Here is a 56772-nt window from a genome sequence, read left to right as displayed (position 1 = left end):
TCTGCGACGCGACGAGCGCGGCCCGCACCGGCGCCTGCTCGGGGTCGGGGCAGCAGCGCAGGGCGACCGGCAGGATCTGGTCCCGGAAGACGCCCTGCATGCGCTGCGCGCCGGCCGGGTGGGTGACGCCGACCCGGAGCAGCACCGTGAGCACGTCGTTCTCCTCCCAGAGGTCGAGGAAGTGGCCCACCAGCACGCGGCCCACCTCGCTCGGGTCCAGCCCGTCCGGCTGCGGCATCCGCAGATCGGCGTCGAGGACCGTGGCGAACAACCCCTCCTTCGAGCCGTAGTACCGCATCACCATCGACGGATCGATCCCCGCGTCCTTGGCGATCGCACGGATGGTGGCGCGCTCGTATCCCTCCGCCGCGAAACGCTCGCGGGCGGCCGTGAGGATGGCGTTGCGGGTGGCGTCGGAGCGGCGCGGGGACCGCGATCCGGACTCTGTGCCTCTGCTGTCACTGCCGTTCATGCCAACAACCGTAGGCCAACACCTGTTGACAGTCCAGAGCGGCGGCTCTACGTTGGTCAACGAGCGTTGGTCAACAGATGTTGGCAAACGGACGTTGGCATTCGGAGGTCCTCATGAACGGCACCGGGAACGACAGCAGCACGAACCTCGCCACCGGCACGGGCCCGAACTCCGGCTCCGGCTCCGGCTCCGCCGCCGTCATCGTCGTGGGTTCCGGCCCCACCGGCCTGCTGCTGGCCGCCGACCTCGCCACCGCCGGCGTCCCGGTCACCCTCGTCGAGAAGCGCCCGCACAAGATCAGCAACCTCTCCCGTGCCTTCGTCCTGCACGCCCGCACCCTGGAGCAGCTCGACGCCCGGGGTCTCGCCGACGAGCTGGAGGAGCAGGGCGAGGCCCTCGACCGCATCCGGCTCTTCGGCCGGCTCACCGTCGCGCTCGACACCCTGCCCTCCCGCTTCAACCACCTGCTCGTCATCCCGCAGTACGAGGTGGAGAAGGCGCTGCAGCGGCGCGCTGAGGAGGCCGGGGTGCGGTTCGTGTACGAGACCGAGGTGACCGGGCTGCGTCAGGACGCGGACGGGGTGACGCTCGAAGTCCGGGGCGCGGACGGGGAGGCGGAGCAGTTGCGGGCCGCGTACGTCGTCGGTACGGACGGGATGCGCAGCGCGGTGCGCGAGGCGATCGGGCAGCCGTTCCCCGGCAAGTCGGTGATCCGTTCCGTCGTCCTCGCGGACGTGCTGCTCGACGAGCGGCCCGAGACCCTGCTGACCGTCGCCACCGTCGGCGACACCTTCGCCTTCATCGCCCCCTTCGGCGACGGCTACTACCGCGTGATCGGCTGGGACCGCCGGCACAACGTCCCCGACAGCGAGCCGCTCGAACTCGACGAGGTCAAGGACATCGCCCGGCGCGCCCTCGGCCACGACTACGGCATGCGCGAGGCCCGTTGGATGTCCCGCTTCCACAGCGACGAGCGCCAGGTGCCCGAGTACCGCGTCGGCCGGGTCTTCCTCGCCGGGGACGCCGCGCATGTGCACACCCCGGCCGGCGGGCAGGGCATGAACACCGGTCTCCAGGACGCGGCGAACCTCGGCTGGAAGCTGGCGGCGGTCGTCAACGGACATGCGGACGCCGCCCTGTTGGACACCTACCAGGCCGAGCGCCACCCCGTCGGCGAGTCCGTCCTGCGCAGCAGCGGTGGCATGGTGCGGCTCGCGATGGCCAAGCGCCCCTGGACGCTGGCCCTGCGCGGCGTGCTCACCACCGTCCTCGACCACGTCGGCCCCGCCCGCCGCAAGGTGACCGGGCAGCTCACCGGCATCGGATACGCCTACCCGGCGCCGCGCGGCTCCCACAAGCTCGTCGGCACCCGCGTCCCGGACGTCGCCCTGAGCAGCGGCCGCCTCTACGAGGCCCTGCGCGGCGGCAGGTTCGTCCTCGTCACCCCGCGGCCGGACGACGCCGAGGGCGCGGCCGGGCAGCGCAAGGGCCGCCTCACCGTGGAGGGCTGGGCGAGCGACCGGCGTACGACGGTGCTGGTGCGCCCCGACGGATACGTGGCCTGGGCGGCGGAGTCCCCGGAGCCGGCGGAGCTGGAGGCGGCCCTGACCGCGGCGGTGGGCCGCTAGCCCGGCTTTCCGCCGGGGCCCGCCTCGCCGGGCTACTCCTCGGACCCTAGTCCGCCTCTCCCAGCAACTCCCGCAACAGGTCGGCCAGTTGGCCGGCCTGTTCGTCGTCGAGCCGGGAGAGGGCCGCCGTCTGTGCGGCGAGCCCCGCGCCGACGGCCTCGTCGATCAGACGGAAGCCCTCGTCCGTCAGCGTGACCTGGAGCCCGCGCCGGTCGTGCGGGTCGGGGGAGCGCCGCAGCAGCCCCGCACGCTCCAGTTTGTCCAGGCGTCCTGTCATGCCGCCGGTGGTGAGCATCAAAGTCGCCGAGAGCTGCCGGGGCGAGAGCGTGTACGGGGCGTCCGAGCGGCGCAGCGTCGCCAGGACGTCGAACTCCCCGCGCGAGATCCCGAACCGGGCGTACGCCTTCTCCATCCGGTCGCTCATCGCCCGGGAGAGCCGGAAGATCCGCCCGAAGACCTCCATCGCGGCGGTGTCGAGGTCCGGCCGTACGGCGGCCCACTGCTCGATGATCGCGTCGACGGCGTCCTTCGAAGTCTCCATGAAGGCGAGTATCCGCCGCCGGTCGGTCGTTCGCAAGAAAGTAGCTTGACGGAAAGTAGCTTGCGAGTAAGCTACTTTCCATCGACCTACTTGAGGGTCGGGGCGCAAGGCCTCAACCCCTCGTCCGCCGGGAAAGCGAGTTCGCCATGAAGCGGTCCGCGACCGTCCTGCTCACCGCTCTCGCCCCCATGTCCTGGGGCACCACCTACGCGGTCACCACCGAGTTCCTCCCGGCGGACCGCCCCCTGTTCACCGCGGCGATGCGCGCCCTGCCCGCCGGGCTGGTCCTGCTCGCACTGGCCCGCGTCCTGCCGCGCGGCGTCTGGTGGGGGAAGGCGGCGGTGCTGGGCGCGCTGAACATCGGCGCCTTCTTCCCGCTCCTCTTCCTCTCCGCGTACCGGCTGCCCGGCGGCATGGCGGCGGTCTTCGGCTCGGTCGGGCCGCTGTTCGTGGCGGGCCTCGCCACGGTCCTGCTCGGCGACCGGCCGACCCTGCGCACCGTCCTCACCGGCATCGCGGCGGCCCTCGGCGTCAGCCTCGTCGTCCTGAAGGCGGCCGGTGCGCTCGACCTCGTCGGTGTCCTGGCCGCGCTCGCCTCGACCGCGTCGATGTCCACCGGCACGGTGCTGACCAAGCGGTGGGGCCGCCCGGACGGAGTCGGCCCACTGGCGCTCACCGCCTGGCAGCTGACGGCCGGCGGACTGCTGATAGCCCCGCTCGCCCTTCTCGTCGAGGGCGCGCCGCCCGCGCTGGACGGCCGCGCGGTCTCCGGGTACGCCTACCTCGCCCTGGCCAACACGGCGGTCGCGTACTGGCTCTGGTTCCGCGGCATCGGCCGCCTCACCGCCACCCAGGTCACCTTCCTCGGCCCGCTCTCCCCGCTGACCGCGGCCGTCATCGGCTGGGCGGCGCTGGACCAGGCGCTCACCCCGGTCCAGCTGGCGGGCATGGCGCTGGCGTTCGGGGCGACGGTCTTCGGGCAGCTCAAGCCGCGAGGCAAGGCGCACACCGCGCCGCGTACGACCCCCGCGAGCGGCCCGGCACGTTTCAGTTCAACTGAACAGAATGGTCGAAAAGATTCGATGGACGTGACAGTTCCCGCCCTGCGACGGTAGTTCAAAGCGATCACCGAACGAAGGGGTACCTGTGGCAGTCCTGGACCGGGCACATCCGCACCGCGCGAGGCGCGGAAGCGAGCCGGCGGCTAGGGGGTGTTGTGAAAGTCCCGCACAGCACCCACGGCGCCCGGCACGCACCCTCGCCGCACCGGCCAAAGACCCAAGTACGTCCAGTACGAGGGCCATCGTCCGGCACGCCGAGGGCACGCACCGAACACCGCGGGCACCGCACAGGACCTTCAAAGCACCCCCTAGGGCGAGGAAGGGGTCCGTGGGCCTCGGCCTCGCCCTCGCCGCCGTCGCCACCCTCGTCTGGTCCGGCAGTTTCGTCGCCTCGCGCGCTCTGCACGACAGCGTGCCGCCGGTCCAACAGGCGTTCTGGCGCTGGCTGATCGCACTCGCGGCGATCGCCCCGTTCACGGCCCGGGAGGCCTGGCGGCAGCGGACCCTGCTGCGCCGCAACCTTCCCCACCTCCTCCTCGCCGCCCTCCTCGGCGTCACCGTCTACAACACCCTGGTCAACCAGGCGGGCGTCTCCACCTCCGCCGGCAACATGGGCATGATCATGGCCGCGTCGCCCGTTCTGATGGCGGCCTACGAACGGGTCGGCGGCGTACGGCTCGGAGCGCGCCGGGTCACCGGGATGCTGATCGCCTGCGCGGGCGTCCTGCTCCTGGTCGGCGGGGGCACATCGGCGAAGGCCCTCTCGGCGGGCGACCTGTGGATGATCGCGGCGGCCCTGTGCTTCGCGTCGTACAGCGCCCTGCTGCGCCGGAGGCCTGCCGAGCTCACCGGCCCCGCCTTCCTGTTCGCGACCTTCGCGCTCGGCACGGCGATGCTGCTCCCGGCGTACGCGCTGAGCGTCGGCGTCCAGGGGACCTTCACCCCCACGACCGCCACCGTCGGCCCCCTCGTCTATGTCGGCGTCCTCTCCTCCGCGGTCGCCTTCTTCGCCTGGAACAAGGCGATCTCGCTGATCGGCGCGGCCCGCGCCGGAGCCGTCTACTACCTTCAGCCGGTGTGCGTGGCGGCCCTGTCGTACGCGCTCCTGGGCGAGTCGGTGAGCGGCACACAGCTGATCTGCATGGCCCTCATCCTCGGCGGAGTCGTCCTCGGCACCGCCGCCCGCACGGCACGCTGACCCCGCCCCGGTCGCCGGCCGGACGCCCGGAACCCGCGGGATAGGTTGCCGCCATGGCCGAGTACGACAAGTGGGACATCAAGAAGCTGCAGATCCTGCGCACTCTGCGGGAGCGGGGCACCGTCACCGCGACCGCGCGGGCACTGCTGCTGACCCCCTCGGCCGTCTCGCAGCAGCTGACCAATCTCGCGAAACAGCTCGGGGTGCCCCTGCTGGAGGCACAGGGGCGGCGGGTACGGCTCACGGACGCGGCGGAGCTCGTGCTGCGGCACGCGGAAGCCGTGTTCGAGCAACTGGAGCGCGCCGACGCCGACCTGACCGCCTACGTCCAGGGCGAGGCCGGGGAGGTGCGGGTCGGCGCCTTCTCGACGGCCGTGCCCGCACTCGTCGTCCCGGCCGTCCGGGCGCTGCGCACGGCGCACCCCGGGATCTCCGTGCAGGTACGGGAGTCCGAGGCGGCGGAGGCGTACGAACTGCTCGGCGCGGGCTCGGTCGACCTCGCGCTCTCGCTCGCCGCGCAGGCGCCCTCGGCGGCGGACGCCCGCTTCACGCGCGTACCCCTGCTGGCCGACCCCCTCGACCTCGCCCTGCCGCGCGGGCACGCCCTCGCCCGCGCCGACCACGTCCGGCTCGCCGACTTCGCCGCCGAGCCGTGGATCTTCGGCGGCAGCGGCCCCTGGTCGGACATCACCCGGGCCGCGTGCGAGGCCGCCGGTTTCACCCCGCACCAGGGGCACTCGGCAGCCGGCTGGACCGCGATTCTCGCCATGGTCGAGGCGGGGATGGGCGTCGCTCTCGTACCGCGGATGGCCTGCGTACGACGGGACGGGCGGGACGGGGTCCTGATGCGGGAGCTGGACCGGGACCGGCCCCACCGGCACGTGGTCGCCGCGGTACGCCGGGGCGCCGAGGACGCGCCCGCGGTGGGCCGGGTGCTCGACGCGCTGCGGGCGGTGGCGCGGGAGTTGGGACGGTAGCCGTGTGCCGGAGGTAACGTCACGGCGTTCGCGTGTGACGAATTCCCCGGAGGTGTTCGGTGGCCGAGGACGTGGCCGATGACGTGTGCCGGGTGTGCGGCAAGCCCCTGCCCGCGCGGGTCGGGCGGGCGGGGCGGAGTTCCGTGTACTGCTCCGCAGCCTGCCGGCAGAAGGCGTACCGGGAGCGGCAGGCGCCCGAGGAGCCCGCGAGCGTGCGGGGGCTCATCGAGGACATCGGGCGGCAGGTGCAGCAGCTCGTGCCGACGCCGCCCTCCGTCCTGTACGCCGGAGCGGCGGACCTGGCGTCGTCCGTCGGACGGCTGCGCCGCGTCGCCCGCGTCGCGCGGGACACCGCGAGGCAGACGGAGCCGGCACGCGATTCCGTCACACCCGAGCCCGTTACGCAATCCCCCCTCGGTGACAGCGAGGGCGACTTCGCCGCACTCGTCGAGTCCTACCGGCGCGAACTGCGCGTCCACTGCTACCGCATCACCGGCTCCTACGACGACTCCGAGGACCTCGTACAGGAGACCTGTCTGCGGGCCTGGCGGGCGCGGGACACCTTCGAGGGGCGGGCCGGCGCCCGCACCTGGCTGTACCGCATCGCCACCAACGCCTGCCTCGACTTCCAGCGCCGCACCGCCCGCCGCCCGCAGCGCTACGAACCCGTGCCCGGCATGAACCACGGCACCGGCGAGGCACCCGCCCGGGTCACCTGGCTGCAGCCCTACCCCGACGACGAGCTGCCCACGGCCGAGGAGGACCGGCCGGACGTCGCCGCCGTCTCCCGCGAGACCCTGGAGCTCGTCTTCCTGGCCGCCCTCCAGCATCTGCCGCCCCGCCAGCGGGCGGTGCTGATCCTGCGTGACGTGCTCGGCCTGAGCGCCGCCGAGACCGCCGAGGCCCTCGAGCTGACCGTGGCCTCGGCCAACAGCGCCCTGCAACGGGCCCGGCCCACCCTGCGCGACCACCTGCCCCGGGAGCGCGCCGACTGGAGCGCCGGCGAGCCGACGGAGGCCCAACGCGCCGTCCTGCAGCGGTACATGGCCGCCGCCGAACAGCTCGACTTCGCGGCGATGACCGACCTGCTCAGCAAGGACGTCACGCTCACCATGCCGCCGAACCCGTTCTGGTTCACGGGCCGCGACGCCCTCGCCGAGTTCCTGCGCCCGACCCTCGACCCGGCGTCCCCCATGTTCTTCGGCCACTGGCGCCACCTGCCCGCCCGCGCCAACGGGCAGCTCGCGGCCGGGGGTTACGTGCGCAGGCCCGGCACGAACGTCTACCGCGCCCAGGTCCTCGACGTCCTGCGCTTCGGCGAGGACGACCGGGTCGTCGAGATCACCTCGTTCGAACCGCACCTCTTCCCCGCGTTCGGACTGCCCCTGCGGCTGTGACCGCATGACCGATGAGCGGCCGGGGTCCCGTGCGTCTGTATGACCGACCGACACGGACACCTCCGGAACACTCCGGAACACCTTCGAAGGAGATCATCATGCTGCTCACCGACAGGACCGCGATCGTGTACGGCGCCGGCGGCTCCATCGGCGGCGCGGTCGCCCGTGCCTTCGCCGAGCAGGGCGCGCGGGTCCACCTGGTGGGGCGCACCCGTCGGACGCTGGAGGCGGTGGCCGGCGGCCTCAAGGACGCCGAGGTGGCCGTCGTCGACGCGCTCGACGAGACGGCAGTGGAGGAGCACCTCGCGGGCGTCGGCGACGTCGACATCTCGTTCAACCTCGTCACCCGCGGCGACGTGCAGGGCGCCCCGCTCGTCGACATGCCCGTGGACGACTTCCTGCGGCCGGTGATCAACGGCGCCCGCGCGAACTTCATCACCGCACGCGCGGCCGGCCGCCGGATGGCCGAGCGCGGCCGCGGAGTGATCCTCACCCTCAACAGCGGCTCCGCGCACGGCAGTCCGATGATGGGCGGCACAGGGCCCGCCGACGCCGCCGTCGACACGCTCGTACGCAACCTGGCGGTGGAGCTGGGACCGCGCGGGGTGCGGGCCGTGGGTCTGTGGGCGGCCGGGGTGCCCGAGACGTTCACCGTCGAGAAGCTCGCCGCGGTCAATCCGGCGATCGACGAGGCGGCTGTCCAGGGCATCATCGACCAGCTCGCCGGGATGCGCGCGACCCGCCGCAACCCCACCCTCGCCGAGGTCGCCGCCACCGCCGTCTTCCTCGCCTCCGACCACGCGGCAGGCATCACCGGCACCTTCGTCAACGTGACCGGCGGGATGGTCCTGCGCTGAGAGCACGCAAAGGGGCGCCCGGCATGATGCCGGGCGCCCCCATGGCCGTAGGGACGACTACGCGGCCGCGTCCGCCGCCTGTGCCTTCAGTGCCCGCTCCACGCCCGAGCGGGACTCCGAGATCAGCCGGCGCAGCGCCGCGCTGGGCTCGGCCGAGGCCAGCCACGCGTCGGTCTTCGCGAGGGTGTCCGCGGAGACCTGGACGGCCGGGTAGAGGCCGATGGCGATCTGCTGGGCGATCTCGTGCGAGCGGGAGTCCCAGATGTCCTTGACGACCTCGAAGAACTTGTCCGTGTACGGGGCGAGCAGCTCGCGCTGGCCGGTCTGGACGAAGCCGCCGATCACCGCCTCCTGCAGGGCGTTCGGCAGCTTGTCGGACTCGACGACCGAGGCCCACGCCTCCGCCTTCGCCTCCTCCGTCGGCCGGGCGGCCCGCGCGGTCGCCGCGTGGCGCTCACCGGCCGCCGTCCTGTCGCGCTCGTACTCGGCGGCGATCTCCGCCTCGTCGAAGCGTCCGACCGCGGCGAGCCGCTGCACGAACGCCCAGCGCAGCTCGGTGTCCACGGCCAGGCCCTCGATGGTCTCCCGGCCCTCCAGCAGGCTCTCCAGGAGGTCCAGCTGCTCCGGCGTACGGGCCGTGGCGGCGAAGGCGCGTGCCCAGGCCAGCTGGTGGTCCGAGGCCGGGGCGGCCGAGTGCAGGTGGGCCAGCGTGGCGTCCGTCCAGCGGTTCAGCAGCGCCTCGCGCGCGGTCGGGTCGGCGTACAGCTCGATCGCCAGCTTCACCTGGCGGTGCAGCGACTGCACCACACCGATGTCGGACTCCTTGCCGATGCCGGACAGGACGAGCGAGAGGTAGTCGCGGGTCGCGAGTTCCGCGTCGCGCGTCATGTCCCACGCCGACGCCCAGCACAGGGCGCGCGGCAGCGAGGACTCGAAGTCGCCGAGGTGCTCGGTGACGAACGCGAGGGAGTCCTCGTCGAGACGGACCTTCGCGTACGACAGGTCGTCGTCGTTGAGCAGGAACACGGCCGGGCGGCGCTTGCCGATCAGCTCCGGTACGGCCGTCAGCTCGCCGTCGACGTCCAGCTCGATGCGGTCGTCGCGGACCAGCTTGCCGCTGTCGTCGTCGAGGTCGTACAGGCCGACAGCGATGCGGTGCGGGCGCAGGGTCGGCTCGCCCTTCGCGCCGGTGGGCAGCGCGGGGGCCTCCTGGCGGATCGCGAAGGAGGTGATGACCCCGTTCGCGTCCGTCGTGACCTCCGGGCGCAGGATGTTGATGCCGGCCGTCTGCAGCCACTTCTGCGACCACGTCGTCAGGTCGCGACCGGAGGTCTCCTCCAGCGCGCCCAGCAGGTCGGACAGGCGCGTGTTGCCGAACGCGTGCGCCTTGAAGTACGCCTGCACGCCCCGGAAGAACTCGTCCATGCCGACGTAGGCGACGAGCTGCTTGAGCACGCTCGCGCCCTTGGCGTACGTGATGCCGTCGAAGTTGACGAGCACGTCGTCCAGGTCGCGGATCTCCGCCATGATCGGGTGCGTGGACGGCAGCTGGTCCTGCCGGTAGGCCCACGTCTTCATGGAGTTGGCGAAGGTGGTCCACGAGTGCGGCCAGCGCGAGTTCGGCGCGTACGCCTGACAGGCGATGGAGGTGTACGTGGCGAACGACTCGTTCAGCCAGAGGTCGTTCCACCACTCCATGGTCACCAGGTCGCCGAACCACATGTGGGCCAGCTCGTGCAGGATCGTCTCCGCACGCACCTCGTACGCGGCGTCCGTGACCTTCGAGCGGAAGACGTACTGGTCGCGGATGGTCACCGCGCCCGCGTTCTCCATCGCGCCCGCGTTGAACTCCGGCACGAACAGCTGGTCGTACTTGGCGAACGGGTACGCGTAGTCGAACTTCTCCTGGAACCACTCGAAGCCCTGCCGGGTGACCTCGAAGATCGCGTCCGAGTCCAGGAACTCGGCGAGCGAGGGCCGGCAGTAGATGCCGAGAGGCACGCTCTGGCCGTCCTTCTCGTACACGCTGTGCACCGAGTGGTACGGGCCGACGATCAGCGCCGTGATGTACGACGAGATCCGCGGCGTCGGCTCGAACGTCCAGACGTCGTCCTTGGGCTCCGGCGTCGGCGAGTTCGAGACCACCGTCCACCCCGTGGGCGCCTTGACGGTGAACTGGAAGGTGGCCTTCAGGTCGGGCTGCTCGAAGGACGCGAAGACGCGACGGGCGTCGGGCACCTCGAACTGCGTGTACAGATACGCCTGTTCGTCGACCGGGTCGACGAACCGGTGCAGCCCCTCGCCGGTGTTGGTGTACGCGGCGTCGGCCACGACACGCAGGACGTTGCGGCCCTCCAGCAGCCCCGGAAGAGCGATCCGCGAGTCCTTGAAGACCTCGGCGACCGGGAGCTGGTCGCCGTTCAGGGTCACCTCGTGGACGGTCGGGGCCACCAGGTCGATGAAGGACTCCGCGCCGGTCTCGGCGGAGTCGAAGCGCACCGTGGTCACGGACCTGTAGGTGCCGCCCTCCTGCGCGCCGGAGAGGTCGAGATCGATCTCGTACGAGTCAACGGTGAGCAGCTTCGCCCGCTGCTGTGCCTCTTCGCGGGTCAGGTTTGTGCCAGGCACCCTGTCATCTCCTCGTTATGTGACGGTTGCGCCATCCTTCCATGTCGGGGCAGCACGGAGCAGGGGGTTATGCCCCGGGCGCACTCAGCGGGTCTCCAGCTGCCCGGCGGCCCAGTCGGCCCACTCCTTCTGGGCGGCGCTGATCCGCAGCCCGTACTCCAAGGCGAGGCGCCCGTGCACCGAAATCGGGTCGTCGCCCCAGTCGATCGACGCCTCCAGCTCCCTGAGCCCCGTGTGCTGGCGCTCGGCGCGGGCGGCCTCGGTGGCCAGGTAGGCCTTGGCCTCCAGCGGGGTGAGCACACCGAGGAAGAAGACCCGCAGCAGGACGTCGCTGCGTCTGACCCGGGTGGGCTCGACGTCGGTGAGCCAGTGCCGCAGCTCGGTGAGGCCGGGCTCGGTGAGGGCGTACTCCTTGCGCCCGCGGGGGCCTTCCGAGGCCACCTCGATGAGCCCGGCGTCGGTGAGCTTGCCCAGCTCCCCGTACACCTGGCTCTGCGTCGCGGGCCAGGCGTTGGACAGCGAGGACTCGAACAGTTTCATCAGGTCGTAGCCGCTGGCCGGCTTTTCGGCGAGCAGCCCGAGAACCGCATGGCGAAGACTCATGGGCTCCACTTTACCTTCCACTCTTGACACGTCAATGTAGGACCTTCTAATTTTGACATGTCGAACTTGGAATGTGCAGCCGGGCCCGGCCCGACCTGATCTAGGAGCTCCCTCATGAACTACCTGCGCGGCTTCATCCCGTGGATCGCCTTCGCCGTCGTCTCGTCCGCCGGCTGGCAGTGGGGTGCGCTGACAGGGCTCGCGCTCGGTGCCTGGCTGCTCTTCAAGGACCACCAGGCGGGCGAGGCCGCCGGGGCGAAGATCCTGGAGATCAGCACCGTCGTCTACTTCGCGGCCCTGACCGCCTTTGCCTTCGCCCGCCCCGACAGTGGTCTGCAGGACTACAGCGGCACGCTCTCCTTCGGCTGGCTGGCGGTGACCGCCTGGGCCACGCTCGCCGTGGGGCGCCCCTTCACCACCGGCATAGCCCGCAAGCAGGCCCCGCGCGAGGTCTGGGACACCCCGCTCTTCCGCAGGATCAACGTGGTGATCACCGCCTTCTGGGCGGCCTCCTTCACGGTGACAGCCGCAGCGCTGGCCGCCGTGTACGCGGGCGACCTCGGCAGCGGAGTGTCCATCCCCGTCCAGGTGGCCGGCTTCGCGGTCGCCGCCTCCTTCACCGCCCGCTACCCGGAGCGCGCCCGGGCCGCCTCCGCCCAGGGCTGAGCAACGACCGGGCCCGGTCGAACGCGACGTCCGAATACCGCCGGAAATGCCGCCCCGCCGGAAGGAGTCTGGAGCGATGACCAACCACACCGCACTCCCGATCCCGCCGGCGGCTCTCAAGGAGCTTCGCGACACCGATGACGCGGGCCGCCCCTGCGCTCCGTACACGGCCACGGAGAGCGGCGGCCCGCTCCGCTGCTGCCTGCGACCCGCCCAGGCCGGCGACGAGATCGCCCTCGTCTCGTACGCCCCGCTGCGTCGCTGGGCGGCCGAGACCTGGGCCAAGCCGGGCGCGTACGACGAGCAGGGTCCGGTCTTCATCCATGCCGACCCGTGCGAGGGGCCCGACGCCGACCCCGACGACTACCCCTTCAGCCGCCCCGGCGCCCTGCGCACGCTGCGCCGCTACAACGCGGAGGGACACATAGTCGGCGGCCGCCTCCTGGAGATACCGGAGACGGCCGCCGACGGGTTCGACGCTGCCCTCGCGGAAGCCTTCGCCGACCCGGAGGTCGCCCTGGTGCACGTCAGGGCCGTCGAGTACGGCTGCTTCCAGTTCGAGGTGCGCAGGGGCGCGGAGCCCCGGGCGAACACCCCCTAGGGGGTGTTTGAAAGTCCCGCACAGCACCCACGGCGCCCGGCACGCACCCTCGCCGCACCGGCCGAAGCCCCAAGTACGTCCAGTACGAGGGCCTTCGTCCGGCACGCCGAGGGCACGCACTAACACCGCGGGCACCGCACAGGACTTTCAAAACACCCCTTAGCCCTTCAGCTCCTTGGCGACGAGCTCCGCGATCTGCACCGCGTTCAGCGCCGCGCCCTTGCGGAGGTTGTCGTCCGAGATGAAGAGGGCGAGACCGTTCTCGACGGTCTCGTCGCGGCGGATGCGCCCGACGAAGGACTCGTCGCGGCCGGCGGCCGTGAGCGGGGTCGGGACGTCCGTGACGACGACGCCCTCGGCCCCGGCGAGGATCTCGGTCGCGCGCTCAGGGCTCAGCGGACGCGCGAAGCGGGCGTTGACCTGCAGGGAGTGACCGGTGAACACGGGGACGCGGACACAGGTGCCCGAGACCTTGAGGGCCGGGATCTCCAGGATCTTGCGGGACTCGTTGCGGAGCTTCTGCTCCTCGTCGGTCTCGTTCAGCCCGTCGTCCACGATGGAGCCCGCCAGCGGAAGCACGTTGTACGCGATCGGCGCGACGTACTTGTTCGGCGCGGGGAACTCCGCCGCCGAACCGTCGTGCGTCAGCTTCGGCGCATCGTCGCCGACCTTCTTGATCTGCTCGAAGAGCTCCTCGACGCCCGCGAGGCCCGAGCCGGAGACGGCCTGGTAGGTGGCGACGACCAGCGCTTCGAGGCCCGCCTCCGCGTGCAACGGCTTCAGCACCGGCATCGCGGCCATCGTCGTGCAGTTCGGGTTCGCGATGATGCCCTTGGGGCGGTCGGCGATCGCGTGCGGGTTCACCTCGGACACCACCAGGGGCACGTCCGGGTCGCGGCGCCAGGCGGAGGAGTTGTCGATCACGACCGCGCCCTGCGAGGCGACCTTTTCGGCCAGCGCCTTCGACGTGGCGCCGCCCGCAGAGAACAGCACGATGTCCAGGCCCGAGAAGTCGGCCGTGGTGGCGTCCTCCACCGTCACACCGTCGAGGACCGTCCCCGCCGAGCGGGCCGAGGCGAACAGGCGCAGCTCGTCGACCGGGAACTTCCGCTCGACGAGGATGCTGCGCATGACCGTGCCGACCTGACCGGTGGCTCCGACGATTCCGACCTTCACGGCGACTCCCTATACCTGCGTTTTACCTGGCTCGGTTCTTCCATCATGCGTCTCACCCGGGCCCACCTGTCCAATCCTTTCGGCGTGGAGCCCGAGGAGTGGGACAGGACATCCCCGGGGTGTGACGTACGTTACGGCGAACGTTTCCGCCCGGTCCTGCGTCGTAAAGGAAACGCGGCGAGGAGAGGGGTGGCTGTGCTGCGCAGAAAGGCGCGCCGTGGCCAGGGGGACACCCCGGGGGTGGACGATCCCCTGGACGCGGCCCAGGAACGCCGGGTGCGGGCGGTGCTGGCGCTCGGCGGGGTGCCCCAGACCGACTTGGCGGACGGAGTGCAGCAGGTCAGGCTGCGGCTGCTGGAGCGGGCGGCGAAGGGCGACGAGGCGCCGCGCGACGTGTCCGCGTGGGCGGCGGTCGTCGCCTCGAACCTCGCGATGGACTGGCACCGGGCCAAACGCCGCCAGGAGCGCCTCGGCGAGCGGCTGGCCTCGCTGCGCCAGCCGGCACACCCCTCCGGCGAGGAGTCCAGCGTGCTCCAGCTCGCTGTCGCCCAGGGACTGGACGAGCTGCCCGACGCCCAGCGCCAGGTCCTCGTGCTGCGCTTCTACGCCGACCTGCCGGTGCGCGGGATCGCCGAGGAGCTCGGCATACCGGAGGGCACGGTCAAGAGCAGGCTGCACACGGCGGTCCGCGCACTGCGCGAACGCCTGCACGAGGACGAGGTGGTGTGACGTGGCCGAACACGAGAACAGTGCGGCACTGGACGCGCTGCTGGCCGCGATCACGGACGAACCGCTGCCCGAAGGAGCCCACGACGACCCGGAGTTCGCCACCGAGCATCGTGCGGCGGTGGCGGACATGGCGCTGCTGCGGGAGCAGTTGGCGCTTCTCGGGGACGCGCTGGCGGAGCCGGTGGAGGAGGCCGGACCGGTACGGGTACCGAGGCGGCGGGCGCGCCGACCGGCAGGCGCCCCGAGGACGCGCGGCCGCCGTCCCCTAGCCCTCGCCATGGGCGCGCTCGTGGCGGTCTGCGTCACCGCGGCGCTCGTCGGCATGGGCTGGCTGCTGTCCCAGGCCGGCGGAAGCAACGCCATGAGCGGGGCGGACGACGCCGGCAGCAAGGCGGACAGCAGCAGCGGCGACGCGAAAGGCGCCTCGGTGGGCGTCCCGGGCTACCTCGCCTGCGCGCGGCTCGTCGTCGAGGGCACGGTCGCCGACATCGAGCCGATGGCGGGCGACGACGAAAGCCGGGTCACCCTGGACGTCAGCCATTACTACAAGCCGGCGAAGGGCTCGGGCGAGGTCAACTTCGTGGTGGCCGACGAGCTCCAGCCACCCTTGCGCAAGGGCCAGCACGCGCTGATCACCATCATGCGCGACGCTCCCGGGCCGGACCACTGGACCGTGGGCGAGAAACCCATCGCCCGCGAACGGCAGTCGATCCTCGACGCGCTGCCCGAGTCGAAGGGCATCAAGTGCCAGTAACGGCAAGGAAGTCCAGGCACGCATGAGAAAGGGCGGGCGCCCGTTCCCGGACGCCCGCCCCGATCACCGCAGGAACTACGGGGTGACCTTCTCGATCTTCACGCTGCCGAGGCCCGCGACCGTGCCGCGCGCGTTCACCAGCTGGACCTGGCCGAAGAACTCCCGGCCCTCGGGCGCCGCGGCCGCGGCGGTGACCGAGCCGGAGACCGTCGCCGTGCCGCCCGTGGCGAGCTTGACCGGCGTCGACTCGTCGACCGTGACCTGGCCGAGCGTGGACGAGAAGAACACGTCCTGGTAGTCGTACGCCGTCGAGCCCGACGGGACCGAGTAGCCCACGACCTCGATGGTGTACGTACCGGCGGCGGGCGAGGCGATGGAGACCGCCTCCTCCGAGTCGCCGTCCGCGGACTGCCCGACCTGGGTGCCCGCGGCGTTGTACACCGTCAGGTCGAGGTCGGCGGCCGCGTCCGAGACGTTGCCGATGGCGACGTTCAGCGACTTGGCGCCCGCGGGCACGTCGACCGTGGTGGTCTGCGTGACGCCCTCGGTGATGGTCGGCCGCGCGTTCTTCGAGGAACCGAGCGGGCCGCCCTTCAGCGTGCCGTCCAGCGCGGCGAAGTTGTTCGTCACCTTCCAGGAGGCGGCGGCCGGGGTGCCGACCTTCGCCTCGGGAACGGTCACGACCGCCGGGTCGAACGCGGCGCCGAGCACCTCGACGTTCAGCTTGTACGGGTTGTCGAGCAGCGGCGACGTACGGCGCGACTCGACCTCGATCTCCCACACGCCGGCCTGCGGGTCCGTGTAGGCGCGCACGTCGGGCTTGCAGCCGTTGGTGTTCGGGTAGTTGCTGTAGCAGTACGGAGTGCCGGTGTCCTCGACCGGAACGCCGTACGGGTGGATCCCGATGAAGCGGGTCTGGCTCTTGTCGGCCAGGCCGCCGATGGCGACCTCCAGGGACTTGGCGCCCGCGGGGACCGTCACGAAGTACGAGCGGGTGCTGTTGCGCTGCACCGAACCCGACGCGGAGAACGTGTACTTGACCGGCGTGGAGACCACGACGGTGGTCAGGATCTGCTTGTCGACACCCTCGGTCGCCGGGTCGTCGACCTCAAGGATCGCGCTCTTGATGCCCGCGGACTCGGGGGCGGCCTGGACCTTGACGGTCACCGGCTTGTTCAGCGGCAGCGTCACCTCGCCCTTGCCCACGATCCTGAAGGTGCGGGCCTTGTTGTTCGCGAGGTGCAGCTCGTGGCGAACGGCCTTGTCCGGACCGGACGTACGGGTGATCGTGACGTCGTACGTCTTCTTCTGGCCCGCCTTGAGGCCGCCCTCGCGGTCGTAGAGGCCGGTGCCGAAGCCCGGCGTCTTCAGCGCGCCGTCGATCGCGGTGTCGACCGGCGCCTTGACGGTGTAGTCGTGGGCGGTGGCACCGTCCTTGATGGCGTCCCAGGCGTCCACGATGTCGATGAGGCCGGCACCCTCCTCGTACGCCTGCACACCGTCGATGTGGTGGGCGGTCGAGGACAGCGCGGTGCGCAGGACGGCCGGGGTGAGGGCGATGTGCCGCTGCTTGGCGGCGCTCAGCAGCAGCGCGGAGGCGCCCGCGGCCTGCGGCGAGGCCATCGACGTGCCCTGGAGCATCGAGTAGCCGGCCGGCAGCGTGTAGCCCGACTCGGCGACCGGGGAGCCCGGCAGCCAGGTCTGGGTGGAGTTGATCGAGGCGCCGGGCGCGGTCAGCGTCGGCGTGAAGCCGCCGTCCTCACGCGGGCCGCGCGAGGAGAAGGGCAGCATCGCGTACGGCTTCTTCACCTGCGAGCCGTAGTTGGACGCCCAGGTCTGCTTGGAGATGGACGCGCCGACCGAGATGACCTTGTCGGCCAGGCCGGGGTCGCCGATGGTGTTGGCACCGGGGCCGGAGTTGCCCGCGGAGATCACCAGCTGGACGCCGTAGGTGTCGATGAGGCGGGTGTAGAGCTCGGCGCGCGCGTTGTTGCCGTCGTTCAGCGCGGGCAGACCGCCGATGGACATGTTGACGATGTCGACACCGCGGTTGGTGACGAGGTCGATCATGCCCTCGGTGAGCGCGACGTTGGTGCAGCCGCCGGTCCAGGTGCAGGCGCGCGAGGAGACGATCTTCGCGCCCGGCGCGGCACCGTTCATCTTGCCGCCGAACAGGCCGTTCGCGGAGGTGATGCCCGCGACGTGCGTGCCGTGCTCGGACTCGATGACGCCGATGTTGACGAAGTCGCGCTTCTGGCCGACCCAGTCGCCGCCGTAGGGGTCCATCGGGACGTCCTTGCGGATCTGCACGACGAACGGCTGGCGCTCGACGACGTCGGTCGACGGGTTGTCGGTGCCGAAGTAGCCGACCTGGTAGCCGTCCTTGTACGGCTTCATCGGTGTGTCGTCGGTGAAGTCGTTGTTGTTGTTCAGGTCGACGCGGACGGTGCCGGCCGCGGCGTCGTACAGCAGGCCCCACGAGTCGGTCGTGTCACCGTCGCGGTTCGCGTCACCCTTGGCGTCGCCGCCCGTGGTGGCGGACTCCTTGAAGGTGCTGACCTGGTACGAGCCCGCGGGCGCCGTCCAGGTCTTGCCGCTGTAGGTGAAGGTGGGCCCGGACACCGGGGTGACCTGCGGGCGCCAGGTGGCGTCGCTGTCCAGGATCGGGTCGGTCGAGGTCACCCAGTCGACGATCTTGCGCTCGCCGGTGGTGGTCTTCTGCAGCGCCGGGTGGCCGAGGTCCACGCCGGAGTCGAGGATGCCGATGGTGACGCCGCGGCCGTCCGCCTTCGTGTTCTTCCTCACGAAGTCGACGGCGCCCGTCTCGAAGGACGGGTTGTACGGGTTGACGGCGGGGGTCTTCTCGTTCGGCGCCGGGTACGTGGCTGCCGAAGTGGCCTGCTCCTTGGCGCCCTTGGCCGTGTCGGCGCTCGGGGTGGGGTCGTCGAGGGCTATCTCCTGGCGCAGGTCGATGCCGTGCACGGAGGACAGCTTCTCGGCGGCGGCGATGGCCGAGTCGGCCTTGCCCGTGGGCACGGTCGCGCGGACGTAGCCGAGCTTGTCGTAGGCCCGGCCCACCGAGCCGCCCTTGACCGCGTCCAGTTCCTTGGCGACCTGCTCGGTCTGCCCGGGAGCGGTGGCGATCATCATCGTGACGTTCTTGGCGCCGTCCGTCTTGGCCTGTGCCAGGAGGTCGGCGTCGTCCGAACCGAGCTTGGCGCTCGCGGACTTGACGGCGGGGTCGGCCGGAGTGGTGTCCGTGTCCGCGGAGAAGGCCATGGGTATCGGCCCGGCCGCGGAGAGCGCGGCCACCAGGCCCGCGGCCACGGCTATGCGGGCCGCGCGTCTCGCGCCCGAGATCGGAGCGCGCTGAGGTTCGGGGGTCATCAGCATCCCTTGTAGGTAAAGGAACGAGCGTGGAGTGACCGGTTCCGCTGATGTCACGGAACGCGATCACGTCAGTCCGGTATGTGAACCCGGATGACCGCTCAGCTTTGCCTAAGGGGCAGATGTTTGGGGAGAGTTGACCGAGGCGAGATGAAGCCATGGCGTACTTCCGCCATACGTCACGCCAGTGATAGCCCGCTATCGATGGACATATCGGTCGGTAGGGATATCCCTTTGTGTCGACTTAACTCTCTTTCGTTCGCGCGTAGTGGCGGGACGCCTTCGCGCGGTTGCCGCACGCCGCCATCGAGCACCAGCGGCGTGTGCCGTTCCTCGACGTGTCGAAGAAGTGCAGGATGCACGAGCCGTGCGCGCAGCGGCGGATGCGGTCGGGGGCGGTGCTCAGGAGCTCCAGGTAGTTGCGGGCGGCGAGCCACGCGGGACCCCAGGAGGGCTTGCTGAACTCGGGCTGCTCGCCCGGCCCCTCTGTGCTCAGGGTGGCCCGGATGCGCCCGTGTGCGAGCACGGCGTCGACGCGCTCGGCACCCTCGGTGAGTGAGCCGTCCACCGCGCTTCTGAGCGCGTCGCGCGCCTGGTGCACATGGCGAAGGACCGCCTCGTCGGCGGGGAAGTCGAGCCCGTTGGCCGCCAGCCATACCGCCAGCCCGTCCGTGTCCGTCAGCAGATCCTGCACCGCGCCTTCGTGCATCCACCGGGTGTTCATCAGGTCGAGCGCGAGCGGCTCACCGGTGAGCGGGCGCGGGTCGTGGGCGGCGGACATGTGGGGCTCCCTTCCGTGCTAACCGGTCAAGAGTACGTGAGCGGTTGTATTCTTCGAGTCTAACCTCTAACCTCATTTTCAGGGGTTAGCCATCAAGGGCTGCCGCCGACGGAACGGATGGGGACTGTCATGACCCTGCGCACCGGCCACATCGGCCTCAACGTCACCGACCTCGACCGCTCGCTCGCCTTCTACCGCGACGTCCTCGGCTTCGAGGTGACGGGCGAGGGCAAGGAGGAGGACCGCAGGTACGCGTTCCTCGGCACCGACGGACAGCTCGTGCTCACCCTCTGGCAGCAGGCGCAGGGCGCGTACGACAAGGGGCGCGCGGGCCTGCACCACCTCGCCCTGGAGGTCGACACGGTCGAGCGGGTGCGGGCGTACGAGGAGGCCCTGCGCGGCCAGGGGGTGGAGTTCGCGTACGAGGGTGTGGTCGCCCACCGCGAGGGCTCGGCGTCCGGCGGCATCTTCTTCCACGACCCCGACGGCACCCGGCTGGAGATCTACACGCCGAGCGGCGTCGAGGGTGCGACAGCGCCGTCGGAGTCGGCTCCGACCTGCGGTTTCTTCTAGGAGGAGCGGTGACTTATCACTCCGGCTCGCGGGCCGTGCAGGACCGGGTCGGGGTCCGCGACCTCGCCGATCACGTGGGGCGCTCCATCGGGCAGGGCATCCGCCCGGTGGCCGCAGCCTTCCTCGAACTCCAGCCGATGCTGGTCCTCGGCGCCGCCGACCCGGACACCGGCGCGGTCTGGGCCTCGCTGCTCACCGGCGAACCCGGGTTCGTGCGGGCGACGGGACCGCACCGGATCTCCGTCCGGGGCGGCCCCCGCGAGGGCGACCCGCTCACCGCCGCCCTCGCCATGGCGGGCACGGCGGTCGGCACCATCGAACTCGACCCGCGCACCCGCCGCCGTATGCGCCTGAACGGACGGTCCGCTCCCACCGCCCGCGGCCTCGCGATCGACGCCGACCAGGTTTTCTCCAACTGCCCGAAATACCTGCAGCGCAGAGAGGTGTACGAGACGGTCGAGCGGGCTGCCGTGGCGCCCCGGCACGGCAGCGAACTCACCTCCTCGCAGCGGGAGTTCATCGAGAGCGCCGACACCTTCTTCATCGCCACCGTGCACGCGCACGGCGCCGACGCCAGCCATCGGGGCGGCAACCCCGGCTTCGTGCACGTCACTTCCCCGCGCGAGCTGAACTGGCGTGACTATCCCGGCAACTCCATGTACCTCACCCTCGGCAACCTGACGGCCGACGCGCGCTGCGGCCTGCTCTTCCTGGACTGGACGTCGGGGGCGGTGCTCCAGCTCACGGGCCGGGCGCGGACGGAGTTCGACGGGGAAGGGGAGCGGACGGTGCGCTTCACCGTCGAGGGGGTCGTGGATGCCCCGGGCGCGAGTCCGCTGCGCTGGGGACCGCCCGAGTACTCACCGGCCAACCCCGCCCTGTCGTAACGTCTGGGCATGCACAAGGAGTTGAGGGTGGCGGCCTACGCCGTATGCGTACGGGACGGACAGATGCTGCTGGCCCGCTGGGTCGCCGGCGACGGCACCAAGCGGTGGACGCTGCCCGGCGGCGGCATGGACCACGGCGAGGACCCGTACGACACCGTCATCCGCGAGGCCGAGGAGGAGACCGGCTACACCGTCGAGCCGCTCACGCTCCTCGGCATCGACTCCACCCGGCGCCGCTACCCACGTCGGCTCGGCACCGCCGCCGACTTCCAGGGCCTCAGGATCGTCTACGAGACCCGGATCACCGGCGGCGACCTGCGCCACGAGACGAACGGCTCCACGGACATGGCGGCCTGGCACCCCCTCGACGAGGTGCCCGCGCTGCAGCGCGTCGGACTCGTCGACGTCGGCCTGGAGCTGTGGCGACAGCGCCCGGCCCTGGGCCGGACGGCGACCCGGGCGGAGGAGCGGGAGAACCCCGTCGACTAGGGGGTGTTGTGAAAGTCCCGCACAGTACCCACGGCGCCCGGCACGCACCCTCGCCGCACCGGACGAAGCCCCAAGTACGTCCAGTACGAGGGCCATCGTCCGGCACGCCGAGGGCACGCACCGAACACCGCGGGCACCGCACAGGACTTTCAAAACACCCCCTAGCGCCGAGAAGCGGGAAAACCCCCTCGGACCAGGTGGAGTACCCCGGCAGATGAACGCGGAGTGACCGGCTTCCGGCCGTTCGGAGAGGGCTCCATGGCCGCGCAGGGTAGTCCAAGATCCACGTACGGTGATCGGCGTTGCCCGTTGCTGCTCAGTTAACGTCCAGGTCATCCCCGGTGCCAACGATTCAGTGTGAGTGGGGAGTCCGCGCAACGCACTCCCCGCGACCACCGCCGACGCGTTCGTACTCGGGGAGATCGCGCCATGCCGCGCATACGCTCTGTCGCCACCGCCGCAGCTTCCGCCGTACCTGCCGCCGTCAACCGCCGCACCGTGCTGGCCGCCACCGGAGCGGTGTCCCTCTCCGCGGGCGTCGGCTTCGCCCTGCGGCCCGACTCCGCGGCCCACGCCGCCACCGGACACGCTCCTGCCGCCGCGCAGGAGGCACCCATCGCCGTGTCCCGCCAGGCGCCCGCCGCGCCGCTGGCCCCCTACACCCGCGGCACCACGCTGTCCTCGGTCGCCACGCCCCGCGGCAGCTCCGGCTACCGCCGGCTCGGCGACGGCCCCGCCTGGAAGCGCGTCGTGCGCGGCGAGCTCGCCACGCCGCACTCGGGCCGCGCCGCACGGCGCACCGCGCTCGCCGCCTTCGTGCAGTTCACCGACCTGCACCTGGTCGACACCCAGCACCCGCTGCGCCTGGAGTTCCTGCGGTCCCAGTCCGCGAGTGCCTGGCGGCCGCAGGAGACCCTGTCCGTCGCGGGCGCCGTCTCGCTCGTCGAGCGCGTCAACACCCTGCGGGGAGCGCCCGTCACCGGCTCCCCGCTCCACTTCGTCATGACAACCGGCGACAACACGGACAACAACTCCAAGACGGAACTGGACTGGTTCCTGAAGGTCATGAGCGGTGGCCGCATCACCCCCAACTCCGGTGACCCGCGCCACTACGAGGGCGTCCAGAGCAGCGACCTCAAGCTCTACTGGCAGCCCGACGCCGCCCTCCGCGACGCCGACAAGCAGCTCGGCTTCCCGCGCATCCAGGGCTTCCTGGAGGCCGCGATCCGCGAAGTGCGAAGCCCCGGCCTCGGTCTGCCCTGGTACTCCACCGTCGGCAACCACGACGCGCTGCCCCTGGGCTGCTACGCGCACGGCGACTCCTACCTCACCGACTTCGCGACCGGCGGCAAGAAGCTGATGTCACTGCCCGCCGCGACCAGCAAGACCCTGCTGAAGGCCATCAAGGACGGCAAGGACCCCAAGGGTGTCCAGTTCAGGGACATGCTGAAGGCGCACACCCGCGACCTGCGCTCGGTCACCCCGGACGAGCGGCGCGCCCCGTTCACGCCCGCCGAATACCTCCGGGCGCACCTCGACCCCGCGAACACCGGCCCCGGCCCCATCGGGCACGGCTACTCGTCGGCGAACCTCGCGGCGAACACGCAGTACTACACCTTCCGCATCGCCGAGGACGTCCTCGGCATCAGCCTGGACACCACCGACCCGGGCGGCCACTACGCGGGCTCCATCGGCACGGCCCAGCTGAAGTGGCTGGAGCGGACGCTGAGCGAGAACAACGACTCGTACGTCATCGTTTTCAGTCACCACACCAGCAAGTCGATGCAGAACCCGCGCACCGACCCGGCGCACCCGCGCGAACGGCGGCACGACGGCGCCGAGCTGGTCGCTCTTCTCGGCAACCACCGCAACGTCCTGGCCTGGGTGAACGGCCACACCCACCGCAACGAGATCGTCGCCCACCAAGGCGCGGGCCGCCACCCCTTCTGGGAGGTCTCCACCGCCTCGCACGTCGACTTCCCCCAACTCGCCCGTGTCATCGAGCTGGTGGACAACCACGACGGCACACTCTCCCTCTTCACCACCCTCATCGAGTCCGGCGCCCCGCACCGCACGGATTACGCCGACCTCACCCAGACGGGCCTGGCGGCGCTCTACCGCGAACTGTCCTTCAACGCCCCCGGGGCGAGGACGGACCTGACGGGCTCGGCGGTGGACCGCAACACCGAGCTGGTCCTGAAGAAGGGCTGAATCCCGCTCAACTGCCGTATCACAGGCAACCTTTGCGCACCCCGCCCCGGTCCTTCCCCGCGACCACGAAGCTCGACGGACGGGGAAGACATGTCGGTGCGCAGAGGACCGGTTTCGGGAGTGGGTACGGCGCTGGCGGCGGCCACCGCGGTGGCGCTGGCGGCGACACTGGCAGGACCCGCGACCGCGGCGCCCGCGGGAGGGGACCACGGCGCCACCCGGGCGGCCATGGACGCGGCCGTGAAGGACGGCGTCCCGGGCGTCGCGCTCCAGGCCAAGGACGCGCACGGCACCTGGAAGGCGACGTCGGGCGTGGGCAGCCTCAAGACGGGCAAGCCGCGCAGTGCCGACGACCGTTACCGGGTCGGCAGCATCACCAAGACGTTCGTCTCCACCGTCCTGCTCCAACTGGAGGCGGAGGGCAGGCTGTCGCTGGACGACACCGTGGACAAGTGGCTGCCGGGCGTGGTCCACGGCCATGGCCACGACGGCAGGAAGATCACCGTGCGCCAGCTCCTCAACCACACGTCGGGGATCTTCAACTACACGGCGGACGACACCTTCGGCCGCACGTACTTCCTGAAGGACGGCTTCTTCAAGCACCGCTACGACACCAAGACGCCGAAGCAGCTGGTGGGGATCGCCATGTCCCACAAGCCGCTCTTCGCGCCCGGCACGTCGTGGAGCTACTCGAACACGAACTACGTACTGGCGGGCATGGTCATCAAGAGCGTGACGGGCCACTCCTACGCGACGGAGATCCGCCACCGCATCATCGAACCGCTCCACCTGAGCGCGACCTCGCTCCCCGGCACCCGGGTCACGGTCCCGCAGCCCAGCAGCCGGGCCTACTCCAAGCTCGCCGAGACGACGACGGGTCCGACGTACGACGTCACGAAACTCAACCCCTCCCTCGCCTCCTCCGCCGGCGAGGTGATCTCCGACTCCGCCGACCTGAACCGCTTCTACTCGGCCCTCCTGCGCGGCAAGCTCCTGCCGAAGAAGCAGCTCAAGGAGATGAAGACCACCATCAGGATCGAGGGCTCCGCCAACCGCTACGGCCTGGGCATCGCCGACATCACCCTCTCCTGCGGCACCCACCTCTGGGGCCACGACGGCGGCATCCACGGCTCCTCCTCGGCAGCCGCGACCACCCCTGACGGCCGCCACTCCCTCGCCTTCAACTTCAACGGCGACTGGTCGGGAGACGCGGGGGCGGTGATCGAGGCGGAGTTCTGCGGGACCGAGTAGACGTCCGGCCCTGCCTGCGGACACATACGAAGGAGGGGCCCCGGCACCCCGGTGGCCCCTCCTCTCCCCTCCTGGTGCGGGCGCGGTCCGTCACTACCGCGGCAGCACCACGACATAGGCGGCCGGGTCGCGTTCGTTCGACGCCATCAGGGCGGTGCGGACGACGGTGGCCTGTTGGTCGAGGGATTCCCGGAGCTTCTTCGGGGTGATGTGCACGACGGTGATGCCGAGACGTTCGAGGACCTCGCGTTTGCGGGCGTACTCGGACCACATGGCGTCCTCGTCCTGGCGGGGGGCGCGGGTGTCCAACTCGACGGCGACGGCCTGGTCGGGCCAGTAGGCGTCGAGGCCGCCGAGGTGAGGGCCGCCGGGGAGCCTGAGGTCCACGTTCCAGACCGGGTCGGGCAGGCCGTGTTCCTGGACCATCCGGTACAGGCGGTCCTCCGCGATCGCGCGGCCCTCGGCGATGAGGGAGTCGACGGCGTCCACCACGTGCGGGCGGTTCAGAAGCTTGGCCTGGGTCAACTCCCGTACCACCGCGGCGGGTTCGCAGTGCCCTCCGCGTACGGCCTCGGTCAGCAGCCGCCGTACCGCGTTCGCGTCCGTCAGCTCGGCCACCGCGTCCGCCACGGCGCGCGGGACCGGGGCGACCGGGACGCCCGCGACGAGGTCGGGCGCGGGCAGCGCGGCCGTGCGGATCACCTGGGCGCAGCCCGTCGAGCGCAGCCGGCGCAGCCGGGGGACCAGGACGTCGATCCGATCGAGCGAGAGCAGCGGCGGCGCGGACGCGAAGCCGTGCAGTGCGAGGGCGGCAAGACCCGTGACCACCGCGTCGGTGTAGCGCAGCGGTGCGTGCGCCTCCTCCGAGCCGGGCTGCGCAGGGATCGCCGTCGACAGCTCGCGCACCGGGCCGCGGGCCGCGTACAGCAGGACCGCGTGCAGCCGCTCCTCCGAGGTGGGCGGGCCCGGGTGGAGCAGGAAGACCCCCGGCAGGAGCTGCTGCCAGGCGCCGCCGGGACGGCACTGCTCGTTCGTCTCGGCGGCCGTCACGCCGTGCTCACGCAGCTGGCCCGTGGTCAGGACGCGGCGCTGGACGTCGGAGAGGTGACGGAGGGGGCGGGGGGAGAGCGGGGTGTTGTGGTTCATGACCCGGGGTTTCCCGCTCCGGATCGGCGTCCTAACCGCTGTTACACGCCTGTCGACAAATCTGGACAAGATGGCACTAAAGGACGGGTGTTCGGTTGCCGAGTAGGCAGGGAAAACCCCTGGTCCGTTCGGGTGGGACCAGGGGTTACGGTTCCGTTTGCCTGAATTTCGTAACGGTGACGGCAGGCTCAATCCTTGGCCATGGCTGCCATGCTCGTGTCAGCCGGCGGCGGCCCCGTCGCACGCCTGCGCCCGCAGCGTTCGCGCCAGGTCGTCCCGGGCCTCCAGGACCAGCCGGCGCAGGGCCGGCGGCGCGTCCTCGTGGGCGGTCAGCCAGCTGTCCGTGGCGTCCAGGGTCTCCGGTGAGTCCTGGAGGGAGGGGAACATACCCTTCACCACGTCCATGGCGATCTGGATGGAGCGGTCGGCCCACACGCGCTCGATCGCCTCGAAGTACTTCGGGGCGTACGGCGCGGTCAGCTCGCGGTGCGAGGACTGGGCGAAGCCCGCGATCGTGGCCTCGACCAGGGCGTTGGAGAGGGCGTCGGACTCCACGACCGACGCCCACGCCTGCGCCTTGACCGCCGCCGAGGGGCGGGCGGCGAGGCAGCGCACCTGGTGGCGCTTGCCGGACGCCGTGTCGTCGCGGGCCAGCTCGGCCCCGAGGACGGTCTCGTCCGCGGCACCGTGCGCGGCCAGCGGCTCCAGGAACGACCAGCGCAGCTCCTGGTCCACCTCCAGACCGTCGATCTTGGCCGTTCCCTCCAACAGGCCCTGGAGGAGCTGGAGATCGGCCTCGCTCGACGCGACCGCCGCGAAGAAGCGCGCCCAGGTCAGCTGGTGCTGGCTGCCCGGCTCGGCGAGCCGCAGCTCCCGCAGCGCGCCCTCCGCGAGCAGGCGCCCGCCCGTCTCGCGCCACTGCGGCTGCGCGTAGTGGGTGAGCGCCGAGTTCGCCCAGGCGTGCAGCATCTGCAGGACGCCGATGTCGGACTCGCGGCCCGCGAAGCGCAGGACGAGGTCGACGAAGTCGCGGGCGGGCATCAGCGCGTCGCGCGTGAGGTTCCACAGCGCCGACCAGCACAGGGCGCGCGACAATGGGTCGGTGAGGTCGCCGAGTTGGTCCCGCAGTGTGGCGAGCGAGGTCTCGTCGAAGCGGATCTTGCAGTACGTCAGGTCGTCGTCGTTGACCAGCACCAGTTCGGGGGCGTCCGCTCCGGCCAGTTCACCGACGACGGTGCGCGGTCCTTCGACGTCCACCTCGGCGCGCGCGTACCGCTCGAGGGCGCCCTCGGGCGAGCGCCGGTACAAACCCACCGCCACCCGGTGCGGCCGCAGTTCGGGGTGGGACTCCGCCGCCTCCTGCAGCACGGCCAGCTCGGTGATCCGGCCCTCGGAGTTCAGGATCACCTGCGGCGTGAGGGAGTTGACGCCCGCCGTCTGGAGCCAGGCCCGCGACCAGGCCGTCATGTCGCGCCCGCTCGTCTCCTCCAGGACCGACAGCAGGTCGCCCAGGCGCGTGTTGCCGTACGCGTTCTGCTTGAAGTAGCGGCGCGCACCCTCAAGGAAGGCGTCCCTGCCGACGTACGCCACCAACTGCTTCAGAACGGCGGCACCCTTGGCGTACGTGATGCCGTCGAAGTTGAGCTTCGCGTCCTCCAGGTCACGGATGTCGGCCGTGATCGGGTGTGTGGAGGGGAGCTGGTCGGCGCGGTACGCCCAGGCCTTGCGGTTGTTGGCGAAGGTGACCCAGCCGTTGGTGAAGCGGGTCGCCTCGGCCATCGAGAACGTGCCCATGAAGTCCGCGAAGGACTCCTTCAGCCACAGGTCGTCCCACCACACCATGGTCACCAGGTCGCCGAACCACATGTGCGCCATCTCGTGCAGGACGACGTTGGCGCGGCGCTCGTACGCGGCCTGCGTCACCTTGCCGCGGAAGATGAACTCCTCGCGGAACGTGACCAGTCCGGGGTTCTCCATCGCGCCGAGGTTGTACTCCGGCACGAACGCCTGGTCGTACTTCCCGAACGGGTACGGGTAGTCGAAGTGGTCGTGGAAGAAGTCCAGCCCCTGCTTGGTGACGAGGAAGACGTCGTCCGCGTCGAAGTGCCGGGCGAGCCCCTTGCGGCACATCGCGCCGAGCGGGATCTCCAGCCGCGTACCGTCCTCGAAGACCCGCTCGTAGGAGTCCGTCACATAGTGGTACGGGCCGGCGGCGATGGCGGTGATGTACGTCGAGATCGGCTTCGTCTCGGCGAACTTCCACACCCCGCCGACCAGTTCGCCGACGCCGTTGCTCCACGCCGTCCAGCCCTCGGGCGCCCGGACCTCGAAGCGGTAGGGGGCCTTCAGGTCCGGCTGCTCGAAGCCCGCGAACACCCGCCGGGAGTCGGCGGGCTCGTACTGCGTGTACAGGTACACCTCGCCGTCCTCCGGGTCGACGAAGCGGTGCATGCCCTCGCCGGTGCGGGAGTACGCGCACTGGGCGTCGACGACGAGTTCGTTCTCGGCGGCCAGCTCCGCCAGCTCGATCCTCGTCCCGTCGAAGACGCTGCCCGGGTCGAGGTCCTTGCCGTTGAGTGAGACCGCCGTCACACTCGGCGCGATCAGGTCGGCGAAGCTCGTGGCGCCCGGATCGGCGCACCGGAAGCGGATCGTGGTCACGGAGCGGAACGTCCGCGGCTCGCTCTGCGCGTCCCCGACCGCGGACCGCAGGTCGAGGGACACCTCGTACCCGTCGACGGACAGCAGGGCGGCCCGCTCCCGGGCCTCGTCGCGGGACAGATTCTCACCGGGCACGGGCGGCACTCCCTTGTGGCGTGTGTGTCTGGTCACGGGTACGGCTGAACAGCACCGATCCTGCCATGTGCACCTGACAGCGGACACCGGGAATGGGGTGGGCGCCCGTCGGTGTTGCCCCGGGAAAGACCACCTTCCGAGGAGAGCCATGTCCGCTGTGTCCGAGAAGACCCCTGTCGACTTCTGGTTCGATCCGCTGTGCCCCTGGGCCTGGATGACCTCGCGCTGGGTCCTGGAAGTGGAGAAGGTCCGGGACATCGAGGTCCGCTGGCACATCATGAGCCTGGCCGTCCTGAACGAGCCCAAGCTGGACGAGCTGCCCGAGGAGTACCGCGAGCTGCTGACCACCAAGGCCTGGGCGCCCGTCCGTGTCGTCACCGCGGCCTGGCAGAAGCACGGCTCCGACATCCTCGGTCCGCTCTACACCGCGCTCGGCACCCGCTTCCACAACGAGGGCCAGGGCCCCACGAAGGAAGCGATAGCCGCCGCGCTCGACGAGGTCGGCCTCCCCGCCGACCTGATCGACTACGCCGACCAGGAGGACTTCGAGTTCGACGCCGAGCTGCGCGCCTCCCACAAGGAGGGCATCGAGAAGGTCGGCCAGGACGTCGGCACTCCGGTGATCGCGGTGCCGGGCGCCGACGGCGAGCAGATCGCCTTCTTCGGCCCGGTCGTCACCCCGGCCCCCAAGGGCGAGGAAGCCGCCAAGCTGTGGGACGGCACGCTGCTGGTCGCCTCCGTGCCGGGCTTCTACGAGATCAAGCGGACGCGGACGGCGGGGCCGGACTTCAGCAACCTGTAGGTCACCCGGCGCGAGACGGGTCACGCGTCACGACTCGGCGGCCTTCTCCCGGAACTCCTCGGGGAGGAGGCCGCCCTCGTTCTTCTTGTCCCAGCGCTGGAACCGTACGCACCCCCGGACGGTGCAGCGCCAGAGATCGTGCACATAGGTGAACCGCTTGGTCGCCCTGACGGCCGCCTTCTCTGCGTCGTTCAGTAGGCGGAAGTCGTGCATGCCGCCACAGGTCGGGCAGTCCAGGTACTTGGTCACGAGCCCCTCCGCGCGATCACTGCCAGATCCGGGAAATCCGTCACGACAGCATCCACCCCGAGCCCGTAATAGAGGGAGTACTCGGCGAAAGCGTCACCGAAGTCGTTCGGTCCCGTCCCGCGCCGGAAGTCGGCCGGCAGGAACTGGTTCTCGCAGCGGTAGGTGTACGGGCCGACCTTCAGGCCCGCCGCGTGGGCGTCGGCGAGCAGCGCGGTGGGGGTGCCCAGGCGGCCGTCCGTGCCCACCGGCACGATCGCGGACTTGTCGGGGCCGATCCACTGCGCGTACGCGGCGATCCTCGCCAGGCCCGCCGGGGTCATCATGTCCCGGTACGTCGTCGGATCGCCGGACGAGACCAGGTCGTAGGGCCCGCCGGTGGTGCCCAGGGCCTGCCACAGCGGGACCCGCAGCCGCTCGGCGGCGATCCGCTTGAGGCTCGTCGGCTCGAAGGACTGCACCACGCACTCGCGGGCGCCGAGCCGGTTGCGCCGGATCAGACGGGCCAGTTCGGGCTCCAGCTCCAGGCCGAGGGAGCGGAAGTAGGTGGGGTGCTTGGTCTCCGGGAAGACGGCGACCGTGCGGCCGTACGTCCTCGAGAGACGGCGGGCCAGGTCCACGACCTCCTGGAAGGTGAGCACTTCAAGGCGGCCGTCGAAGACGGTGTTGCGGTTGCGGACCAGCGGGAGGCGCTCGACCGCCCGCAGGGTCTTCAGCTCGGCGAGCGTGAAGTCCTCGGTGAACCAGCCGGTGACCGGCTTCCCGTCCACCGTCTTCGTCGTCCTGCGCCCGGCGAACTCGGCGTGTGCGGCGACGTCGGTGGTCTGGGAGATCTCGTTCTCGTGCCGGACCACCAGGACGTGGTCCTTGGTGGGCACGAGGTCCGGCTCGATCCAGTCGGCGCCCGTCTGCACGCCGTAGGTGTACGCCGCCGCCGTGTGCTCGGGCCGCCAGCCGGCCGCGCCGCGGTGGCCGATGACCACGGGGGTGGGGCGGGGCCCGGCCGTGGCCTCGGCGGGCGCGGAGGCGGCCACGGCCGTCCCGGCGGCCGCGAGCAGCAGGCTTCTCCGTCTCGGACGCGTGGTCATACGACTTCCCTTCGGAGGTGGCCGGAGGCGCTGTTCAGCCCGTCCGGCGTTTGAGGACGAGGCCGTTCAGGCCGATTGCGGGGGTCTGGGGGCGGCAGCCCCCAGGTACGGGACGGGCAGGGGCGGAGGGGGCGAAGACGTCAGTGGCGGGCGCGGGTCCTGGCCTCGGCCAGGCGGGACAAGTGGTCCTCGTACGCCTTGGCGTAGTACGCGGCCCGCGCCGGGTCGGGCGGGATGACGACCGTCGGCTCGGTCCAGGCGGCCGTGTCGAGGGTGACCCCGAGCCGCGCGGCGGCGGCGAGGACCGCGCCGCGCGCGCCGACCTCACCCTCCACGACCCGCAGGGGCCGCCCCAGTACGTCGGACAGCAGCTGCATCCAGGCGGTACTGCGGGTGCCGCCGCCGCAGACCGCCAGGGTCCCCGTCAGCCCCGCCGCCTCCAGACAGTGGCGGGCCGCATAGCCGATGCCTTCGCAGGTGGCGCGGATCAGGTCGCCGCGGGTGGACTCCAGGCAGACACCGGTGAGTTCGGCGCGCAGTCGCGGTTCCACGAAGGGGGCGCGCTCGCCGGAGGGGGCGAAGTACGGCAGGACACGGACACCGTGCGCGCCGGGCGGAGTCGCCTCCAGCAGGGCGTCCACCTCGTCGTGCTGGACGCCGGTGGTCGACAGCACCCAGTCGAGCGCGGCGGTGCCGACCATCGCGGGCATGGCGCGCAGCCAGTACCCGACCCGGTCGGTGGAGATGTACAGGCCGGCCGGTTCGCCCGTCAGGTCGAGGTCCGTCGTGCCCACCAGGCTGGCCAGACAGGTCCCGACGATCAGCAGCCCGTCGCCGGGTTCGGTGAGCCCGGCGCCGAGCGCGCAGGCCGGCAGGTCGTACGGGCCGTTGCTGACCGGCGTGCCCGCGGGAAGCCCCGGCGGCGGGCCCTCGCCGAGCGTCTGCCCGGTGGCGACGGGGTCGCTGACCGGCGCGAGGAGCCCGCGCCGGTGGGTGAGGCCGAGCAGCTCCACGACCCGGTTGTCGTACGCCCGCGTCCTCGGGTCGAGGAACGGCATCGACGCGTCCGACACATCGGTGGCCCGGACGCCGGTCAGCCGCTGGAAGACCATGTCCTTGCAGTACAGCGCGGTGGTGGCGGCGTCGAGGGACGCGGGGTCGTGCTGTTCCAGCCAGGCCAGCAGCGGGCCGGGGCAGCCGGGGAACATGGCGTTTCCGGTGCGCCGGAAGACCGTCTCGAACGTGCCGTCCGCCAGCCACTGGTCGAGCAGTTCATGGGCCCGGCCGTCCATCCAGGAGACGGCGGACCGCACCGGACGCCCCGCCGCGTCGACCAGCCACACCCCGTCACCCTGCCCGGTCAGCCCCGCCAGCTCGGCGGGGCCGGGTACGGCGGCGGTCAGCGCGGAGAGGACGGCGACGACCGCGGCGTACACCTCCTCCATGTCCTGCTCGACGAAGCCGTCCCGGATGGTGAGGCCCACCGGCCGTGCCTCGACGGCGAGTTGGCGCCCCGCGTCGTCGAATGCGGCGGCCTTCACCACGGACGTGCCCACATCGATCCCGACGTACATGCCCGATCTCCTCACCTCGACGGCGCTCGTAGGACCCTCACGTCAGGCAGTGCGCCAGCGGCTCCCCACGCGCCCATCGGCCCACCTCCGCGGCCGCGATCGCCGCCGCCTTCTCGGCCACGGCCCGGCTGGCCCCGCCCAGGTGCGGGGTCAGCACCACGCGCTCGGCGAGGCCGAACAGCCGCGAGCCGGCGGGTACCGGCTCCCGTTCGTACGTGTCGAGTGCCGCAGCCGACAGCCGGCCGCTCTCCAGCGCGTCGCACAGCGCGCCCTCGTCGAGCAGCGGGCCACGCGCCACGTTCACCACTACCGCGCCGGGCGGCAGCAGCGCGAGCTCGCGGGCACCGATCAGGCCACGCGTCTCGGGCGTGAGCCGGGCATGCAGGGTGATCACCCGGGACCGGCGCAGGAGTTCGTCGAGTGAAGAGACGCGCAGGCCGTGCACCTCACCGCGCACGTAGGGGTCGTAGACCATCACCCGCGCGCCGAAGGCACACAGCACACGGGCGACCCTGCTGCCGACCGCGCCGTAGCCGACCAGGCCCACCGGCAGGTCCTCCAGTTCCAGGCCGCTGTGCTCGTAGGTGTAGTAACTCGCGCCCTCCCAACTCCCTTGTCGCACAAGGAGTTCATGGGCCTGCGGGATGCGGCGCAGGGCGGCCAGCAGCAGGCCGACGGTGAACTCGGCGGTGGCGGCGGCGTTCCGCCCCGGCGCGTAACACACCCGTACGTCACGGGACTTGGCCGCGTCCAGGTTCACGTTCACCGGGCCGCCCCGGCAGACGACGACCAGGCGCAGCGCCGGTGAGGCCTCCAGGACGCGTGCGGTGACCGGGCCCATCTGGGTGACGAGTACTTCCCTCTCGTCCGCCAGGGCCTCGATCAACTCCTCCTCGACGTCGCTGGCCTCGGTCACCTCGGCCACCGGGCCGAACGGCTCCAGGGGCCAGCCCAGGGTCAGTTCACGGATCAGCACACCCCGGCCGGACTCGCGGGGCAGCGCGTCGGTGACCGCCTCCGCGATCAGCCTCGGCAGCACGAAGTGGTCGCCGGCGGCCACGACACGCAGGACTTCGGTCATCGCGGCCCCGGAAGCCGCAGCTCCGGTCATCGCACCTTCGGTCATCGCAGGGACTCTCCTGTCTCGGCGTCGAAGACATGGGTGAGCGCGGGGTCGGCGGCCACCCGCACCCGTTCGTCGCTCGCGAGCCGCACCTCCGGGTCGGTGAGAACGACCAGTGGCCGTTCGACGCCTTCGAGGGCGAGGGTGGCGATTCCCGACTCCAGCAGGGGCTCATGGGCCACGACCCGGGCGGGCAGTCCGCGTTCGCCGGAGCCCTCCGTGAGGCGCAGGTCCTCCGGCCGGATCCCGACCACGATCTCGCGGCCCCTCGCCACGGGCACCGGCAGCGCGAGGTGCACCGTGCCCGACAGCCGTACTTGCCCGTCGTCGGCCGCGATGCCCGGCAGCAGATTGATCGCGGGCTCGCCGACGAAGTCCGCGACGAACACGTTGGCGGGGGAGTCGTAGATCTCGTAGGGCGTGCCGAGCTGCTGGATCACCCCGTCCTTCATCACCGCGATCCGGTCCGCGAGCGACAGAGCCTCCTCCTGGTCGTGCGTGACCAGAATCGTGGTGTGCCCCAAGTCCCGCTGGATGCGCTTGAGTTCGCGGCGCGTGGTGTCGCGCTGCGCCGCGTCGAGATGGGACAGCGGCTCGTCGAGCAGCAGTACGTCCGGCTCGCGGATCAGCGCGCGCGCCAGGGCCACACGCTGCTTCTGGCCGCTGGACAGGCCCGCGGGCCGGGCGTCCAGCAGGTCGGTGAGCGCGACCCGTTCGGCCATCTCGGCGACCCTGCGGGCGACCTCCGTACGCGACCCGCGCGCCCCCCGCCTCCTGGCCTTCAGCCCGAACGCCAGGTTCTCGGCGACGTTCAGCGGCGGATACAGCGCGTAGTTCTCGAAGGCGACGCCGATGTTCCGCTGCTGCGCGGGCCGCCCGACGACGGATGTCCCGCCCACCAGGATGTCGCCGCCGGTCACCGTCTCCAGGCCGGCGATCATGCGCAGGGTCGTCGACTTGCCGCAGCCGGACGGGCCGAGCAGCCCCAGCAGCTCGCCGGAGCGCAGCTCCAGATCGAGTCCGCGTACGGCGTCCACGGCGGGCCGCCCCCGCGACCGGTAGGTCTTGCGCAGCTCACGAAGCTCCAGTGCGGTCATCGCCCTCCTTCACGGCACTCCTTCACTCACTGCCCGACTTCGTCGTGCACACCTCGTAACGGACCTTGTGTTCATCCAGGTCGCGCAACGCCTCCGCCGACGCCCCGTCGTCGACGAGGACGAGGTCGAAGCGGGACAGCGGGGCCACCCGGTGCAGAGCGACCCGGCTGAGCTTGGTGTGGTCCAGCAGCAGGACGTTGCGGGCCGCCGAGTCGAGCATCGCCCGCTTCACGGAGACGATGTGCTGCTCCTGGTGGTAGGCGTGCCCGCCGAGCACCGCCGAGGTCGACGCGAAACAGACGTCCACGCGCAGCGACTGCACCGCCTCCACGCACGACACCCCGAGGAAGGAGGAGTGCAGCGGGTCGTAGTCGCCGCCGAGCGCCATCAGGTGGATGCCCCGCTGGTCGGCGAGCAGGTTGATCGCCTCCAGGAAGTTGGTGACGACCGTGAGCGGGGTGATCTCGCCGAGCCGGAGCCTGCGCGCGATCTCCAGGGTCGACGTCGAGTCGTCGAGGAGGATCGCCATGCCGGGCTCTATCAGCCTCATCGCGTGCTCGGCGACGGCGGCCTTCTGCGGCCGCATGGTCTTCAGCCGGTACTGCACGTTCGACTCGAAGACGCCGGACGGCTGCGCGGTGACCCCGCCCCTGAACTTCCTGACGATTCCCTGCCGTTCGAGCTCGTCGAGGTCGCGGTGGATGGTCATCAGACTCACTCCGAAGCGCTCGGCCAGCTCGGCCGCGGTCGCCGAACCGTCGGCCAGGACCCGCTCGGCCATGGCGGACTGCCGGGCCGCGGGCCCCTGCTGTGCCCCACCGCTGCCACCACCGCTGTTGTTGCTGCTCATCGTGCGCTCTTCCCGATCCGTCGTCCTGGGCGCTCCGGCCGGTCGGCCTCGAACAGCAGCAGGTTCTCAGGCCGGACGCTCAGCCGTACCGGGTCGTCGGGACGCAGTCCCGCCGCATCCGCGCGCGGCGCGACGAGCGAGACGTGCAGCCCGCCGAGCCGGACGGTGACCTCGACCGCCCGGCCGAGCACCTCGGTGACGTACACGGTGCCGGTGAGTTCGACGGGGCCCTCGCCGATCGTGAGGTCCCGGGGCCGCACGCCGACGAGCACCTCGGTGCCCGGGGCCGCCGCCGCGCCCACCGGCAGCTCGACGGCCCCGTCCGCCGAGCGGAAGCCGTGCGCGTCCGTCACCGTGCCCGGCAGCAGGTTGATCCGCGGGCGCCCGAACGCCCGCGCCACCTCCGTGTCGCAGGGCTGGTACCAGATCTCCTCCCGCGTCCCGGTCTGCACGATCCGCCCGCCCCGGATCACGCCGATCCGGTCGCCCAGCGCCAGCGCCTCGACCGAGTCGTGCGTGACGTAGAGCGTGGTCGTGTTCTGGACGGCGCCGATCGCCTTCAGCTCGGCACGCATCTGCTGGCGCAGCTTGGCGTCGAGATGGGAGAGCGGCTCGTCGAGGAGAAAGGCGCGCGCGGGCCGCACCAGCACCCGGCCGAGCGCGACACGCTGCCGCTGACCGTTGGACAGCTGCCCGACCGGACGGTCCAACAGGCCGCCGATGCCGAGGAGTTCGGCAATCGCCGCGATCCGGTCGCGGGCCTCGGCGGCCGGCAGCCGGTGCCGGGGCGAGCGCAGCGGGGAGGCGAGGTTGTCGTAGGCGGAGCGGTGCGGGTAGAGGGCGTAGCTCTCGAAACACATGGCCACGCCACGGTCGTACGGCTCCACACCGGTCATGTCGGCGCCGCCGAGCTCGACCGTCCCGGCATCCGGCTGTTCCAGTCCGGCGACGGTCTTCAGGGTGGTGGTCTTGCCCGCGCCGGAGGGCCCGAGCAGACAGAAGAACTCCCCCTCGCGCACGTCGAGTTCGAGCCCGTCGAGGGCGGTGGCCCTGCCGTAGGCCTTCCGGATCCCCTGCAGTCTGATCACGACTTCACCGCCCCGAACGACAGCCCCCGCACCAGATACCGCTGGATGGTCAGCGCAAGGAGCAGCGGCGGTACGACGGAGATCAGCGCGGCGGCGGCCGTGAGGTTGTACTTGGGGCGGTCGCCGCCGAGGAAGGACAGTGCGCCCACGGTCACGGTCTGGGCCTCGTTCGAGGTGAGGATCAGCGGGAAGACGAAGTTGTTCCAGGCGAAGATGAACGCCAGCAGCGACACGGCCGCGATGCCCGGCTTGACCAGCGGCAGGGCGACCTTGAAGAACGCCTGTTTGCGGGTGTAGCCGTCGAGGAGGGCCGCCTGCTCGAGCTCCGGGGTCAGATCGGCGAAGTACGACCGCATGATCCACACGATCAGCGGGAGCGTGACGAGTTGCAGCACCCACACCATGCCGACGTACGTGTCGAACAGGCCGAGCTTCTGGTAGAGCACGAACAGCGGGATGATCACGGTGAGTTCGGGTGCGAACCGGAACGACAGCAGCGTGAACATCAGGTTCTCGGAGCCCTTGAACCGCCAGCGTGCCGACGCGTACGCCGCCGGGAGCCCGACCACGAGCGAGAGCGCCACCGCGCCCACCGACACCACCAGGCTGTTGACGAAGAACCGCACGAACGGGATTCCCTCGCTGTCGCCGAGCACCGTCCGGTACGAGCCGAGGGTCGGCGTGAACGAGAAGTAGGTGCTGAAGAGCTGGTTGGCGGGCTTCAGCGAAAGGATCACCATCCAGGCGATCGGGAAGAGCGCGAAGACGAAGTAGAGGATGAGCGCGGCATCCGCCAGCCAGCCCAACAGACGCTTCTTCACCTTCACTTGGACACCTCCGCGGCCTTCCGCTGGATCTTGCCCAGATGGCGAACGAGCACCATCGCGGCCAGGTACACCACGGCCCACAGCACGATCGTGTAGCTGATGCCGAAGCTGTAGCGCTGGAAGCGGATCGCCTCCAGGTACGCCCGGATCTGCAGGACGACGGTCGAGTCGCCGGGCCCGCCCTCGGTCAGGGCGTAGATGATGTCGAACACCTTCAGCGAGTCCATGAACCGGAAGATCACCGCGACCAGCACGTACGGCCACAGCATCGGCAGTGTCAGCCGCCGGAAGGTGTACCACCAGCCCGCGCCGTCCACGGCCGCCGCCTCGAAGGGGGAGGTGGGCAGCGACCGCAGACCGGCCAGCGCGAGGATCGCCACGAACGGCGTGTAGACCCACACGTCGACCGCGATCGACGACAGCAGCGCGCCCGTCGGGGTGTCCGTCCACTGAACTCCCCCCAGGCCGAAGGGTTTCAGCAGATGGTTCACCACGCCCACCGAGGGCTGCAGCATCAGCTTCCAGATGATCGCGGCGATCACCGGGGCGATCATCAGCGGCAGGATCAGGATCTTCTCCAGCACCCGGCCGACGAGTGAGGAGCGGTGCAGCAGCAGGGCCACCGCGACTCCGAGGACCGTCTCGAACGCCGCCGCCCCGACCGCGTACAGCACCGTCACCCACGCCGAGTCCCAGAAGGCGCGCTGGGTGAACACGGTCCGGTAGTTCTCGAAGCCCACCATGTCCGGCTGCGGCTTGCTCGCCGAGAAGTCGAACAGTGTGTAGTACAGGCCGAGTCCGAAGGGGTAGAGGATCCCGCCGGTGAGGAGCAGCGCGGGCACGATCAGCAGGTACGGGCGCAGACCGCGCCGCCAGGCCGGGACGGCCCGTACCCGCCGCGTGCCCTCCTCGCGTGAGGCCGCCCCGTGGTCGGTCTCCGGCAGCGAGGTCGTGCGTGGGGCGTCCGCGGCCATCCGCGTCAACCCACCTTGGGAGCCAGGTCACTCGCCAGCCCGTTCAGCACGGATTTGGCGCTCTTGCCGCCGTAGATCTCCTGGAGCGAGGCCGCCCAGCTCGTCGTCGCGTCGAAGAACTGGCTCTGCGGTGTGAACTGGATCTTCGTCTGGTCGACGACCGCCTCGAAGGTGTCGATGAACCCCTCCAGGTGCCGCATCTTGTCCTTGTACGCGCCGTCCTGGGCGATCGACTTCCGCACCGGGTCGATGTGGTTGTACGTGAGCGCGCCCTTGCGCAGATGCTCCTTGCCGGTCGCCCACTGGAGGAACAGCCAGGCGGCGCTCTTCTTCTTGCTCCGGGAGTTCATCCCGAGCGACCAGATCCACATGTTGGTGGCGAGCGACCCGCCCGGCCCCTTCGGCCCCGGATGGAAGGCGATCTTCCCGGAGGCCGGACTCGCGCCCTTCACCGCCTGGAAGTACGCGGCCGTGTCCGCGTCGAAGAGCATCCCGGCCTTCTTCGCGCCGAGGTCGCTGGAGCACTGGTACCAGGTGTACGACGTCCAGGACGGCGGCCCGCCCTTCTTGACCATGTCGGCCCAGTCCTGCTGGAACGAGATGGCCTCCGGGGTGTTCATGGCGGGCTTCAGCTTGTCGCCGGCGACCGTGAAGTCGTGCAGTCCGTTGCGGGCGTACATCGTCATGAAGCCCGGGTGGATCGTCGCCCAGCTGCGCGAGCCGCGCACCGCGATGCCGTACATCCCGTCGAAGCCCGCGCCGGGGGCCTTGCGCTTGATGGTCCCGGCGAGTTCGCGCAGTTCGTCGAAGCTCTCGGCGGGCTTCAGCCCGAGCTTCTTGAACACCTCCGTGTTGTAGGCGACGACGTTCGTCTCCCAGCCCCACGGCAGCGCGTACTGCCCGCCCCGGCCGAGCGGCGCGCCCGCCTTCAGCGACCACTGGTCGGCCTGGAGGAGGTTGGGGAAGAAGTCGGCCTGGTCCCATTCCTGGCTCGTGGCCGAGGAGTTGCGCATCCACGGACCGAGATCCTCCAGCCAGCCCGGCGGCCCGTACTGCCACACCATGTACGCGCCGAGCATGAACACGTCGTAGGAGGCACGCCCGCTGGAGAGGTCCACGGTGAGCTTGTCGAAGTAGTTGTCCTCGGGGAAGACGTCGTACTCCACCTTGATGCCGGTCTTCGCGGTGAACGCCTTGAGATCGGCGATCAGCGCGTCCGTGTAGGGGTGCTTGTTCAGCAGCGCCTTGACCGTCCTGCCCTTCTCCCGCTTCCAGTCGAAGGAACCGTTCACATCCTCGGCGGCGGAACCGTCGTTCTTCTTGTCGTCCCCACCGAACCCCGCGCCACAGGCGGTCAGCAGCGGGGCGGCGGCACTCGCCGCGGTGAGCGCGAGAAAGCGCCGGCGGTCGTGCACGTGCATGTCCATCCGTGACCTCCAAAGGTCCGGTCGGGGCAAGGGCCTGTCTCCCCGATCAGCTCGGGGCCGCGGGGTCTGGCACGCACATCTGCGGCGTTGTCGTCGGTTGCCGACGCTCCGCGTCGTCGCCCTCCTCCGCCTTGCAGCTGCACGCACCAGACCCCGCTCACCGGCATCATCAGCCGCCGTCACCCGAGGGCGACCTGATCGGGGAGACAGGCCCTAACACGTTGAGTCGACTCGTTAACAGAGGGTGTAACGGCGGAAGTTGGCCGTCAATCCCTCGCGCAACAGAAAATCTCAGGGCAGAGTGAGAAGTTCACAGTCTTGGTAGATATGTGCGGGAGGTCTGATGGGGTATGAGGGCGGCGACGCGTGGCTGGGGATCGACCTGGGCACGCAGAGCGTCCGCGTGCTGCTCGTCGCGGGCGAGGGCACGCTCCTCGGCAGCGGCTCGGCCCCGCTGACCGGGCACCGGGACGGCGTACGGCACGAACAGGACCCCGAGGAGTGGTGGCGGGCGGTGTGCGCCGCGGCCCGGGCCGCCCTCGGCGCGCGATCCGACCTGCGGATCGGCGCACTCGCGGTGTGCGGCACCTCCGGGACCGTGCTGCTGACGGACGGCTCGGGCCGGCCGGTGAGCCCCGGCCTGATGTACGACGACGGGCGCGCGGCCCCGGAGGCCGGGCGGGCCCGGGACGCCGGGCTGCTGGTGCAGAACGGCTGGGGGCTGCCGAAGGCGCTCTGGCTGGTCGGGGAGTACGGCGGGGCCCGGGGCCTGCGGCTGGCCCACCAGCCCGACGCGATCGTGCACCGGCTCACCGGCGGACCCGCACCGACCGACTCCAGCCACGCCCTCAAGACCGGCTACGACGTCGAGCACGACACCTGGCCGGGCGAGGCCCTCTCCCGGCTTGACCTCCCCGACGGGCTGCTGCCGGAGGTCGTCCGCCCGGGCAGCCGGATCGGCGAGGTCTGCGCGGCCGCCGCCGAAGCCACCGGCATCCCCGCCGGCACCCCCGTGATCGCCGGGATGACCGACGGCTGCGCCGCCCAGATCGCCTCGGGCGCGCTGCGCGAGGGCTCCTGGAACTCGGTGCTCGGCACGACCCTGGTCCTCAAGGGCGCCGCGTCCGAGCCGGTCCGGGACGCGACGGGCGTCGTCTACAACCACCGGGCGCCTGACGGAAGTTGGCTGCCCGGCGGTGCGTCCAGCGTCGGAGCGGGCGCGCTCACGGCGTACTTCCCGGACGCCACGCCCGCCGTCATGGACTCAGCGGCCGTCGCCTTCGAGCCCGCGTCCGTCCTCGCCTACCCCCTCGCCTCACCCGGCGAACGTTTTCCCTTCCTCGCGCCCGCCGCCACCGCCTTCGTCCTCGGCACCCCCGCCTCCGACGTCGACCTGTGGGCCGCCCTGCTGCAGGGCGTCGGCTACACCGAACGCCTCTGCCTCGACTCCCTGCACGCCCTCGGCGCCCCCATGGACGGCACCCTCACCTTCACCGGCGGCGCCGCCCGCAGCGCGTACTGGAACCGGCTGCGCGCCGACATCCTCGGCCGCCCCGCCCGCGTGCCCGAGCAGACCGAACCCGCCCTGGGGATGGCCGCGTTGGCCGCATACGGAGTGGGCGCCGCAGCCACGCTCGCCGACGCCGCCGAGCGCATGGTCCGCATCCGCACCCTCGTCGAACCGCGCCCGGCCCGCACCGCGCTCTTCGCCGGCCCCTACGCCCGGCTGGTCGACGAACTGGAGCGGCGCGGCTGGCTGCCCACGCCGGTCGCCGCGCACGCACGGGCCCGCCTCGACCTGGATACTGCCCAGTCATGACGACGACACTGCTGCTGGCCCGGCACGGCCGCACGATCTGGCACGCCGAGAACCGCTACGCCGGGGTGAGCGACGTCCCGCTCACCGACGAGGGCCGAGCCCAGGCGCAAGCCCTCGGCCTCTGGGCGGCAGCCCACCCCGTCGACGCGATCTGGACGTCCACCGTCTCCCGCGCCGTCGCCACCGCCGACCCCGCCTGCCGGGCCCTCGGCCTCACCCCGCACCGCGAACCCGCCCTGCGCGAATGCGACTTCGGGGTCGTGGAGGGACGCACCCTCGCCGAGTTCGCCGCCGAACACCCCGAGCGGGCCGAGGCGTTCCGCAAGGACCCGGTGTCGTACCCCTTCCCGGAGGCGGAGGATCCGCGCACCGCCGCGACCCGGGGCGCGAACGCGTTGCGCCGCATCGCGACCGCCCACGCCGGCGAACGCGTCCTGGTCGTCGCCCACAACACCCTGCTGCGCCTGGTCCTGTGCTCCCTGCTGTCCATCCCGCTGGGCGAGTACCGCCGGGTCTTCCCGCAGTTGCGCAACGCCGCGGTCAGTGAGGTGCGCATGGAGGACGCGAGCACGGCCCTGCTGTCGCTCAACGTGCCCTGCGGGTAGGCGGGTCAGGGCCGTCGCAGCAGCCCCCTCTCCATGGCCACCACCACCGCCCTCGTCCGGTCGTTCACGTCGAGCTTGGCGAACAGGCGCAGCAGATGGGTCTTCACCGTGGCCTCGGCGATGACGAGACGGCGCCCGATCTCCGCATTGGTCAGACCGTCGGCCACCGCGTTCAGCACATCCGCCTCGCGGGCCGTCAGCGGCACCTGGACGGGCTGCCGCATCCTGGCGACCAGCCTCTCGGCGACCCGGGGCGCGAGCACCGTCTCGCCGCGCGCCGCCGCGTGGATGGCGTCGACCAGCTGCTCCCGCGTGGTGTCCTTGAGGAGGTAGCCGATGGCCCCGGCCTCCACACCGCGCTCGATCTCCGCGTCCGTGTCGTACGTCGTCAGGATCAGCACCCGTGTGCGCGGGAAACGGGCGACGATCTCGGTGGTGGTGGCGACCCCGTCGAGCACCGGCATCCGCAGGTCGACCAGGGCGACGTCGGGGTCGTAACGCTCGACGAGGTCGAGTGCCGCGCGCCCGTCGCCCGCCTCGCCGACGACATCGATGCCGCTGCCGGCGGAGAGCAGGGCGACCACCCCGGCCCGCATGACGGTGTGGTCGTCCACCACGACGATACGAAGCCCTCCGCCGCTCATGCCGCGCCCCCGGTCTCCGCGCTCTCCACGCTCTCCACGGGGATCAGCGCAAGCACCCGTGTCCCGTCGCCCAGCGAACTCGTCACCGTCAGCCTCCCGCCCAGTTCCGCCAGCCGTTTGCGCATCCCGTCGAGCCCGAAGCCGGTCGACTCCTCCACCACGAACCCGGTCCCGTCATCGGTGATCTCCAGCTCCACGCCGTAGGGCCGGCAGACCAGCACCACGCCGACCGTGGACGCGCGGGCGTGCTTGCGGACATTGGCCAGCGACTCCTGGGTGCAGCGCAGCAGCGCGATCCGGGTCTGCTGGTCGCACACGAGGTCCTCCAGATCCGCGTCCACGCTCAGCCCGGTGTCCTCCGCGAAGCGGTCCAGGATCCGGCGCAGGGTCTGCGCCACCGACCCGGCCGCCAGCCGGCCGGGGCCGGGCTGTCGTCCCGAGCCGACCAACTCCCTTGCCTCTGCCAGGTTTTCGCGTGCCGTCGACTCGATCGACCGCAGCTGCTGGGCACTTCGCGCCGGATCCGCCGTGACACCAGACCGGGCAGCCTCCGCGAGCACGATGATCGAGGCGAAGCCCTGGGCGAGCGTATCGTGGATCTCCCGCGCCATCCGCTCCCGCTCGTCCGCCGCCCCCTGGCGCTGGTGTGCCTCGGACAGCTGCGCCTGCGTGCGCTCCAACTCGACGATCAGCTCGGCGCGTTCGGCGCTCTGCGCGACGACCGAGTGCGCCCAGAGCCCGATCAGCACCCCCACGGCGACGACGATCACCGTGGAGACGAGGGTCTCGCTGAAGAACTCCACCGTCCAGCCGTCCTGCCGCAGCACGCTCCCGGCGAGTGTTCCGGCGGTGGCGAGCCCCAGGAACCCCATCGAGACCCTCGGTGTCCGCCCGAACATCCAGTAGTGCGGCAGCGTCACCATGAACAGCGCCGCGTAGTTGCCGCGCAGGTACGCGAGCCCGCCGAGTGCGAGGACCAGCACCGTGAGGTAGCCGTGCGGCCGTACGACCCGGTTGCCGGGGAAGCGGTCCAGGACGGCATAGCAGAGCACCACACTGCCGAGCAGGGCGAGCGCCGCGTACTTGCTCCCGCCCGGCCGGTCCATCGCGACGAGCCCGACCGCCATGGCGGCGAACAGCACCCAGCACACCGTGTTCCAACGGCGCAGTGACGTGGCCCAGAAGGTGTCGGCGCCCGGCCCGGCGAGAGCAGTCATACCGATCAACGTACGTCGACCACAGGCAGCTCGGGGGCGGCTTGATCCATCCGTACCGCCGGCCGGCCCGCTCCGCGCCCGGGCCACCAGCTCGCCTCGCCGAGCAGCAGCATCGCCGACGGCAGGATCATGATCCGCACGACGAACGCGTCGAGAAGCACGGCCGCCGCGAGCACGAAGCCGATCTGCTTCATCTCGATGATGTGCAGGAAGACAAAGCTCGTGAAGACGGTCGTCATGACGACGGCCGCGCTGGTCACGACACTGGCCGACCGGCGGATCCCGTCGAGCACGGCCTGCCGCGTCGGCACTCCGGCGAGCACGGCCTCCCTGATCCGGCTCACCACGAACACCTGGTAGTCCATCGAGAGCCCGAAGAGGATCACGAAGAGGAAGAGCGGCACGCGCGAGCCGATCGACCCGGTGGAGTGGAAGTCCAGCAGCCCCTCGGCCCACGTTCCCTGGAAGACGAGGACGAGCAGCCCCAGCGCGGCCGCCGCGGACAGCAGGTTCAGTACGACACCGATCAGGCCCAGCACCACGGAGCGGAAGGCGAACACGGTCATCGCGAACGTGACCAGGAGCAACGCCCCGAGGACCAGCGGGAGTTTGCTGTTCTGGTGGGCGGGATAGTCGGCGTACCGGGCGACGTCACCGCTGACGCCGTACTCGGCGCCGTCGATCCGGCCGACGGTGGCGGGCAGGTAGGTGTCGCGGAGGTGGTCGAGGGAGTCGTACGCCTCGTCCGAGTTGCCGAGGTGCGGGACCCGCAGCTCCAGCACACCGGTCCGGTGGTCGGCGGACGTCCGGATCCTCGACGCCCCCGCGACGAACAGCCGGTCGGCGTCGGCGAGTTCAGCCAGCTTGTGCAGCGCCGAGGTGACCTCGGCGGAGCGTGCGGCATCCGCGCGGACGACGACCTCGTGCGTCACCCGCTGCTCGGGGAAGGCCTCGTTGAGCCGGTCGTACACCCGCATGGCGGGGATCTCCCGGGAGTGCGTGTCCCGGCTCATCTCGGTGATCCTCAGCCCTGCCAGCGGGGCGACGAGGGCGAGCAGTGCGAGGACCGAGAGGCAGAGGGTGGCCAGGGGGTGACGGCTCGCGGGCCGCAGCAGCGCGCCCCACATACGGCCGCCGCTGTCGACGTCCCGACGGCGCACGGGCTTTCCGTGCGCGGCCCGCCGTGCGGCCCTGCGTTCGGCGCGCCTTCCGAGGAGGACCAGCAGCGCGGGCAGCGCCGTCAGTGAGCTGGCCACGGCGACCAGGACGACCACGATCGTGCCGGTGGCGAGCGAGGAGAAGATCACGTCGGAGGCCAGGTACAGCGTGGCCGTGGAGGCGACGACCGCGAGCCCGGAGACCACGACCGCCCGGCCGGAGGTCGCCGCCGCCAGCTCCACCAGCGCTTCGGAGCTCAGCCGGCCGCCCGCGCGGGCCCGCTCCTCACGTTCCCGCTTGAGGTGGAAGAGCGTGTAGTCGACGCCGACCGCGAGGCCGATCATCAGGATGACGTTCGTGCCGACCCCGGTGTCGGGGGAGAGATGGGAGGCCACCATCGACAGGCCGACGGCCGCCGCGATCGACGACAGCGCGAGCAGCAACGGAACGGCGGCCATGGTGAGCGAGCCGAAGGCCAGCAGCAGCGTCACCAGCGTCACCGGCAGGGTGATCTTCTCCGAGAGCGCGAGATCGCTGTCGCGCTGATCGTCGACTCCCTTGCTGGTGGAGGCACTTCCGGTCTCCTGGAGCAGCAGCCGGGGGTGGGCCTTCTGGACGGCCTCGGTCTGCGCGACGAGCGCGTGGACCTTGGCGTCGGCCTCCCGCTCCTCGCCCTTGATGGAGACCTCGACCATGAGGATGTCGTGGTCCTTGGACAGCAGTGGTGCGGCGACACCAGCGACGTCGGGCAGCCGCTTCATGCGGGCGGTGAGGTCCTTCGCGGCGGTCTCGGCGGCTCGTCGGTCGAGTTCCCCCGACCGCGCGGAGATCAGCACCTGCTCGGTGGACCTGCGCTCCAGATGGGCCTGGGCGGCCAGGGTCTCGGCACGGCCGGCCTCGCCGACCCGGTAGTCGGCGGTCTTCGCGCTGTGGGTGCCGACGGCGCTGCCGACGCCCAGGCACAGCACGACGAACGCGAGCCATCCGACGATCGCCCGCCAGGGGTGCCGAGCGCTCCAGCGCGCCACGCGCACAGTGAGTGAGTTCATGCCTAAAAGCCTGGTTGACCAGGGCAGTTGGCGGACAGAGGTGCTCGGTTGAACTTCGGGTCCACCGATCGGTGGACCCGAGAGGAGGGGAAAACCCCCGCGAGTCACGTCCTCGCGGGGGTTCTCCTTCTCTGCGCCTGCCACGTGAAGGGTGAGAAGACGATCACGAGCAGGACGTTCATACCGGTCTCAGGGGGCGAGAAGCAACACGTCCGTGCGGGACTTCGCGGCGGCGTAGCGGCGGGCGACGTCCTGCCAGTTCACGACCTGCCACATGGCCTCGACGAAGTCGACCTTCTGGTTCCTGTACTGCAGGTAGAAGGCGTGCTCCCAGGCGTCGAAGACAAGGATCGGGGTGGCGCCCTGGCCGACGTTGCCCTGGTGGTCGTAGACCTGCTCGACGATCAGGCGGCCGCTGAGCGGCTCGTGCGCGAGGACGCCCCAGCCGGAGCCCTGGGTGGTCGCGGCGGCCTTGGAGAGCTGGGCCTTGAAGGCCCCGAACGAGCCGAACGACTCGGTGATCGCGTCCGCGAGGTCGCCCACGCCGTCCGCCGCGAGGGGCTCGCCGCCTCCGGCGCCGGTCATGTTCTGCCAGTAGATGCTGTGCAGGATGTGGCCGGACAGGTGGAAGGCAAGGCTCTTCTGCAGGCCGTTGACCGAGCCCCACGACTCCTTGTCGCGCGCCTCGGCGAGCTGCTCCAGCGTGTCGTTGGCCCCCTTCACATACGCCGCGTGGTGCTTGTCGTGGTGCAGCTCGATGATCTCGGGGCTGATCACGGGGGCGAGCGCGGAGTAGTCGTACGGCAGCTCAGGGAGCGTGTAGACAGGCATGGGGGTCCCCTCCGACCTCTTATTGCACATAACTTGCAACTACAACCTAGCAACAAAAAGGCCCTCGTGTGCTCGGACACGAGGGCCTTCGGGGTGTTGCGGGTGTTGCGGGGCGCGTCGGGGTGGGGAGCGGGTACCGGCGCCGTTACGCGGCCGCGGCGGCACCGGCCAGGACGCCCGCTTCGGTCGCGGCCTGGGGTGTCGCGGCGACCGTCGTGTAGTGCGAGGCGTCGCCCTCGATCGAGTGGCTCTCCTTGCCCTCGATGCCGACCGGCACGTCACCGGCGATGGTGACCCGGTTCAGGCGGCGCGGCGCTCCGTCGTAGTTGTCGATGGCGTAGTGCTGGGTGATGCGGTTGTCGAACAGGACGAGCTGGTTCGGGGACCAGCGGTGGCGCAGGACGTTCTCGGGGCGGGTGACGTACGCCTGGAGCAGGTCGAGGATCTTGCGGGACTCGCCCGGCGACAGGCCGACGATCCGCTGCGCGAACCCGCCGATGAACAGCCCGCGCTCACCGGTCAGCGGGTGCACCCGGACCACCGGGTGGACGGTGCGGTACGTGATCGAGGTGAACTGGGCGCGCGCGGCGGCCTGTTCCTCGTCGAGCGACTCCTGCGGGACCGCGTAGTCGTAGTCGTTGGTGTGCTCCGCCCACAGGGTGTCGGCGAGGGCGCGCAGCGGCTCGGGCAGGTCGCGGTAGGCGGCCGCGGAGCTGGCGATCAGGGTCTCGCCGCCGTACGGCGGCAGGGTGATGCTGCGCAGAGTGCTGGCCTGCGGCGGGTTGAGGACGAAGGTGACGTCCGTGTGCCAGTGGTTGGCGGCGCGGCCGCGCTCGCTGTCGACGGGCAGCACGTTCGGGGCGCCGTCGACGGCGGGCACGGTCGGGTGGGCGGTGGTGACGTCGCCGAAGTGGCGGACGAAGGCCTGCTGGCCCTCGTCGTCGAGGTGCACGTCGTCGAAGACCAACGCCTTGTGGACGTTGAGCGCCTCACGGAGGGCGGCGACCGTCTCCGCGTCGAGGGGCTCGGAGATGTCCACGCCGGAGATCTGGGCGCCTATGTTCGCGGTGACCTTGCGGATCTCGATGCTCATGGGACGGTCCTTTCAGACGAGGGCGGGGGAGGGGGCGGAGGCGGAGTCGTTGCGGTCGGCGGTGACGTACTGGTTGGTGGGGCGCGGGAGGCCGTAGCGGTCCCGCAGGGTCCGGCGCGGCCCGTACTCGCTGCGGAGCAGGCCGCGGGCGCGCAGGATCGGGACGACATGGTCGACGAAGGCGTCCAGGCCGGACGGCAGGACCGCGGGCATGATGTTGAAGCCGTCGGCGGCGCCCTGCGTGAACCAGGTCTCGATCGCGTCGGCGACCTGCTCGGGGGTTCCGGCGAAGGTGAGGTGCCCGCGCCCGCCGCCGAGCCGGCCGACGAGCTGCCGCACGGTGAGACGCTCGCGCCGGGCCAGCTCCACCACGAGCGTGTAGCGGCTCTTGGCGCCCTCGATGGCGTCCTCGGGCGGCAGGTCGGCGGGGAGTAGGGCGTCCAACTCCAGTGTCCCGGGCTCCAGTTGCAGCAGGCTTTCCAGGCGGGCCACTCCGTGCGTGTGCACGATGTGGTCCTCCAGCACCTGCTCGTGCGCCCGCGCCTCGGCCTCCGTCGACCCGATCACCGGCACGATGCCGGGCAGCACCTTGATGTGCCCGGGATCCCGGCCTGCCGCCGCCGTACGGGACTTGAGGTCGGCGTAGAAGGCCTGCGCGTCGGCGAGGGTCTGCTGCGCGGTGAACACCGCCTCCGCGTACCTGGCCGCGAACAGCTTGCCGTCCTCGCTCGACCCCGCCTGCACGAGCAGGGGGTAACCCTGGGGCGAGCGGGGGACGTTGAGGGCTCCCTCGACACTGAAGTACGTCCCCTTGTGCCGGGGCGGGTGGATCTTCGCGTCGTCGCCCCAGACGCCGGACGCCTTGTCGGCGACGATCGCGTCGTCCTCCCAGCTGTCCCAGAGCTTCAGGGCCACGTCGAGGAACTCGGCGGCCCGGGAGTACCGCTCGGAGTGGGCCGGTTCGGCGTCCAGGCCGAAGTTGCGGGCGGCCTCGGCGCCGGCCGTGGTGACGATGTTCCAGCCGGCCCGGCCGCCGCTGATGATGTCCAGCGAGGCGAACTTGCGGGCCAGGTTGTAGGGGGAGTTGTAGGAGGTGGACGCGGTGGCGATCAGGCCGATGTGCCGGGTCGCCGTCGCCAGCGCGGTGAGCAGCGTGAGCGGCTCCAGGGTGCCGGCCGGGCGCTGGGCGACGTTGCCCCACAGCTGCGGCCCGTCGGCGAGGAACAGCGAGTCGAAGGTGCCTCGTTCGGCGATCCGGGCGAGATGGACGTAGTGGTCCAGCTCCACATGGGCGTACGGGTCGCTCTCCGGGAGCCGCCAGGACGCCTCGTGGTGGCCGGTGCTCATCAGGAAGGCGTTGAGATGGAGTTGGCGCTGTGGCGGGGTCATGGGGGTGTTCCTTTGCTCACGGGTGCCGGTGGCGGCTCAGCAGCCGGTCCGGCGTTTGGGGACGAGGCCGTTCAGGCCGAAGCGGGGGTACGGGGGCGCAGCCCCCGCAGGACGGTCACTGCGGCGGACGGTCACTGCGGCGGACGGTCACTGCGGCGGACGGTCACCCCACGCCCTCGGTAACCCCCAGTGCGGCGAGCAGCCGTTCGCGGTATTCGCCGAGCAGCGGGTCCCGGTACGAGCGCGGGTGCGGGCGGTCGATGGTCAGGTCGAGGCCGATACGGCCGTGGTCGAGGACGAGGACCCGGTCGGCGAGCACGATCGCCTCGTCCACGTCGTGGGTGACGAGCAGGACGGAGGGCCGGTGGCGCTCCCACAGTTCCCGGAGCAGGCCGTGCATCCGGATGCGGGTGAGGGCGTCCAGGGCGCCGAACGGCTCGTCGGCGAGCAGGAGTTCGGGTTCGCGGACCAGGGAGCGGGCCAGGGCGGCGCGCTGGGCCTCGCCGCCGGACAGTTCGCTCGGCCAGGCCCGTTCGCGTCCGGCGAGACCGACCTCGGCGAGGGCGGCGCGGCCGCGTTCCGCCGCCTCCTTGCCCTCCGTGCCGAGCAGCACATTGGGCAGGACGCGCCGCCAGGGCAGCAGCCGCGAGTCCTGGAAGACGACGGACACCCGCTCGGGAGCGGTGAGTTGGCCGCTCCCGGCGACCTCGTGGTCGAGGCCGGCGATGGCCCGCAGCAGCGTGCTCTTGCCGGATCCGCTGTGCCCGAGCAGCGCGGTGAACTGTCCGCCCGGGAGGTCCAGGTCGATGCCGTCGAGGACGGTGCGTCCCTCGAACGAGCGGGTGAGGCCCCGGAGTTGGACCGCCGGACCGGTCTTGGTGGATGTCAGCTGCTCAGCGTGCGTCGCCACGACAGCACCCTCCGTTCGATGAGGCGGACCGCGCTGTCGGAGGCCAGACCGAAGACGCCGTAGATCAGCAGGCCGACGAGGATGATGTCGCTGCGGCCGTAGTTCTGGGCCTGGAACATCATGTAGCCGAGTCCGCTGGTGGCGTTGATCTGCTCCAGGACGACCAGGCCCAGCCAGGAGCCGGTCACTCCGAGCCGCAGCCCGACGAAGAAGCCCGGAAGGGCTCCCGGGATGACGATCTGCCGGATGAAGGCGACCCTCGACAGCCCCTGGACCTCGGCGAGTTCGACGTAACGGTGGTCGATGCCGGACAGGGCCGCGTGCAGGTTGAGGTAGATCGGGATGTAGACGACGATGGCGATGATCGCGATCTTGAACGTCTCGCCGATGCCCAGCCAGAGGATGAACAGCGGGATCAGGCCGAGCGTCGGGATCGCCCGGTTGAGCTGCACCGTCCCGTCGATCAGCGCGTCGCCGATGCGGCTGAGCCCGGCCGTGAGCGCGAGCGCCACCCCGGCGGTCAGGCCGAGGGCGAAGCCGTATCCGGCCCGCTCCAGGGAGGTCAGCACATCGGTGGGCAGGGTGCCGTCGGTCCACAGGTGACCGGTGGTCCGCAGGACCGTCCAGGGAGCGGGGATCGCGGCCGTGTCCAGCCGCCCGGCGGCGGAGGCAGCGGCCCACAGGGCGACGAGGAGGGCGGGGCCGATCAGCCGGGAGGCGGGCAGGCGCCTGCCGGGGGAGAGGCTCCGGCGTCGCCGGGGGCGCCCCTGCCGGCCGGTTTTCTCCGCGGTCACCACAGGTGCCGCGGCGGTGGTGGTGGTCATGACGGTCAACTCCGGTACTCGGCGGGTACGGACTGCGCCGCGATGCCCTCGAAGCGATGGTCGAAGAGCGAGCCGACCTTGAACGACTTCACGAAGCCGCCCTCGGCGAGCAGGTCGGCGGTCTCCTGCTCCCACCTGATCGACTCCGCCCAACTCGGCGGGAACAGCGGCTTGTTGGCGAGCGCGGTGATCGACTCGGCCTGCGCGAGGGTCAGGTTCTGGGTCTTGACGTAGAACTCCCTGTTCCAGACGTCCGGGTGCTCGTACTGCCAGACCTGGCCCTTCGCCCAGTACGGGATGTACGCGGCGACCGCGGCGGCCTTCGCCTCGTCGGCCAGCACGGAGGCGGGCGCCCACAGCAGGTTGAGCAGGTCGACCACGTCGGTGGTGATGGCGCGGGCGCCCTTGGACTCGTACTGCTTCAGGTACGCCGGTGCCTGCTGGTTGGCGAGCGGGGCGATGTCCACCTGGCCGGCCTGGAGGGCGGTGAGGAACTGGTTGCTGGTCAGCGGCACCAGGTTCACGTCGTCGTACTTCAGGCCTGCCTTCTTCAGCGCCCGCAGCAGTACGACGCCCTGGGCCTGCCCCTGGGAGAAGGCGAGCTTCTTTCCCCTGAAGTCCTCGACGGTGCGGATGTCGCTGCCGGGTTTGGTGGCGAAGAGATAGTTGGGCTTGCGGGTGACGTTGATCGCGACGATCTTCGCGTCGTAACCCTGGAAGTGCGCCTGGATCGGCGGGATTCCCGCGTTGTTGGCGACGTCCAGGGACTTTGCGCGGAAGGCGTTGATGGCATCGGGGCCGGCGCCGATGTTCGGCCAGTCGGTCACCGTGAAAGGCAGTCGACCGAATTTGGCGAGCTTGAACTGAAGCTGCTGCACGCCTTGGTACGAGGAGATCTTCAGGCTCGTACCGGAGGGCACCTTGTCGGCCGGCGGCGCGGTCGAGGCGCTCTTGGTCCCGGCAGCGGCACTGCTGTCCGCGCAGCCGCTGAGCCCGGCGACGGCGGCCGTGGCGCCGAGCAGCGAGGTGAGGAACAGTCGCCGGTCGACGCCGGACAGGGACGGGTGCGCTGGTGGCATGGGAAGCTCCGTGAACTCAGGTGACGGGAATGCGCGGAATTTCCGGGCAGGGGGAACCGGAAAAGGCAAACGGGAAGCGGGAATTAGGGGACCCGAAAGGGAAATCCGGGAACCCCAAAGGGAAACGGTGACAGCGAAAGGTGCACGAGGGAAACGCGCGCAGCGGGCGCGTGCAAGTGCTCACCATGCATCAGGGGCGCTGACGGACGGTCAGCGCGTCAGCGTGTCAGCAACAGAGGGTGCGACAACTCGTGAGCAGCATGAATACGATGTTCCCGGTCTTCGGCAAGGCCTGTCAACATTCGGAGTTTCTGAATTAAGTCCGCTCAGGTGAGAAGCCCGGAGACGTCCGGCGCGGCACCCAGCGGATCCCGGTAGAGCACGTCCAGGGCCACCGCGCCGCCCGCCACCGCGAGCACCGAGTCCGGAAAACTCGTCGGTGACACGGACGCGGCCCGCTCCGGCCCGACCTCCGCGCGCAGGGCGGCGAGGCAGTCCTCCCGGTGGACGACCCCGATGTCGGTGACGACGACGGTGTCGGGATTGAGCACGTCGAGCAGCAGCCCCGCCGCCCGCCCGACCATCCGGGCCCGCTCCACGAGCAGCCGTACGGCAACGGGGTCGCCGTCGGCCGCCGCGGCGACCACGTCCATCGGGTCCACGCCGTCGGTGACGCCCGACTCCCGCGCCCGACGGCACAACGTCCGCTCGCTCAGCTCGACCTGGAGGCAGCCGATGCGCCCGCAGTCGCACGGCTCCGTACCGGCCCCCAGCGGCAGATGGGCGATCGACCCGGACTGCGAGCGGGGGCCGTGGTGCACCTCGTCGTGGGTGGCGAACGCGGCGTCGACCATATTGCCGACGAAGAGGTGCAGCATGCTCCGGCTGCCCCGCGCCCGCCCGAACAGCCGCTCCGCGTCGACCAACGCCCGCGCATGTCCGTCCACATGCACCGGCAGCCCGGTGCGCGCCCCGAGCACGTCGCGCACCGGCACCTCGCGCCAGCCCAGCAGGGGGTGCTCCACGACGGTCCCGGAGTCCCGGTCGACCCAGCCCCCGGCGGCCACCCCGACACCCAGCGCCGTATGCCGGCCGGCGACGTCCGCCAGCAGCGAGTTCAGGCCGTCGGCGGCCCGCGCCAGCACCTGGCCCGGATCGGTGCGCCCGGCATGCGACAGCCGCCGCTCGGCGACCACGCGTCCGCGCAGATCGAGCACCGCGACAGTGGTGTACGGCACCGCCACGTGCACCCCGCCGACCACGAATCGCCCGTCGTCCAGGTCGACGGGCACATGCGGGCGGCCGACCCCGTTGGACTGCCGGGGCGCGGCGGCCTCACGGATCAGCCCGAGCTCGGCGAAGCGTGCGCAGTACTCGGTCACCGAGGCCGCGGACAGCCCGGTCAGCCGGGCGACGGTACTGCGCGCGACCGGCCCGTGCTCCAGCACGGACCGCAGGATGAGGCTCGCGCTGGTGCGGCGCCGCGCGGAGTCGGCGGCCCGCCGGACGACGGCGGGCGGGGGAGCGGGAGGGGAGAGAGGGGACGGAAGGAGTGGTGCCGCGGTACGGGACATGGGAGTCTTCCTCGGGAGCGGGTCCGACACTGCGCCGCTGAGTGCGACGAGCCGGATCAACTCCGCCCGCCGCTACCCGAGAAGACAGGTGGCCGTACCTTGCCGTCGCAGGTCGACATAGCGACGCGACGTGAGGTTCTCGGCCTGGGCAACCATGGCTGAAAGGGTATGCGGGGAGGGCCGATCAGGCCAGGGGGCAAGTCCTCGGCGGAGAAGGCCACCAAAGGCCTTTGGTGGAACCCCACAGCCGAAGCGCACCCCCGCCTCCAGGACAACCGCCCCCACCTCAGTGACCGAAGTCACGCCGCGCCGGATGTATCCCCCACCCTTTGTCGGAAGTCCACCACACCCACGATCCACCCTTTGTCGAGCGCTGACGGTGATCGCCTCAACCGCCCTGGGATAGCGTCACCGTGTCCCGAACTGCCCTCACCCGCGGAGACCCCATGAGCACCGCCACCGCCGCAGCATCCGCACGCCCGGCCCAGGTCCTCGCCGACCTCCTCCCCGCCTCCCGTGTGAGGGACGTGGCCCTCGTCGTCGGCGGCGCCGCGCTCACCGGGCTCGCCGCCCAGATCTCCGTCCCCGTCCCGGGCACCCCGGTACCGGTGACGGGCCAGACCTTCGCGGCCCTGCTCGTCGGTACCGCACTCGGCACGAGCCGCGGCTTCCTCGCGCTCGCGCTGTACGCGGTGGCCGGCGTCGCGGGTGTGCCGTGGTTCGCCGACGGCACCTCGGGTGTCGCAGTCTCCTTCGGCTACATCCTCGGCATGGTCCTCGCGTCCGCCGCCGTGGGCGCCCTGGCCCGCCGCGGCGCCGACCGCTCGGTGCTGCGCACGGCGGGCACGATGCTGCTGGGCGAGGCGATCATCTACGCGGTGGGCGTCCCGTACCTGGCGTCCGCCGCCGGCCTCTCGATGTCCGCCGCGATCGCGGCGGGCCTCACCCCGTTCCTGATCGGCGACGCGCTGAAGGCGGCCCTGGCGATGGGCGTGCTGCCCACCGCCTGGAAGTTCCTCAACCGCGAGAACTGACCGCTGCAACCGACGGCGAGAGCTGAGCGAGAGCCGGCCGCGAGGCCGCGGCTCAGGCCGCGCGTCGCAGCTCAAGCGATGTTGTAGTTCCTGCGAAAGAGGTTCGCCGGGTCGTACGTCGACTTCAGCCCGGCGAGCCTCTTGTGCGTCGCGGCGTCGTACAGCCCTTCCGGGCGGTCCCCGGCCCCGAACGCGAAGTTGAGCACACGCCCGATCGTCCACGGGGCGAGAACCCCGAACGCCGGGTCCAGGACCGTCCGTGCCGCCTCCCGGCCCTCCTGGCCCGCACCGGGGGAGATGATCGCCAACAGCCGTACGAGGAAGCGCCCTTCACGGTGCGGTACGGAGTTCGGCGCCTCGGTCGCCAGCGCCCCGCCCAGGTGGTTGATCTGCAGGACGCACATGGTCGGCGCGTCCGGCCCGGTCCGGGCGAGGACCTGGGCCGCGGCCTCGACGTCCAGTTCACGCAGCACCGCGCTGTCGCCGTAGTAGGGGTGCGGGAAGTCCGGGTCGCTGTGGATGGTGTGGCTTTCGGTGTACGGCATCTCGCGCAGCGAGTCCGAGAGCGCGGGTCCGATCCTCCGCAGCGGGGCGACGAGTTGCTCGCCCTCCTCGGCAGTGCCCGTGTACGCGACACGCACGGAGATGACGTACCGGCCCCGCAGGTGCGGCGGCATCCCGGGGGCGTCCGGGTAGGGCACGGCCGCGTACGACGAGGTCAGCCCGTCCGGCACGGTCCGGGTCCAGCGCTCGTACGCCCTGAGCACATCCACCGGGTCGATCTCGCGCCCGTCGAAGGCGAGCGATCCGCCGTACAGCCGGGCCACCGGCACCAGACCGATCTCCAGCTCGGTCACGACCCCGAAGTTGTGCCCGCCGCCGAGGAGCGCCCAGTACAGGTCGGGGTCCGACTCCCGGGTCACCCGGCGCGGCCGCCCGTCCGCGGTGACGACGTCGAGGGAGCGCACATGGTCGGCGGCGTACCCGAACTCCCTGGCCAGGATGCCGAGTCCACCGCTCAGCGTGTACGAGACGGCGCCGACGCCGGGCGCCGAACCGTTCAGCGGGGCGAGCCCGTGGGGCGCCGCCGCCTCGACGACCTGTTCCCAGCGGACGCCCGCCTGGACGCGGACGGTACGGGCCTCGGCGTCGACCGTGACCCCGTCCATCCGCCGCGTCGTGATCAGGACACCGCCCTCCGCGGAGCCCGGCAGCCCGTGCCCGGTGGCCTGGACGCCGACGGGCAGGCCCTCGGCGGCCGCGTATGCCACCGCCCGTGCCACGTCGTCCGTCGACGAGGCGGCGAAGACCGCTGCGGGCCGCTGCGTGAAACCGGTCTGGAACCCGGCGAGTTCCTCCTCGTACCCGCTGTCGCCGGGCCGCAGGACAATCGCGTCGGCGCTCTCGGGATCGTTCTCCGCAAGGTTCTCCATGCTGTTCATGACGCCCATCCTGCGCACCAAACCTGACATCCTCCGTCAGCTTTTTATTGTCGCCCGGCCCGGGCACCACCGCCTGGCGGACACACGGCGACGCCCCCCCGGGGGGGGGCGCGGGGGGGGGGCCGGGCGGCCGGAACGAAGTCGAGGGCGTGTTCGGGGGGGTGCGGCGGGGGCACCCCACGCCCCCCCCGCCCCCGGG

General features: G+C 71.1%; 49 protein-coding genes (1 of these 49 only partly in view). 19 read left to right on the top strand and 30 right to left on the bottom strand.

Features of this window, described 5'->3' with window-relative positions; translation table 11 throughout:
• Positions 1-472 carry the 5' portion of a TetR family transcriptional regulator gene (locus tag ABZS97_RS17365; protein ID WP_356138581.1) on the bottom strand. Its footprint begins 125 nt before the window's first position, so the window shows 472 of its 597 coding nt (coding positions 1-472); the start codon lies at positions 470-472; its stop codon lies off the left edge, out of view.
• A 113-nt stretch (positions 473-585) separates the two neighbouring features.
• Between ABZS97_RS17365 and ABZS97_RS17360 the strand changes: the two genes are divergently transcribed.
• Positions 586-2100, top strand: a complete 1515-nt coding sequence (locus tag ABZS97_RS17360; protein WP_356138579.1) for an FAD-dependent monooxygenase — start codon at positions 586-588, stop codon at positions 2098-2100.
• 46 nt (positions 2101-2146) lie between these two features.
• Here ABZS97_RS17360 and ABZS97_RS17355 read toward each other — a convergent pair whose 3' ends face one another.
• Positions 2147-2641, bottom strand: coding sequence for a MarR family transcriptional regulator (locus tag ABZS97_RS17355; protein WP_356138577.1), 495 nt, complete (start codon positions 2639-2641; stop codon positions 2147-2149).
• A 146-nt stretch (positions 2642-2787) separates the two neighbouring features.
• On the opposite strand from ABZS97_RS17355, the gene ABZS97_RS17350 reads away from it, so the two are divergent.
• The 5 genes from ABZS97_RS17350 to ABZS97_RS17330 all read left to right on the top strand — a co-directional run bounded on the left by ABZS97_RS17350 (position 2788) and on the right by ABZS97_RS17330 (position 8131).
• On the top strand, positions 2788-3756 hold the full coding sequence (locus ABZS97_RS17350) for an EamA family transporter (protein WP_356138575.1): 969 nt from the start codon (positions 2788-2790) through the stop codon (positions 3754-3756).
• Between the two features lie 274 nt (positions 3757-4030).
• Entirely contained in the window at positions 4031-4900 is an 870-nt protein-coding gene (locus tag ABZS97_RS17345; RefSeq protein WP_356138573.1) for a DMT family transporter, read from the top strand.
• A gap of 53 nt (positions 4901-4953) precedes the next feature.
• Positions 4954-5877, top strand: a complete 924-nt coding sequence (locus tag ABZS97_RS17340) for a LysR substrate-binding domain-containing protein (protein ID WP_356138572.1) — start codon at positions 4954-4956, stop codon at positions 5875-5877.
• 71 nt (positions 5878-5948) lie between these two features.
• Positions 5949-7274, top strand: coding sequence for a sigma-70 family RNA polymerase sigma factor (locus ABZS97_RS17335; RefSeq protein WP_356138590.1), 1326 nt, complete (start codon positions 5949-5951; stop codon positions 7272-7274).
• A gap of 98 nt (positions 7275-7372) precedes the next feature.
• Entirely contained in the window at positions 7373-8131 is a 759-nt protein-coding gene (locus tag ABZS97_RS17330; protein ID WP_356138570.1) for an SDR family oxidoreductase, read from the top strand.
• Between the two features lie 57 nt (positions 8132-8188).
• Here ABZS97_RS17330 and pepN (ABZS97_RS17325) read toward each other — a convergent pair whose 3' ends face one another.
• Positions 8189-10759, bottom strand: a complete 2571-nt coding sequence (gene pepN, locus ABZS97_RS17325) for an aminopeptidase N (RefSeq protein WP_356138568.1) — start codon at positions 10757-10759, stop codon at positions 8189-8191.
• An 84-nt stretch (positions 10760-10843) separates the two neighbouring features.
• The gene (locus ABZS97_RS17320) at positions 10844-11362 is read right to left on the bottom strand and encodes a PadR family transcriptional regulator (RefSeq protein ID WP_356138566.1); all 519 of its coding nucleotides are present in this window, start codon (positions 11360-11362) and stop codon (positions 10844-10846) included.
• Between the two features lie 114 nt (positions 11363-11476).
• Here ABZS97_RS17320 and ABZS97_RS17315 point away from each other — a divergent pair, with 114 nt between their 5' ends.
• Complete coding sequence (locus ABZS97_RS17315; protein ID WP_356138564.1) at positions 11477-12028, top strand: hypothetical protein; 552 nt, start codon at positions 11477-11479, stop codon at positions 12026-12028.
• Between the two features lie 76 nt (positions 12029-12104).
• Positions 12105-12629, top strand: coding sequence for a DUF1203 domain-containing protein (locus ABZS97_RS17310; protein ID WP_356138562.1), 525 nt, complete (start codon positions 12105-12107; stop codon positions 12627-12629).
• A 159-nt stretch (positions 12630-12788) separates the two neighbouring features.
• Here ABZS97_RS17310 and ABZS97_RS17305 read toward each other — a convergent pair whose 3' ends face one another.
• Positions 12789-13805 (bottom strand): aspartate-semialdehyde dehydrogenase, encoded by a 1017-nt coding sequence (locus tag ABZS97_RS17305; protein ID WP_356138560.1) that lies wholly within the window; start codon positions 13803-13805, stop codon positions 12789-12791.
• Positions 13806-13994: 189 nt separating this feature from the next.
• Here ABZS97_RS17305 and ABZS97_RS17300 point away from each other — a divergent pair, with 189 nt between their 5' ends.
• Complete coding sequence (locus ABZS97_RS17300) at positions 13995-14534, top strand: sigma-70 family RNA polymerase sigma factor (RefSeq protein WP_356138558.1); 540 nt, start codon at positions 13995-13997, stop codon at positions 14532-14534.
• A gap of 1 nt (position 14535) precedes the next feature.
• The gene (locus tag ABZS97_RS17295; RefSeq protein ID WP_356138556.1) at positions 14536-15288 is read left to right on the top strand and encodes a hypothetical protein; all 753 of its coding nucleotides are present in this window, start codon (positions 14536-14538) and stop codon (positions 15286-15288) included.
• Positions 15289-15363: 75 nt separating this feature from the next.
• On the opposite strand, the gene ABZS97_RS17290 is transcribed toward ABZS97_RS17295, so the two are convergent.
• Both ABZS97_RS17290 and ABZS97_RS17285 read right to left on the bottom strand, forming a co-directional pair.
• Positions 15364-18675: a S8 family serine peptidase gene (locus ABZS97_RS17290; protein ID WP_356138554.1), complete on the bottom strand. Its 3312-nt coding sequence runs from the start codon at positions 18673-18675 to the stop codon at positions 15364-15366.
• Between the two features lie 244 nt (positions 18676-18919).
• The gene (locus ABZS97_RS17285; RefSeq protein WP_356138552.1) at positions 18920-19456 is read right to left on the bottom strand and encodes a CGNR zinc finger domain-containing protein; all 537 of its coding nucleotides are present in this window, start codon (positions 19454-19456) and stop codon (positions 18920-18922) included.
• A 129-nt stretch (positions 19457-19585) separates the two neighbouring features.
• Here ABZS97_RS17285 and ABZS97_RS17280 point away from each other — a divergent pair, with 129 nt between their 5' ends.
• From ABZS97_RS17280 to ABZS97_RS17260, 5 genes are all read left to right on the top strand, one after another.
• Positions 19586-20029, top strand: a complete 444-nt coding sequence (locus tag ABZS97_RS17280) for a VOC family protein (RefSeq protein WP_356138550.1) — start codon at positions 19586-19588, stop codon at positions 20027-20029.
• Positions 20030-20037: 8 nt separating this feature from the next.
• Entirely contained in the window at positions 20038-20916 is an 879-nt protein-coding gene (locus ABZS97_RS17275) for a pyridoxamine 5'-phosphate oxidase family protein (RefSeq protein WP_356138548.1), read from the top strand.
• Between the two features lie 9 nt (positions 20917-20925).
• Positions 20926-21405 (top strand): NUDIX hydrolase, encoded by a 480-nt coding sequence (locus tag ABZS97_RS17270; protein ID WP_356138546.1) that lies wholly within the window; start codon positions 20926-20928, stop codon positions 21403-21405.
• 429 nt (positions 21406-21834) lie between these two features.
• Positions 21835-23616, top strand: a complete 1782-nt coding sequence (locus ABZS97_RS17265; RefSeq protein ID WP_356138544.1) for a TIGR03767 family metallophosphoesterase — start codon at positions 21835-21837, stop codon at positions 23614-23616.
• Between the two features lie 90 nt (positions 23617-23706).
• The gene (locus ABZS97_RS17260; protein ID WP_356138542.1) at positions 23707-24867 is read left to right on the top strand and encodes a serine hydrolase domain-containing protein; all 1161 of its coding nucleotides are present in this window, start codon (positions 23707-23709) and stop codon (positions 24865-24867) included.
• Between the two features lie 93 nt (positions 24868-24960).
• Here ABZS97_RS17260 and ABZS97_RS17255 read toward each other — a convergent pair whose 3' ends face one another.
• Together ABZS97_RS17255 and pepN (ABZS97_RS17250) are read right to left on the bottom strand one after the other, a co-directional pair.
• On the bottom strand, positions 24961-26013 hold the full coding sequence (locus ABZS97_RS17255) for a hypothetical protein (RefSeq protein ID WP_356138540.1): 1053 nt from the start codon (positions 26011-26013) through the stop codon (positions 24961-24963).
• Positions 26014-26232: 219 nt separating this feature from the next.
• The gene (pepN, locus tag ABZS97_RS17250; RefSeq protein ID WP_356138538.1) at positions 26233-28809 is read right to left on the bottom strand and encodes an aminopeptidase N; all 2577 of its coding nucleotides are present in this window, start codon (positions 28807-28809) and stop codon (positions 26233-26235) included.
• 148 nt (positions 28810-28957) lie between these two features.
• Between pepN (ABZS97_RS17250) and ABZS97_RS17245 the strand changes: the two genes are divergently transcribed.
• Positions 28958-29611, top strand: a complete 654-nt coding sequence (locus ABZS97_RS17245; RefSeq protein WP_356138536.1) for a DsbA family protein — start codon at positions 28958-28960, stop codon at positions 29609-29611.
• Between the two features lie 27 nt (positions 29612-29638).
• Here ABZS97_RS17245 and ABZS97_RS17240 read toward each other — a convergent pair whose 3' ends face one another.
• The 10 genes from ABZS97_RS17240 to ABZS97_RS17195 form a co-directional block, all read right to left on the bottom strand.
• Positions 29639-29860, bottom strand: a complete 222-nt coding sequence (locus tag ABZS97_RS17240; protein WP_356138534.1) for a hypothetical protein — start codon at positions 29858-29860, stop codon at positions 29639-29641.
• On the bottom strand, positions 29857-30945 hold the full coding sequence (locus ABZS97_RS17235; protein WP_356138532.1) for a glycerophosphodiester phosphodiesterase: 1089 nt from the start codon (positions 30943-30945) through the stop codon (positions 29857-29859). The genes ABZS97_RS17240 and ABZS97_RS17235 overlap by 4 nt, the downstream gene beginning before the upstream one ends.
• A gap of 140 nt (positions 30946-31085) precedes the next feature.
• On the bottom strand, positions 31086-32519 hold the full coding sequence (locus tag ABZS97_RS17230) for an FGGY-family carbohydrate kinase (RefSeq protein ID WP_356138530.1): 1434 nt from the start codon (positions 32517-32519) through the stop codon (positions 31086-31088).
• Positions 32520-32556: 37 nt separating this feature from the next.
• On the bottom strand, positions 32557-33600 hold the full coding sequence (locus tag ABZS97_RS17225; protein WP_356138588.1) for a 2-hydroxyacid dehydrogenase: 1044 nt from the start codon (positions 33598-33600) through the stop codon (positions 32557-32559).
• A gap of 41 nt (positions 33601-33641) precedes the next feature.
• On the bottom strand, positions 33642-34739 hold the full coding sequence (locus ABZS97_RS17220; RefSeq protein WP_356138528.1) for an ABC transporter ATP-binding protein: 1098 nt from the start codon (positions 34737-34739) through the stop codon (positions 33642-33644).
• Positions 34740-34761: 22 nt separating this feature from the next.
• Positions 34762-35589, bottom strand: coding sequence for a DeoR/GlpR family DNA-binding transcription regulator (locus tag ABZS97_RS17215; RefSeq protein ID WP_356138526.1), 828 nt, complete (start codon positions 35587-35589; stop codon positions 34762-34764).
• Positions 35586-36677 (bottom strand): ABC transporter ATP-binding protein, encoded by a 1092-nt coding sequence (locus tag ABZS97_RS17210; RefSeq protein WP_356138524.1) that lies wholly within the window; start codon positions 36675-36677, stop codon positions 35586-35588. Before ABZS97_RS17210 ends, ABZS97_RS17215 begins: the two co-directional genes overlap by 4 nt.
• Entirely contained in the window at positions 36674-37504 is an 831-nt protein-coding gene (locus ABZS97_RS17205) for a carbohydrate ABC transporter permease (RefSeq protein ID WP_356138522.1), read from the bottom strand. Before ABZS97_RS17205 ends, ABZS97_RS17210 begins: the two co-directional genes overlap by 4 nt.
• Positions 37501-38478, bottom strand: a complete 978-nt coding sequence (locus ABZS97_RS17200; RefSeq protein WP_356138520.1) for a sugar ABC transporter permease — start codon at positions 38476-38478, stop codon at positions 37501-37503. Before ABZS97_RS17200 ends, ABZS97_RS17205 begins: the two co-directional genes overlap by 4 nt.
• Positions 38479-38483: 5 nt before the next feature.
• Positions 38484-39905 carry a sugar ABC transporter substrate-binding protein gene (locus ABZS97_RS17195; protein WP_356138517.1) on the bottom strand — a complete coding sequence of 474 codons (1422 nt, stop codon included), beginning with the start codon at positions 39903-39905 and terminating at the stop codon, positions 38484-38486.
• A 343-nt stretch (positions 39906-40248) separates the two neighbouring features.
• On the opposite strand from ABZS97_RS17195, the gene ABZS97_RS17190 reads away from it, so the two are divergent.
• Both ABZS97_RS17190 and ABZS97_RS17185 read left to right on the top strand, forming a co-directional pair.
• The gene (locus tag ABZS97_RS17190; protein ID WP_356138515.1) at positions 40249-41724 is read left to right on the top strand and encodes an FGGY family carbohydrate kinase; all 1476 of its coding nucleotides are present in this window, start codon (positions 40249-40251) and stop codon (positions 41722-41724) included.
• Positions 41721-42329, top strand: a complete 609-nt coding sequence (locus ABZS97_RS17185) for a histidine phosphatase family protein (RefSeq protein WP_356138513.1) — start codon at positions 41721-41723, stop codon at positions 42327-42329. The genes ABZS97_RS17190 and ABZS97_RS17185 overlap by 4 nt, the downstream gene beginning before the upstream one ends.
• A gap of 5 nt (positions 42330-42334) precedes the next feature.
• Here the strand turns inward: ABZS97_RS17185 and ABZS97_RS17180 are convergent, their stop codons facing one another.
• The 10 genes from ABZS97_RS17180 to ABZS97_RS17135 form a co-directional block, all read right to left on the bottom strand.
• Complete coding sequence (locus tag ABZS97_RS17180; protein ID WP_356138511.1) at positions 42335-42973, bottom strand: response regulator transcription factor; 639 nt, start codon at positions 42971-42973, stop codon at positions 42335-42337.
• Positions 42970-44190, bottom strand: coding sequence for a sensor histidine kinase (locus tag ABZS97_RS17175; protein WP_356138509.1), 1221 nt, complete (start codon positions 44188-44190; stop codon positions 42970-42972). The genes ABZS97_RS17180 and ABZS97_RS17175 overlap by 4 nt, the downstream gene beginning before the upstream one ends.
• A 5-nt stretch (positions 44191-44195) precedes the next feature.
• Positions 44196-46397: an MMPL family transporter gene (locus tag ABZS97_RS17170; RefSeq protein ID WP_356138507.1), complete on the bottom strand. Its 2202-nt coding sequence runs from the start codon at positions 46395-46397 to the stop codon at positions 44196-44198.
• Between the two features lie 189 nt (positions 46398-46586).
• Complete coding sequence (locus ABZS97_RS17165; RefSeq protein WP_356138505.1) at positions 46587-47228, bottom strand: superoxide dismutase; 642 nt, start codon at positions 47226-47228, stop codon at positions 46587-46589.
• 145 nt (positions 47229-47373) lie between these two features.
• Positions 47374-48321, bottom strand: a complete 948-nt coding sequence (locus tag ABZS97_RS17160) for a TauD/TfdA family dioxygenase (protein WP_356138502.1) — start codon at positions 48319-48321, stop codon at positions 47374-47376.
• 12 nt (positions 48322-48333) lie between these two features.
• A complete protein-coding gene (locus tag ABZS97_RS17155; RefSeq protein WP_356138499.1) occupies positions 48334-49710 on the bottom strand; it encodes an LLM class flavin-dependent oxidoreductase in 1377 nt (458 codons plus the stop codon).
• 163 nt (positions 49711-49873) lie between these two features.
• Positions 49874-50620: an ABC transporter ATP-binding protein gene (locus ABZS97_RS17150; protein ID WP_356138496.1), complete on the bottom strand. Its 747-nt coding sequence runs from the start codon at positions 50618-50620 to the stop codon at positions 49874-49876.
• Positions 50596-51444, bottom strand: a complete 849-nt coding sequence (locus ABZS97_RS17145; protein ID WP_356138494.1) for an ABC transporter permease — start codon at positions 51442-51444, stop codon at positions 50596-50598. Before ABZS97_RS17145 ends, ABZS97_RS17150 begins: the two co-directional genes overlap by 25 nt.
• 5 nt (positions 51445-51449) lie before the next feature.
• Positions 51450-52523, bottom strand: coding sequence for an ABC transporter substrate-binding protein (locus ABZS97_RS17140; protein WP_356138492.1), 1074 nt, complete (start codon positions 52521-52523; stop codon positions 51450-51452).
• Between the two features lie 326 nt (positions 52524-52849).
• Positions 52850-54097, bottom strand: coding sequence for an ROK family protein (locus ABZS97_RS17135; RefSeq protein ID WP_356138490.1), 1248 nt, complete (start codon positions 54095-54097; stop codon positions 52850-52852).
• Positions 54098-54543: 446 nt separating this feature from the next.
• On the opposite strand from ABZS97_RS17135, the gene ABZS97_RS17130 reads away from it, so the two are divergent.
• Positions 54544-55131 (top strand): biotin transporter BioY, encoded by a 588-nt coding sequence (locus ABZS97_RS17130; RefSeq protein WP_356138488.1) that lies wholly within the window; start codon positions 54544-54546, stop codon positions 55129-55131.
• Between the two features lie 71 nt (positions 55132-55202).
• On the opposite strand, the gene ABZS97_RS17125 is transcribed toward ABZS97_RS17130, so the two are convergent.
• Positions 55203-56573: an FAD-binding oxidoreductase gene (locus ABZS97_RS17125; RefSeq protein WP_356138486.1), complete on the bottom strand. Its 1371-nt coding sequence runs from the start codon at positions 56571-56573 to the stop codon at positions 55203-55205.
• Positions 56574-56772: the final 199 nt, after the last annotated feature.

It is taken from the genome of Streptomyces sp. NPDC005485 (genome assembly GCF_040606085.1).
Taxonomy (GTDB): domain Bacteria; phylum Actinomycetota; class Actinomycetes; order Streptomycetales; family Streptomycetaceae; genus Streptomyces.
The sequence above is the reverse complement of the archived record's forward strand: the minus strand, read 5'-3'. Positions and strand labels throughout refer to the sequence as shown.

What these genes read in the sequence shown, in the direction of transcription:
- ABZS97_RS17165 (WP_356138505.1), bottom strand. Translation starts at nt 47,228, where the DNA reads ATGCCTGTCTACACGCTCCCTGAGCTGCCGTACGACTACTCCGCGCTC.
- ABZS97_RS17270 (WP_356138546.1), top strand. Translation starts at nt 20,926, where the DNA reads ATGCACAAGGAGTTGAGGGTGGCGGCCTACGCCGTATGCGTACGGGAC.
- ABZS97_RS17200 (WP_356138520.1), bottom strand. Translation starts at nt 38,478, where the DNA reads ATGGCCGCGGACGCCCCACGCACGACCTCGCTGCCGGAGACCGACCAC.
- ABZS97_RS17170 (WP_356138507.1), bottom strand. Translation starts at nt 46,397, where the DNA reads ATGAACTCACTCACTGTGCGCGTGGCGCGCTGGAGCGCTCGGCACCCC.
- ABZS97_RS17315 (WP_356138564.1), top strand. Translation starts at nt 11,477, where the DNA reads ATGAACTACCTGCGCGGCTTCATCCCGTGGATCGCCTTCGCCGTCGTC.
- ABZS97_RS17135 (WP_356138490.1), bottom strand. Translation starts at nt 54,097, where the DNA reads ATGTCCCGTACCGCGGCACCACTCCTTCCGTCCCCTCTCTCCCCTCCC.
- ABZS97_RS17350 (WP_356138575.1), top strand. Translation starts at nt 2,788, where the DNA reads ATGAAGCGGTCCGCGACCGTCCTGCTCACCGCTCTCGCCCCCATGTCC.
- ABZS97_RS17180 (WP_356138511.1), bottom strand. Translation starts at nt 42,973, where the DNA reads ATGAGCGGCGGAGGGCTTCGTATCGTCGTGGTGGACGACCACACCGTC.
- ABZS97_RS17220 (WP_356138528.1), bottom strand. Translation starts at nt 34,739, where the DNA reads ATGACCGCACTGGAGCTTCGTGAGCTGCGCAAGACCTACCGGTCGCGG.
- ABZS97_RS17185 (WP_356138513.1), top strand. Translation starts at nt 41,721, where the DNA reads ATGACGACGACACTGCTGCTGGCCCGGCACGGCCGCACGATCTGGCAC.
- ABZS97_RS17145 (WP_356138494.1), bottom strand. Translation starts at nt 51,444, where the DNA reads ATGACCACCACCACCGCCGCGGCACCTGTGGTGACCGCGGAGAAAACC.
- ABZS97_RS17310 (WP_356138562.1), top strand. Translation starts at nt 12,105, where the DNA reads ATGACCAACCACACCGCACTCCCGATCCCGCCGGCGGCTCTCAAGGAG.
- ABZS97_RS17260 (WP_356138542.1), top strand. Translation starts at nt 23,707, where the DNA reads ATGTCGGTGCGCAGAGGACCGGTTTCGGGAGTGGGTACGGCGCTGGCG.
- ABZS97_RS17225 (WP_356138588.1), bottom strand. Translation starts at nt 33,600, where the DNA reads ATGACCGAAGTCCTGCGTGTCGTGGCCGCCGGCGACCACTTCGTGCTG.
- ABZS97_RS17320 (WP_356138566.1), bottom strand. Translation starts at nt 11,362, where the DNA reads ATGAGTCTTCGCCATGCGGTTCTCGGGCTGCTCGCCGAAAAGCCGGCC.
- ABZS97_RS17355 (WP_356138577.1), bottom strand. Translation starts at nt 2,641, where the DNA reads ATGGAGACTTCGAAGGACGCCGTCGACGCGATCATCGAGCAGTGGGCC.
- ABZS97_RS17155 (WP_356138499.1), bottom strand. Translation starts at nt 49,710, where the DNA reads ATGACCCCGCCACAGCGCCAACTCCATCTCAACGCCTTCCTGATGAGC.
- ABZS97_RS17330 (WP_356138570.1), top strand. Translation starts at nt 7,373, where the DNA reads ATGCTGCTCACCGACAGGACCGCGATCGTGTACGGCGCCGGCGGCTCC.
- ABZS97_RS17255 (WP_356138540.1), bottom strand. Translation starts at nt 26,013, where the DNA reads ATGAACCACAACACCCCGCTCTCCCCCCGCCCCCTCCGTCACCTCTCC.
- ABZS97_RS17245 (WP_356138536.1), top strand. Translation starts at nt 28,958, where the DNA reads ATGTCCGCTGTGTCCGAGAAGACCCCTGTCGACTTCTGGTTCGATCCG.
- ABZS97_RS17230 (WP_356138530.1), bottom strand. Translation starts at nt 32,519, where the DNA reads ATGTACGTCGGGATCGATGTGGGCACGTCCGTGGTGAAGGCCGCCGCA.
- ABZS97_RS17190 (WP_356138515.1), top strand. Translation starts at nt 40,249, where the DNA reads ATGGGGTATGAGGGCGGCGACGCGTGGCTGGGGATCGACCTGGGCACG.
- ABZS97_RS17360 (WP_356138579.1), top strand. Translation starts at nt 586, where the DNA reads ATGAACGGCACCGGGAACGACAGCAGCACGAACCTCGCCACCGGCACG.
- ABZS97_RS17125 (WP_356138486.1), bottom strand. Translation starts at nt 56,573, where the DNA reads ATGAACAGCATGGAGAACCTTGCGGAGAACGATCCCGAGAGCGCCGAC.
- ABZS97_RS17140 (WP_356138492.1), bottom strand. Translation starts at nt 52,523, where the DNA reads ATGCCACCAGCGCACCCGTCCCTGTCCGGCGTCGACCGGCGACTGTTC.
- ABZS97_RS17285 (WP_356138552.1), bottom strand. Translation starts at nt 19,456, where the DNA reads ATGTCCGCCGCCCACGACCCGCGCCCGCTCACCGGTGAGCCGCTCGCG.
- ABZS97_RS17195 (WP_356138517.1), bottom strand. Translation starts at nt 39,905, where the DNA reads ATGGACATGCACGTGCACGACCGCCGGCGCTTTCTCGCGCTCACCGCG.
- ABZS97_RS17280 (WP_356138550.1), top strand. Translation starts at nt 19,586, where the DNA reads ATGACCCTGCGCACCGGCCACATCGGCCTCAACGTCACCGACCTCGAC.
- ABZS97_RS17235 (WP_356138532.1), bottom strand. Translation starts at nt 30,945, where the DNA reads ATGACCACGCGTCCGAGACGGAGAAGCCTGCTGCTCGCGGCCGCCGGG.
- ABZS97_RS17340 (WP_356138572.1), top strand. Translation starts at nt 4,954, where the DNA reads ATGGCCGAGTACGACAAGTGGGACATCAAGAAGCTGCAGATCCTGCGC.
- ABZS97_RS17130 (WP_356138488.1), top strand. Translation starts at nt 54,544, where the DNA reads ATGAGCACCGCCACCGCCGCAGCATCCGCACGCCCGGCCCAGGTCCTC.
- ABZS97_RS17175 (WP_356138509.1), bottom strand. Translation starts at nt 44,190, where the DNA reads ATGACTGCTCTCGCCGGGCCGGGCGCCGACACCTTCTGGGCCACGTCA.
- ABZS97_RS17160 (WP_356138502.1), bottom strand. Translation starts at nt 48,321, where the DNA reads ATGAGCATCGAGATCCGCAAGGTCACCGCGAACATAGGCGCCCAGATC.
- ABZS97_RS17265 (WP_356138544.1), top strand. Translation starts at nt 21,835, where the DNA reads ATGCCGCGCATACGCTCTGTCGCCACCGCCGCAGCTTCCGCCGTACCT.
- ABZS97_RS17290 (WP_356138554.1), bottom strand. Translation starts at nt 18,675, where the DNA reads ATGACCCCCGAACCTCAGCGCGCTCCGATCTCGGGCGCGAGACGCGCG.
- ABZS97_RS17215 (WP_356138526.1), bottom strand. Translation starts at nt 35,589, where the DNA reads ATGAGCAGCAACAACAGCGGTGGTGGCAGCGGTGGGGCACAGCAGGGG.